General features: G+C 64.0%; 57 protein-coding genes and 1 tRNA gene (2 of these 58 running past the window's edge). 29 read left to right on the forward strand and 29 right to left on the reverse strand.

What is annotated here, in order from left to right:
- The 5 genes from pdxY to QQK95_RS26190 all read left to right on the forward strand — a co-directional run.
- Positions 1-220: the end of a pyridoxal kinase PdxY gene (gene pdxY, locus QQK95_RS26170; RefSeq protein WP_284277283.1), read on the forward strand. Its footprint begins 665 nt before the window's first position; 220 of the gene's 885 nt are visible here — the last part of the coding sequence; the start codon falls outside the window, past its left edge; the stop codon is at positions 218-220.
- Positions 217-1050, forward strand: a complete 834-nt coding sequence (locus QQK95_RS26175) for a DUF429 domain-containing protein (RefSeq protein ID WP_284277284.1) — start codon at positions 217-219, stop codon at positions 1048-1050. The genes pdxY and QQK95_RS26175 overlap by 4 nt, the downstream gene beginning before the upstream one ends.
- A gap of 147 nt (positions 1051-1197) precedes the next feature.
- Positions 1198-1842 carry a carbonic anhydrase gene (locus tag QQK95_RS26180; protein WP_284277285.1) on the forward strand — a complete coding sequence of 215 codons (645 nt, stop codon included), beginning with the start codon at positions 1198-1200 and terminating at the stop codon, positions 1840-1842.
- A complete protein-coding gene (locus tag QQK95_RS26185) occupies positions 1839-2273 on the forward strand; it encodes a nuclear transport factor 2 family protein (RefSeq protein WP_284277286.1) in 435 nt (144 codons plus the stop codon). The genes QQK95_RS26180 and QQK95_RS26185 overlap by 4 nt, the downstream gene beginning before the upstream one ends.
- A 90-nt stretch (positions 2274-2363) precedes the next feature.
- Entirely contained in the window at positions 2364-4418 is a 2055-nt protein-coding gene (locus QQK95_RS26190; protein ID WP_284277287.1) for a M3 family metallopeptidase, read from the forward strand.
- Between the two features lie 37 nt (positions 4419-4455).
- Here QQK95_RS26190 and QQK95_RS26195 read toward each other — a convergent pair whose 3' ends face one another.
- The 4 genes from QQK95_RS26195 to QQK95_RS26210 all read right to left on the reverse strand — a co-directional run bounded on the left by QQK95_RS26195 (position 4456) and on the right by QQK95_RS26210 (position 9013).
- Positions 4456-5931: a M81 family metallopeptidase gene (locus QQK95_RS26195; protein WP_284277288.1), complete on the reverse strand. Its 1476-nt coding sequence runs from the start codon at positions 5929-5931 to the stop codon at positions 4456-4458.
- Positions 5932-5954: 23 nt separating this feature from the next.
- Complete coding sequence (locus tag QQK95_RS26200; RefSeq protein ID WP_284277289.1) at positions 5955-6779, reverse strand: carbohydrate ABC transporter permease; 825 nt, start codon at positions 6777-6779, stop codon at positions 5955-5957.
- Positions 6776-7645: a carbohydrate ABC transporter permease gene (locus QQK95_RS26205; protein ID WP_284277290.1), complete on the reverse strand. Its 870-nt coding sequence runs from the start codon at positions 7643-7645 to the stop codon at positions 6776-6778. The genes QQK95_RS26200 and QQK95_RS26205 overlap by 4 nt, the downstream gene beginning before the upstream one ends.
- Before the next feature lie 135 nt (positions 7646-7780).
- Positions 7781-9013 carry an ABC transporter substrate-binding protein gene (locus QQK95_RS26210; protein ID WP_284277291.1) on the reverse strand — a complete coding sequence of 411 codons (1233 nt, stop codon included), beginning with the start codon at positions 9011-9013 and terminating at the stop codon, positions 7781-7783.
- A gap of 181 nt (positions 9014-9194) precedes the next feature.
- Here QQK95_RS26210 and QQK95_RS26215 point away from each other — a divergent pair, with 181 nt between their 5' ends.
- From QQK95_RS26215 to QQK95_RS26225, 3 genes are read left to right on the forward strand one after another with little or no spacing between them, the layout of a single operon-like run.
- On the forward strand, positions 9195-9965 hold the full coding sequence (locus tag QQK95_RS26215; protein WP_284277292.1) for an SDR family NAD(P)-dependent oxidoreductase: 771 nt from the start codon (positions 9195-9197) through the stop codon (positions 9963-9965).
- Positions 9966-9967: 2 nt separating this feature from the next.
- Positions 9968-11035, forward strand: coding sequence for an ABC transporter ATP-binding protein (locus QQK95_RS26220; RefSeq protein WP_284277293.1), 1068 nt, complete (start codon positions 9968-9970; stop codon positions 11033-11035).
- Positions 11036-11080: 45 nt separating this feature from the next.
- Positions 11081-11962: a MurR/RpiR family transcriptional regulator gene (locus QQK95_RS26225; RefSeq protein WP_284277294.1), complete on the forward strand. Its 882-nt coding sequence runs from the start codon at positions 11081-11083 to the stop codon at positions 11960-11962.
- Between the two features lie 4 nt (positions 11963-11966).
- On the opposite strand, the gene QQK95_RS26230 is transcribed toward QQK95_RS26225, so the two are convergent.
- Entirely contained in the window at positions 11967-12290 is a 324-nt protein-coding gene (locus QQK95_RS26230; protein ID WP_284277296.1) for a DUF167 domain-containing protein, read from the reverse strand.
- A gap of 13 nt (positions 12291-12303) precedes the next feature.
- A complete protein-coding gene (locus QQK95_RS26235) occupies positions 12304-12594 on the reverse strand; it encodes a YggT family protein (protein ID WP_284277297.1) in 291 nt (96 codons plus the stop codon).
- A gap of 145 nt (positions 12595-12739) precedes the next feature.
- Between QQK95_RS26235 and QQK95_RS26240 the strand changes: the two genes are divergently transcribed.
- From QQK95_RS26240 to QQK95_RS26255, 4 genes are all read left to right on the forward strand, one after another.
- Positions 12740-12815 (forward strand) — tRNA-Ala (locus QQK95_RS26240).
- A gap of 190 nt (positions 12816-13005) precedes the next feature.
- Positions 13006-13209: a hypothetical protein gene (locus tag QQK95_RS26245; RefSeq protein WP_284277298.1), complete on the forward strand. Its 204-nt coding sequence runs from the start codon at positions 13006-13008 to the stop codon at positions 13207-13209.
- Positions 13210-13309: 100 nt separating this feature from the next.
- Positions 13310-13975: a hypothetical protein gene (locus tag QQK95_RS26250; RefSeq protein WP_284277299.1), complete on the forward strand. Its 666-nt coding sequence runs from the start codon at positions 13310-13312 to the stop codon at positions 13973-13975.
- Between the two features lie 279 nt (positions 13976-14254).
- Positions 14255-14983, forward strand: coding sequence for a hypothetical protein (locus tag QQK95_RS26255; protein WP_284277300.1), 729 nt, complete (start codon positions 14255-14257; stop codon positions 14981-14983).
- A 201-nt stretch (positions 14984-15184) separates the two neighbouring features.
- Here QQK95_RS26255 and QQK95_RS26260 read toward each other — a convergent pair whose 3' ends face one another.
- Both QQK95_RS26260 and QQK95_RS26265 read right to left on the reverse strand, forming a co-directional pair.
- Positions 15185-16474 carry an NRAMP family divalent metal transporter gene (locus QQK95_RS26260; protein WP_284277301.1) on the reverse strand — a complete coding sequence of 430 codons (1290 nt, stop codon included), beginning with the start codon at positions 16472-16474 and terminating at the stop codon, positions 15185-15187.
- Between the two features lie 437 nt (positions 16475-16911).
- On the reverse strand, positions 16912-17631 hold the full coding sequence (locus QQK95_RS26265; RefSeq protein WP_284277302.1) for a class I SAM-dependent methyltransferase: 720 nt from the start codon (positions 17629-17631) through the stop codon (positions 16912-16914).
- Between the two features lie 679 nt (positions 17632-18310).
- On the opposite strand from QQK95_RS26265, the gene QQK95_RS26270 reads away from it, so the two are divergent.
- The 4 genes from QQK95_RS26270 (at position 18311) to QQK95_RS26285 (ending at position 21265) form a co-directional block, all read left to right on the forward strand.
- On the forward strand, positions 18311-19060 hold the full coding sequence (locus QQK95_RS26270) for a helix-turn-helix domain-containing protein (RefSeq protein ID WP_284277303.1): 750 nt from the start codon (positions 18311-18313) through the stop codon (positions 19058-19060).
- Between the two features lie 412 nt (positions 19061-19472).
- On the forward strand, positions 19473-20531 hold the full coding sequence (locus tag QQK95_RS26275) for a SagB/ThcOx family dehydrogenase (RefSeq protein ID WP_284277304.1): 1059 nt from the start codon (positions 19473-19475) through the stop codon (positions 20529-20531).
- Positions 20532-20597: 66 nt separating this feature from the next.
- The gene (locus QQK95_RS26280) at positions 20598-20843 is read left to right on the forward strand and encodes a hypothetical protein (RefSeq protein WP_284277305.1); all 246 of its coding nucleotides are present in this window, start codon (positions 20598-20600) and stop codon (positions 20841-20843) included.
- 101 nt (positions 20844-20944) lie between these two features.
- Entirely contained in the window at positions 20945-21265 is a 321-nt protein-coding gene (locus QQK95_RS26285; protein WP_284277306.1) for a hypothetical protein, read from the forward strand.
- A 38-nt stretch (positions 21266-21303) separates the two neighbouring features.
- Here QQK95_RS26285 and QQK95_RS26290 read toward each other — a convergent pair whose 3' ends face one another.
- Genes QQK95_RS26290 through exbB form a run of 3 tightly spaced genes read right to left on the reverse strand, consistent with a single transcriptional unit; the run spans position 21304 to position 23586 of the window.
- On the reverse strand, positions 21304-22218 hold the full coding sequence (locus QQK95_RS26290; protein WP_284277307.1) for an energy transducer TonB: 915 nt from the start codon (positions 22216-22218) through the stop codon (positions 21304-21306).
- Positions 22215-22682, reverse strand: a complete 468-nt coding sequence (exbD, locus tag QQK95_RS26295; RefSeq protein WP_284277308.1) for a TonB system transport protein ExbD — start codon at positions 22680-22682, stop codon at positions 22215-22217. Before exbD ends, QQK95_RS26290 begins: the two co-directional genes overlap by 4 nt.
- Before the next feature lie 7 nt (positions 22683-22689).
- On the reverse strand, positions 22690-23586 hold the full coding sequence (gene exbB / locus QQK95_RS26300; protein ID WP_284277309.1) for a tonB-system energizer ExbB: 897 nt from the start codon (positions 23584-23586) through the stop codon (positions 22690-22692).
- Positions 23587-23860: 274 nt separating this feature from the next.
- Between exbB and QQK95_RS26305 the strand changes: the two genes are divergently transcribed.
- Positions 23861-24544, forward strand: a complete 684-nt coding sequence (locus QQK95_RS26305; protein WP_284277310.1) for a cysteine hydrolase family protein — start codon at positions 23861-23863, stop codon at positions 24542-24544.
- A 6-nt stretch (positions 24545-24550) separates the two neighbouring features.
- Here QQK95_RS26305 and QQK95_RS26310 read toward each other — a convergent pair whose 3' ends face one another.
- Positions 24551-25492, reverse strand: coding sequence for an LLM class flavin-dependent oxidoreductase (locus tag QQK95_RS26310; protein WP_284277311.1), 942 nt, complete (start codon positions 25490-25492; stop codon positions 24551-24553).
- Between the two features lie 138 nt (positions 25493-25630).
- Positions 25631-25786, reverse strand: coding sequence for a hypothetical protein (locus tag QQK95_RS26315; protein ID WP_019861925.1), 156 nt, complete (start codon positions 25784-25786; stop codon positions 25631-25633).
- A gap of 292 nt (positions 25787-26078) precedes the next feature.
- Here QQK95_RS26315 and QQK95_RS26320 point away from each other — a divergent pair, with 292 nt between their 5' ends.
- Positions 26079-26846 (forward strand): SDR family NAD(P)-dependent oxidoreductase, encoded by a 768-nt coding sequence (locus QQK95_RS26320; protein ID WP_284277313.1) that lies wholly within the window; start codon positions 26079-26081, stop codon positions 26844-26846.
- A gap of 72 nt (positions 26847-26918) precedes the next feature.
- Here QQK95_RS26320 and QQK95_RS26325 read toward each other — a convergent pair whose 3' ends face one another.
- The 7 genes from QQK95_RS26325 to QQK95_RS26355 all read right to left on the reverse strand — a co-directional run bounded on the left by QQK95_RS26325 (position 26919) and on the right by QQK95_RS26355 (position 34593).
- Positions 26919-27863, reverse strand: a complete 945-nt coding sequence (locus QQK95_RS26325) for an ABC transporter permease (protein WP_284277314.1) — start codon at positions 27861-27863, stop codon at positions 26919-26921.
- A complete protein-coding gene (locus QQK95_RS26330; RefSeq protein ID WP_284277315.1) occupies positions 27860-28915 on the reverse strand; it encodes an ABC transporter permease in 1056 nt (351 codons plus the stop codon). Before QQK95_RS26330 ends, QQK95_RS26325 begins: the two co-directional genes overlap by 4 nt.
- Positions 28915-30426, reverse strand: coding sequence for an ABC transporter ATP-binding protein (locus QQK95_RS26335; protein WP_284277316.1), 1512 nt, complete (start codon positions 30424-30426; stop codon positions 28915-28917). The genes QQK95_RS26330 and QQK95_RS26335 overlap by 1 nt, the downstream gene beginning before the upstream one ends.
- 125 nt (positions 30427-30551) lie before the next feature.
- Positions 30552-31580, reverse strand: a complete 1029-nt coding sequence (locus tag QQK95_RS26340; protein ID WP_284277317.1) for a BMP family protein — start codon at positions 31578-31580, stop codon at positions 30552-30554.
- Between the two features lie 154 nt (positions 31581-31734).
- Positions 31735-32940, reverse strand: a complete 1206-nt coding sequence (gene pcaF / locus QQK95_RS26345) for a 3-oxoadipyl-CoA thiolase (RefSeq protein WP_284277318.1) — start codon at positions 32938-32940, stop codon at positions 31735-31737.
- A 1-nt stretch (position 32941) separates the two neighbouring features.
- A complete protein-coding gene (locus QQK95_RS26350) occupies positions 32942-33739 on the reverse strand; it encodes a CoA-transferase subunit beta (protein WP_284277319.1) in 798 nt (265 codons plus the stop codon).
- A complete protein-coding gene (locus QQK95_RS26355) occupies positions 33736-34593 on the reverse strand; it encodes a CoA transferase subunit A (protein WP_284277321.1) in 858 nt (285 codons plus the stop codon). The genes QQK95_RS26350 and QQK95_RS26355 overlap by 4 nt, the downstream gene beginning before the upstream one ends.
- A 121-nt stretch (positions 34594-34714) precedes the next feature.
- Here QQK95_RS26355 and QQK95_RS26360 point away from each other — a divergent pair, with 121 nt between their 5' ends.
- Positions 34715-35485: an IclR family transcriptional regulator gene (locus tag QQK95_RS26360; RefSeq protein WP_284277322.1), complete on the forward strand. Its 771-nt coding sequence runs from the start codon at positions 34715-34717 to the stop codon at positions 35483-35485.
- A 16-nt stretch (positions 35486-35501) separates the two neighbouring features.
- Here the strand turns inward: QQK95_RS26360 and QQK95_RS26365 are convergent, their stop codons facing one another.
- From QQK95_RS26365 to QQK95_RS26380, 4 genes are read right to left on the reverse strand one after another with little or no spacing between them, the layout of a single operon-like run.
- Positions 35502-36800, reverse strand: a complete 1299-nt coding sequence (locus QQK95_RS26365) for an NAD(P)/FAD-dependent oxidoreductase (RefSeq protein WP_284277323.1) — start codon at positions 36798-36800, stop codon at positions 35502-35504.
- A gap of 2 nt (positions 36801-36802) precedes the next feature.
- A complete protein-coding gene (locus tag QQK95_RS26370; RefSeq protein WP_284277324.1) occupies positions 36803-38182 on the reverse strand; it encodes a glutamine synthetase family protein in 1380 nt (459 codons plus the stop codon).
- Between the two features lie 4 nt (positions 38183-38186).
- Positions 38187-39470: a glycosyltransferase gene (locus QQK95_RS26375; RefSeq protein ID WP_284277325.1), complete on the reverse strand. Its 1284-nt coding sequence runs from the start codon at positions 39468-39470 to the stop codon at positions 38187-38189.
- 10 nt (positions 39471-39480) lie between these two features.
- Entirely contained in the window at positions 39481-40419 is a 939-nt protein-coding gene (locus QQK95_RS26380) for a GntR family transcriptional regulator (protein WP_284277326.1), read from the reverse strand.
- 235 nt (positions 40420-40654) lie between these two features.
- Here QQK95_RS26380 and QQK95_RS26385 point away from each other — a divergent pair, with 235 nt between their 5' ends.
- The 9 genes from QQK95_RS26385 (at position 40655) to QQK95_RS26425 (ending at position 48414) form a co-directional block, all read left to right on the forward strand.
- Positions 40655-41719 (forward strand): polyamine ABC transporter substrate-binding protein, encoded by a 1065-nt coding sequence (locus tag QQK95_RS26385; protein WP_284277327.1) that lies wholly within the window; start codon positions 40655-40657, stop codon positions 41717-41719.
- A 93-nt stretch (positions 41720-41812) separates the two neighbouring features.
- Positions 41813-42655, forward strand: coding sequence for an ABC transporter permease (locus QQK95_RS26390; protein ID WP_284277388.1), 843 nt, complete (start codon positions 41813-41815; stop codon positions 42653-42655).
- A complete protein-coding gene (locus tag QQK95_RS26395) occupies positions 42648-43442 on the forward strand; it encodes an ABC transporter permease (RefSeq protein WP_284277328.1) in 795 nt (264 codons plus the stop codon). Before QQK95_RS26390 ends, QQK95_RS26395 begins: the two co-directional genes overlap by 8 nt.
- Entirely contained in the window at positions 43439-44512 is a 1074-nt protein-coding gene (locus QQK95_RS26400; protein WP_284277329.1) for an ABC transporter ATP-binding protein, read from the forward strand. The genes QQK95_RS26395 and QQK95_RS26400 overlap by 4 nt, the downstream gene beginning before the upstream one ends.
- A gap of 10 nt (positions 44513-44522) precedes the next feature.
- Positions 44523-45797 carry a glycosyltransferase gene (locus QQK95_RS26405; protein WP_284277330.1) on the forward strand — a complete coding sequence of 425 codons (1275 nt, stop codon included), beginning with the start codon at positions 44523-44525 and terminating at the stop codon, positions 45795-45797.
- Positions 45794-46144 (forward strand): cupin domain-containing protein, encoded by a 351-nt coding sequence (locus tag QQK95_RS26410; RefSeq protein WP_284277331.1) that lies wholly within the window; start codon positions 45794-45796, stop codon positions 46142-46144. Before QQK95_RS26405 ends, QQK95_RS26410 begins: the two co-directional genes overlap by 4 nt.
- A 21-nt stretch (positions 46145-46165) precedes the next feature.
- A complete protein-coding gene (locus tag QQK95_RS26415; protein ID WP_284277332.1) occupies positions 46166-46507 on the forward strand; it encodes a cupin domain-containing protein in 342 nt (113 codons plus the stop codon).
- A gap of 22 nt (positions 46508-46529) precedes the next feature.
- Entirely contained in the window at positions 46530-46874 is a 345-nt protein-coding gene (locus QQK95_RS26420; RefSeq protein ID WP_284277334.1) for a cupin domain-containing protein, read from the forward strand.
- 31 nt (positions 46875-46905) lie between these two features.
- Complete coding sequence (locus QQK95_RS26425) at positions 46906-48414, forward strand: aldehyde dehydrogenase family protein (protein WP_284277335.1); 1509 nt, start codon at positions 46906-46908, stop codon at positions 48412-48414.
- 39 nt (positions 48415-48453) lie between these two features.
- Here QQK95_RS26425 and QQK95_RS26430 read toward each other — a convergent pair whose 3' ends face one another.
- The 5 genes from QQK95_RS26430 to QQK95_RS26450 all read right to left on the reverse strand — a co-directional run bounded on the left by QQK95_RS26430 (position 48454) and on the right by QQK95_RS26450 (position 55117).
- Positions 48454-50520 (reverse strand): 3-hydroxyacyl-CoA dehydrogenase NAD-binding domain-containing protein, encoded by a 2067-nt coding sequence (locus tag QQK95_RS26430; RefSeq protein WP_284277336.1) that lies wholly within the window; start codon positions 50518-50520, stop codon positions 48454-48456.
- A gap of 131 nt (positions 50521-50651) precedes the next feature.
- The gene (locus QQK95_RS26435; protein WP_284277337.1) at positions 50652-51599 is read right to left on the reverse strand and encodes an ABC transporter permease; all 948 of its coding nucleotides are present in this window, start codon (positions 51597-51599) and stop codon (positions 50652-50654) included.
- Between the two features lie 3 nt (positions 51600-51602).
- Positions 51603-52583: an ABC transporter permease gene (locus QQK95_RS26440; RefSeq protein ID WP_284277338.1), complete on the reverse strand. Its 981-nt coding sequence runs from the start codon at positions 52581-52583 to the stop codon at positions 51603-51605.
- Between the two features lies 1 nt (position 52584).
- A complete protein-coding gene (locus QQK95_RS26445) occupies positions 52585-54054 on the reverse strand; it encodes a sugar ABC transporter ATP-binding protein (protein ID WP_284277339.1) in 1470 nt (489 codons plus the stop codon).
- Positions 54055-54103: 49 nt separating this feature from the next.
- Positions 54104-55117, reverse strand: coding sequence for an ABC transporter substrate-binding protein (locus QQK95_RS26450; RefSeq protein ID WP_284277340.1), 1014 nt, complete (start codon positions 55115-55117; stop codon positions 54104-54106).
- 210 nt (positions 55118-55327) lie between these two features.
- On the opposite strand from QQK95_RS26450, the gene QQK95_RS26455 reads away from it, so the two are divergent.
- Positions 55328-56697: the 5' portion of a glucan 1,4-alpha-glucosidase gene (locus QQK95_RS26455; protein WP_284277341.1), read on the forward strand. It continues 1039 nt past the right edge of the window; the window shows 1370 of its 2409 coding nt (coding positions 1-1370); the start codon lies at positions 55328-55330; the stop codon falls past the right edge of the window.

Genomic DNA, 56697 nt, shown 5'->3' on the forward strand with positions numbered 1-56697 from the left:
TCTGACGGCGGCCGTCTACCTCGCCCGCATCCTTTCCGGCCAGCCGCCGATCAAGGCGTTGCAATCGACCACAGCGGCGGTCTACGAGATCCTGGCGCGCACGGCAAAACGCGGCGGCGACGAGCTGCAGCTCGAGACCGATGCGCAGAGCCTGTCGCACCCGATGGCCATGGTGCAGCTGCGCCATCTCACGCATCCGGGGCGGGACCGCCGGGCGTGAGTTCGGCCGGGGTCGTGCTCGTCGGTGCCGATGGCTGCAAGGCCGGCTGGATCGCCGTGCGGCGCGAGCCCGGTTCGACACCTCGCAACCCTGGTTCGATACCTCGTAACCCCGGTTTGACACCTCGTAGCCCCGGTTCAGCACCCTCTCTCGAGATTTTCGCCAGTTTCGCGGCGCTGCTTGCGACAACTCCCGACGATGCGATTGTCGCCGTCGACATGCCGATCGGCCTGCCCGAATTGTCGAGCAAGGGCGGCCGCGGACCGGAAGCGCTGGTCAGGCCGCTGCTCGGCGCGCGCCAGTCCAGCGTCTTTTCGATCCCGTCGCGCGCCGCGCTTTATGCCGATACCGATGACTTCACCACAATCGAAGCCTGGTATGCCGCGCATCGCAGGGCAAGCGAGGTGGCAAGGGCCACGTCCGACCCGCCGCGCGGCGTTTCCATCCAGGCCTTCGGCATCTTCTCGAAGATCCGCGAGATCGACGCGCTGCTGATCGCGCGGCCCGATCTGCGCGGCCGTATCTTCGAATCGCATCCGGAAGTGGCCTTCTGCCGCCTGAATGGCGACCGGGCCATGCAGCTGCCGAAGAAGATCAAGGGCAGCGTCAATCCGGCCGGCATGGCGGAACGCAAGGCGCTGCTGTGCCGGCACGGCTACGACATCGGCTTCCTCGACCAGCCGCCGCCGCGTGGCGCGGCCGCCGACGATTTCCTCGATGCGGCCGTCATGATGCTCATCGCCGGCCGCATCGCCAGCGGCGTGGCAAGGCCATTTCCCAACCCGCCACTCGTTGACGGTTTTGGCATACCGGTCGCCATCTGGGCGTGACAATGTCGACGGGCATCCCGCTTATATGCATGGCGTTTATGTCCAGACCCCACAATTCTGCATTGCTCGTGACGGGCTTTTACCGTTAGAGGCTTTCTCGACCGCAACGAGCTGCCGCCTCCAACCCCGGAAAGGCCTTAGCCGCCCATGCCTCATCTTCCCGATCACCTCCTCGCCGGCTACCGCAATTTCATGAATGGCCGCTACCTCACCGAGAGCGGCCGCTACCGCGAGCTCGCCCGCGAGGGGCAGGCCCCGGAGACGATGATCGTCGCCTGCTGCGACTCGCGCGCGGCCCCAGAAGCGATCTTCGACGCTGGGCCGGGCGAACTCTTCGTGCTGCGCAATGTCGGCAATCTGGTGCCGCCCTACGCGCCGGACGGCGAATTCCATTCGACCTCGGCGGCGCTCGAATTCGCGGTGCAGAGCCTCAAGGTCAAGAACATCGTCGTCATGGGCCATGGCCGCTGCGGCGGCATCCGCGCCGCGCTCGACCCCAATGCCGCGCCGCTGTCTCCCGGCGACTTCATCGGCAAATGGATGAGCCTGATCGCGCCTGCCGCCGAAACGGTCTCCTCCAGCACCTTCATGACGGCGGCGGAGCGCCAGACAGCGCTTGAACGCATCTCGATCCGCTATTCCATCGCCAACCTCCGGACTTTTCCCTGTGTCTCGATCCTCGAGGGCAAGGGGCGGCTGTCGCTGCACGGCGCCTGGTTCGACATTTCGACCGGCGAGCTCTGGGTGATGAACAAGGAGACCGGCGATTTCGAGCGGCCGGTGCTGGAATGAACGGCAAGGCGCGCCCGGTGAGGAACGTCCGGTCGGTCGTCTTCACCGCCGCCGCACTGCTGATAGCGATCGTTGCGGCGCGCGCCGATGACGGCGCCATCATCAGCCGCTGGTATTCGGCGCTGCTGGTCGCCGACCGCACCGAACTCGCGGACCTGCTTGCCGACGACGTCCGCATCACGCTCGAAGACCTCGGCGTCGTCCAGAGCAAGCAGGAGTTCATCGCCGCGCTCGACGAATGGAAAGGCGCGGTTGCGGGTGCGGCGATCCGCCACCGCATCGAAAAGAGCGAAGGCGGCGTCACCACGGTGATCGCCTGCTACGACTTCCCCGACAATGACATGCTGATGCAGGAAACCTTCGCGGTGGCCGGCAACCGCATCACCGCCAGCTCGCAGGCGGCCATCGCCGAAAACTGCGAAGCCTATTGAGGCGGATCGGCCAGTTGCCATATTGCGGCCTCGCGGGCCGCGCCCTACATCGGTGACACCCTCCTTCTTGACGCCAGCGAAAGACCCTCCATGCCTTCCACGAAAGCCGTCGACCTTGCCGCCCATCCGCTGACCGCGTGGCAGGGGCCGCTCGGCCTGCCCGATTTCGCCCATATCGGCGACGGTGATTTTTCCCCGGTCTTCGATGCGGCGTTGAAGGCCCATGAGGCGGAGATCGACGCGATCGCCGGCAACAAGGACACCCCGACCATCGAGAACACGCTTGCCGCGCTGGAACTCGGCGGCGAGGCGCTTGATCATGTCTCGTCGATCTTCTGGTGCCGTGCCGGCGCCTACACCAACGAGACGATCCAGGCGCTGGAGCGCGATATCTCGCCGAAGATGTCCAGGCACTTTTCCGCGATCTCGATGAACGAAAAGCTGTTTGCCCGCATCGACGACCTCTACCAGCGCCGCGAGAGCCTCGGCCTCGACGCCGAGACCCTGCGGGTGCTGGAGAAGACCTGGAAGGGTTTCGTCCGCTCCGGCGCCAAGCTCGATGCCGAAGGCAAGAAGCGGCTTGCCAGGATCAATGAGGAGCTGTCATCGCTCGGTACGGCTTTCGGCCAGAACGTGCTGGCCGACGAGCGCGACTGGGCGCTGTTTCTCGACGAGGCCGACCTTGCCGGCCTCCCGGATTTCGTCCGGAGCTCGATGGCAGAGGCGGCCGAGATGCGCGGCCAGAAGGGGCGCTACGCCGTCACTTTGTCGCGCTCGATCTACGAGCCGTTCACGACCTTCTCGGAACGCCGCGACCTGCGCGAGGTCGCCTTCAAAGACTTCACCATGCGCGGCCAGAATGGCGGCGCCAGCGACAATACCTCGGTGGTGCGCGACATGCTGAAGCTGCGCGCCGAAAAGGCTAAGCTGCTCGGCTATGCCTCCTTCGCCGCGCTGAAGCTCGACGACACCATGGCCAAGACGCCGGAGGCGGTGCACGACCTGCTCGATCCGGTCTGGGAAAAGGCGCTGGAAAAGGCCGCCGCGGACCAGAAGGAATTGGAGCGCCTGGCGGCGGAAGCCGGCAGCAACGAGAAATTCGCCGCCTGGGACTGGCGCTTCTACCAGGAGAAGCTGCGCGCGGAAAAATTCGCCTTCGACGAAGCGGAACTGAAGCCCTATCTGCAGCTCGACCGGGTCATCGACGCCTGCTTCGACGTCGCGACCAAACTGTTCGGCATCACCTTCGAGGAGAAAAAGGGCATCGCCGCCTGGCACCCCGACGCGCGCGTCTTCGTGGTGAAGAACGCCGATGGCAGCGAGCGCGCCTTGTTCCTCGCCGATTATTTCGCACGGCCCTCGAAGCGTTCCGGCGCCTGGATGAGCGCGCTGAAATCCGGCTATAAACTCGGCCATGGTTCGAAGCCGGTGATCTACAACATCATGAACTTCGCCAAGCCGCCGGCCGGCGAACCGGCCCTGCTGTCCCTCGACGAGGCCAAGACGCTGTTCCACGAGTTCGGCCATGCGCTGCATGGCATGCTGACCGACGTCACCTGGCCGTCGGTGTCAGGCACTTCGGTCAGCCGCGATTTCGTCGAGCTGCCCTCGCAGCTCTACGAGCACTGGTTGACGGTGCCGGCGGTGCTGGAGAAACACGCGCTGCACGTCAAGACCGGCAAGCCGATGCCGAAGGCCTTGCTCGACAAGATGCTGGCCACGCGCACCTTCGGCGCCGGCTTCGCCACGGTGGAATTCACGTCTTCCGCCTTGATGGACATGGCCTATCACGCTCGGCCCGATGCCCCGGCCGAGCCGCTTCGTTTCGAAGCCGAAACGTTGGAAAAACTCGACATGCCCGACACCATCGCGATGCGTCACCGCACCCCGCATTTCGGCCATGTCTTCTCAGGCGACGGCTATTCGGCTGGCTACTATTCCTACATGTGGTCGGAAGTGCTGGACGCCGACGCCTTCGCCGCCTTCGAGGAGACCGGCGATCCCTTCAACCCGGCCTTGGCCGAACGGCTGCGCAAGAACATCTACGCCGCCGGCGGCTCGAAGGACCCCGAAGAGCTCTACACGGCGTTTCGCGGCAAGATGCCTTCGGCGGAGGCGATGATGATCAAGCGCGGATTGGTGTAGCGCCTCTTCCTTCTCCCCCTGTGGGAGAAGGTGGGGTCTAATCCTTCCAAGGATCCTTCACCCGAGGCCACACCGGCCGAGTTAGCTTCCTGTAATCGGTCACCGCCGGATTGCTCGGATACGAACTCGGTGCCGTGACGTAGATGATCTCCGCCGCGATCGGCTCGAAGCCGGCGTAGAAATGGTTGGTCGACTTGATCAGCAGCATATCCTTGCCCGCCGGATCGACGCCGATATTGGAGAAAATGTCCGGCTCGAAGGTCTGGGTTCGGTTGGTGTTGAGGATGATGTCGACCTCGGTGCCTTCGATGCGCACCAGCGCGGTCGGCCCGAGCGTCACCCGGCTCGGCCCGAAACTCTGCCAGCCCTCGGCAACGGCCTTCAGCACCTTGACGCGGGCGTCGATCGGCTCACCCGCCTGCGGCCCGGCCTTGCCGCCGAAACGCAGGTCGATGACCGCGCCCTCGCCCGCCGCCAGGCAGAAGGTCACGGCGATCGGGTCCCAGATCGTCGCCACGCCGAATTTGTCGAGGCCACGCGCCAGCATCTGGCGCAGCACGAAGGTGCCGTCGCCGGGAACGCCGCCGCCGGGATTGTCCCAGATATCGGCGATGACCACCGGCTTGCCGGGGTGGTTGGCGCGCACGGCCAGCGCCCGGTCGATGCCATCGGCGGTATCGAGCATCGTCATCGCCGTCTTTTCGCGCAGTTCGTAGAGCTCGCGTCCCAGCCGTTCCGCCAGCGCGTCGCCCCTGGCCTTGTCATTGTCGGTGACGACGAGGATGCGCGTGCCCATTTCCGGCACGTCGGCGGCCATGAAGCCGTGGATGACGGAAACCGACAGCACGCCGTCCTTGCCGTGCAGCGCTTTGACACGGTCGACGAAGGAGCGCATCGGCTCGCGGCTGGTCGGCAGCACCTGGATCATGCGGCAGTCGAAGGTCGAAATGACCGGCTTGATCTCGCCGCGCGCGGCGGCCAGCCCGAGCTCCACGACATGCTCGCCGCGTTCGTAGAAATCGGTGTGCGGGAATTCGAGGAAATAGGCCATGATGTCCGACGCTGCCACGCGCTTGGGCGTCAGATGGCTGTGCGGATCGAATTCCGAGGCGATCACCACGTCGGGCCCGACAATCGCGCGCACACGTTCCAGCAGATCGCCTTCGCAATCGTCATAACCTTGCGCCACCATGGCGCCGTGCAGCCCGAGGATGACCGCTTCGACCGGCAGTGCCGCCTTCAACTGGTCGAGAATCTCGTCGCGCAGCGCCTCGAAAGTCTGCCGCTGCACCAGGCCGCCCGGCTCGGCCCAGGTCGCGGTGCCTTCGATCACGGTCAGCCCTTCCCTGGCCGCGCGCCGGCGCAAGGCGACGATCGGCGAAGAGCACAGCGTCGGCGTCTCCGGGTGCTTGCCTGGCCCGGCATAGAACGCCATCTCGAACGAGGCCCGGTCGGTCGGCACCGGCGAGAAGGTGTTGGTTTCCGTCGCCAGCGAGGCGGTGAAGATGCGCATGAAAGCTCCGAAGTCGATAGCGGCTATTTGACGGCCCCGAGCGCCAGGCCCCGGACGAGGTAGCGCTGCAGCCATATGAACAGGATCGCCACCGGCAGCGTCGCAAGCAGCGTCGCCGCCATGACGTGATGCCACTCGATCGTGTAGCGGCCGGCGACGAGGGAAAAGACCTGGATCGGCAGCGTGTAGCTTTCCTGGCTGCGCAGCATGGTCAATGCCACGACGAATTCGTTCCAGGCATTGATGAAGGTGAAGATCGCGGTCACCGCGATCGCCGGCAGGCAGAGCGGCAGGAACACTTTGCGCAGGGTCAGCCAGCGCCCGGCGCCTTCCATCCAGGCGGCCTCCTCGAGGTCGCGCGGGATGGTGTCGAAATAGCTCTGCAGCATCCACACGGTGAAGGCGACGTTGAAGGACATGTAGATGAAGCCGAGCGCCGTCGTCGATTCCACCAGCCCCCAGGCGGCCATCAGCCGGAACAGGCCGAGCACCAGCACGATCGGCGAGATCATCTGCGAGATCAGCAGGAACTGGCGGAAGGCGCCGTAGCCGGCAAAGCGAAAGCGCGACATGGCATAGGCAGCGGGGACGGAGATGAGGATGGCGCCGACCGTGGCGATGATCGAGACATAGAGCGAATTCGCCAGTGCCTGGCCAAAGCCCGTCGCCACCCACATGTCGGCAAAATTCGACCAGCGGAACTCGCTTGGCCACCATGTCGGCGACAGCACCTCCTGGCGCGGCTTGACCGCGGTCAGGAACATCACCGCGAAGGGAAAGATCGTCACCACGATCAGCGGCGCCAAAAGCAGCCAGGCGATGATTGTGCGTTTGAGTTTGCTGGTCATGCGCGCTGCTCCCGCATGGCAAGGCGCACATAGATCATGGTGAAGACCAGCAATATGGCGAACATCACCAGCGACACCGCCGAGGCCTCGCCCAGTTTGCCGATGCGAAAGGCGAGCTTGTAGAGGTGGGTGACCAGGATGTCGGTCGAGTTGGCCGGCCCGCCCTGCGTCATCACCCAGATGATCGGGAAGGAGTTGAAGACGTAGATGGTGTTGAGCACGATGGCGATGTTGATGAACGGCTTCAACAACGGAAAGGTGATCTCGCGGAACTGCTGCAGCGGCGTGGCGCCCTCGAGCGCCGCCGCCTCGTAGAGATCGTCCGGGATCGACGACAGGCCGCCGAGGAAGATCGTCGTCGTGAACGGCACCGTCACCAATATGCCGATCAGCACCTGCATCGGGAACGCCGTCTCGGCGCTGGCCAGCCACTGGATGTTGTGGTCGATCAGGCCGAGGCCGAGCAGCGCCGAATTCAGCATGCCGCTTTCGCCGCTGAGCGCCCAGCGCCAGACCACCGCCGTCATGGTCAGCGACACCGCCCAGGGCAGCATGATGATGACGCGGGCGATGCCACGGCCGTAGAAATCGGTGTTGAGGATCATCGCCACCGGCACCGACAGGAGCAGCGCGCCGCCGACCACCAGAACGGTCCACAAGCCGGTGCGCCAGAGTGCCGCGACAAAGTCGGGATCGGCGGCAAGCGACGCGAAATTGGCAAGGCCGCTGAACTCGCGCAACTGGCCGAAGCGGTTGACGTCATGCGTCGATATCTGGATCAGGTCCCAGACCGGCCAGAAGATGACGACCGCCGCCAGGAACAGGCTGGGCAAGGTCAGGAGATAGGGCAGGAGACGATTTTGCATCGGCTGGTTTGCAACCTCGGCGCGGATCAGAAGTCTCTATGCGAATTTCGGATCCACCGCACCAGGCGGGAAACCAAGGAAGTGGCGCGCCCCGCCTGAGTCTGGGGCGCGCCACGGGGCGCAGGGAGATACGCCCTATTTCTTCAGCACGGCGTTGGCCTTGGCCGCCGCGTCCTTCAAGCCTGCCTCCGGGTCGCCGCCGAGATAGATCTTCTGCATGGCGTCCGATGTGATCTGGGCGATCTCTTCCCAGCCCGGAATGACCGGCGCGAAGCGGGCGTCGGGCAGCAGCGCGGTGAAGGCGGCGAGATCGGCATTGTTGACGTAATAGTCCATCTTGGCCTCTTCCTTGTTCACCGGCAGGAAGCCTTCGCCTTGCGTGAACTTGGCGCGCTGTTCCGTGGTGAACAGGAAGTCGAGCAGCTTCCAGGCCTCGTCCTTGTTCTTGGAGTTCTTGAACATGATGATGGAATCGGTGACGCCATAGGTGCCCCGCGCGCCGGTCGGACCCGCCGGAATGGCCGCCACGCCGTATTTCAGCTTCGGCGCCTCGTCCTTGATCTGGTTGGACAGGAAGGGTGCCGTGATCATCATGCCGACCTTGCCCTGCTTGAACAGGTTCTGCACGTCCTCGCGATTGTTGGAGGTCACACCTGGTTCGGTCAGCCCCTCGTCGATCATCGACTTGTAGAGCTTTGCGGCTTCGAGCGCGCCCGGCGTGCCGAGGCCCGACGTGCCGTCCTTGTTGAGGATCTCCGTGCCTTGCGACCACATGGCGTAGTAGTAATAGACGTCGGTCTCGATCTCCTTGCCCTGCAGGCCGAAACCGAAGGTGCCGGACCCCAGCGCCTTGATCTTGCGCGCATCGTCCTGCAGTTCGGTCCAGGTTGCCGGCGGCTTGGCGATGCCGGCCTTCTCGAACAGCTCCTTGTTGTAGTAGAGCGCGCGCGCCGAAGCGGCGATCGGCAGGCCGTAGGTCTTGCCGCCCATGATCGAGGGCGACAGGAAGGTGTCGATGAAACGGCCCTTGAAGTCGGGCGTGATGTAGCTGTCGAGCGGCTCGGCGACGTCCTGCTGGACGAAGTCGATCAGCCAGCGCGTGCCGATGATCGACAGGTCGGCATTGGTGCCGGCGGTGATGTCGGTGGTCAGCTTCTGCAAGAGCACATCCCACGGCACGACCTCGAACTTTACGGTGATGCCGGGGTTCTTGGCCTCGAACTCCTTCTTGACCGCTTCAAAATACGGACCGGTCTTGGCGCTGTATTCGGCGACGGTGACGCGCACTTCACCCGCATTCGCCTGCGCCGCGAAGGCCAGCATGCTCATTCCGGCCATCAGGCCGACAGTCCATTTGGCAAGGCTCATCTGATCTCTCCCATTGTTCCGCGCATTTGCGCTCCTTGTGCCGATGGCTGGCGCAAGATTTATGTGACTTTCCTACATTATCGAGGAATTCTGCGCATGCAAGCGGATTATCGTGTTGCTTAATTACATTTCTTTCAGTAGCCTGCCGGGATCTGCCTGACCTGCGGGAGGAGCAAGCGCCGTGGTTTCGAAAGCCGAATTCGAAGGCCGCACTGTCGTCGTCACCGGTGCCGGCGGCGGCCTTGGCTCGGCGATCGTCGCATTGCTGGCGCAAAGGGGCGCACGGGTGGTGGGCTGCGACCAGTCGCAGGAGGCGCTGGCAAGCCCGCACCTTGCCTCGCGCCATGTCTTCAACCTACTCGACCGGGCTTCGATCGAGGCGGGGATCGCCGCCGTGCTGGACAAGGACGGCGTGCCCGACATCCTGATCAACAATGCCGGCTGGACGCGCGCCGAGACGATTTCCGCGCTCGATGCCGACAGAATAGAGCACGAGATCGACCTCAATCTGACCGGGGTGATGACTTTCGCCGACCCTATCGCCAAGGCGATGGCGGCGCGCGGGTCAGGCAGCGTCGTCTTCATCTCCTCCGTCAACGCCATCGCGCATTTCGGCAATCCGGCCTACGCCGCGGCCAAGGCCGGCATCAACGCCTATGCCAAATCGATCGCCGTCGAACTCGGCCGCCGTGGCGTGCGCGCCAATGTCGTCTGTCCCGGATCGATCCGCACCGCCGCCTGGGACCATCGCCTGGCCAAGGATCCGGAAATCCTGGGCAAGCTCAAGCGGCTCTACCCGCTTGGCCGCATCGTCGACGCCTCGGAAGTGGCTGAAGCGGTGGCTTTCCTTGCCTCGGACCGCGCATCGGGCGTAACAGGCGTGGTAATGCCCGTGGATGCCGGGCTGACCGCCGGCTGCCTGCCGTTCATCGACGACATATTGGGAGCGTGACCATGACCGACGTCCTGTTTCGCAACCTGTCGAAATCCTTTGGCCAGCACAAGATCCTCGAGGACATCAACCTCGACATCAAGAGCGGCGAGTTCGTGGTGCTGGTCGGCCCGTCCGGCTGCGGCAAGTCGACCTTGCTGCGCATGCTGGCCGGCCTGGAGACGATCAGTTCAGGTGACCTCATGATCGGCGGCACGCGCGCCAATGATTTGCCGCCGCAGCAGCGCAACATCGCCATGGTGTTCCAATCCTATGCGCTGTTTCCGCATCTGAAAGCCTCGGACAATATCGGCTTCGGCCCGAAGATCCGTGGCGAGAGCCGCGCCGCGATCGACGACAAGGTCAAGAAGGCCTCCGGCGTGCTCAACCTCTTCTCCTATCTCGACCGCTATCCCCGCCAGCTGTCGGGCGGCCAGCGCCAGCGTGTCGCCATGGGCCGCGCCATCGTGCGCGAACCCTCGGTGTTCCTGTTCGACGAGCCGCTCAGCAATCTCGACGCGCAGTTGCGCGTGCAGATGCGCACCGAGATCAAGGCGCTGCACCAGCGGCTGAAATCGACCATCGTCTATGTCACTCACGACCAGATCGAAGCCATGACCATGGCCGACCGCATCGTCGTGATGGACCGCGGCCGGATCCAGCAGGTCGGCGCGCCGCTCGAGCTCTATGACAGGCCAGCCAACAAGTTCGTCGCCGGCTTTCTTGGCTCCCCGTCGATGAGTTTTGTCTCGGGCGCTCTCAAGACGACGCCTGAGAAAAGCTGGTTCGAATCTGCCGGCGGCGGACGGCTTGCGCTTGCCGGCAAGGCGGCACCGGCTGGCAATGCGGTGGAGGCCGGCATCCGGCCCGAGCATTTCATCATCGGCGAGGCCGCCGACGCCATGGCGCTCAAGGTGGATGTCGTCGAGCCGACCGGCTCCGAGACTCATGTCTATGGCGCCATCGGCAGCGATACTGTACGCGCCGTGTTCCGCGACAGGGTGCCGGTCAGGCCGGGCGACCTGCTGCCGGTCTCGGTCGATCCCGGCAACATCCATCTGTTCGACAAGGCGACGGGCCTGCCGCTATAAGGCCCGGCCCCGAGAAGGCAACGGCATGAAGGCGAAACAACGAGCATGAAGACGCCGGCCGACATCATCACGCGGCTGCAGCTGATGTCGCAGGACGGCACCAAGTCGGATCGCCGGCTGGCCGGCCTCGTGCTGTCCGATCTCGATTTCGCTTCGAAGGCGGCAATCTCCGAGATCGCAGCGCGCGTCGGTGTCAGCGAACCGACGGTGACCCGCTTCTGCCGAAATCTCGGCTGCGAGGGCCTGCGCGACTTCAAATTCTACCTGGCCCAGGCCATCGCCATTGGCGGCCAGTATCTGTCGCCCGAGCCGCTGAGCCGCGACGCCCGCGAACAGCGCATCGCGTCCGCCATCACCGAAGCGGCGATCTCGGCCATCCAGCGCGCCAGCGAGAACCTCGACATGACGACGCTGGTCGCCGTCGCCGAGCGGCTTGCGACGTCGGGCAATGTGCTTTGCGTCGGCTCCGGCGGCATTTCCTCGATGATGGCGACCGAGATGCAGAACCGGCTGTTCCGGCTCGGCCTGCCGGTGCTGGCGCAGATCGACGGCCAGTTGCAGCGCATGTACGCCGCCGTTGCCACGCCCGAAACCACGCTGGTCGCCTTTTCCGTCTCCGGCTATGCGCGCTCGGTCATCGAGGCGGTGCAGGTCGCCCAGCAATATGGCGCCACCACGGTCGCCATCACCGCGCCCGATTCGGCGCTGGCCAAGGCCGCCGACACGGTCATCCATTTGCAGCCGCTCGAGGATGGCAACATCTACAAGCCGACATCGTCGCGCTATGCGCTGCTGGCGATCGTCGACATGATCGTGACATCGGTTGCCGAGACGCGTGGGCCGAAAGTGCTGGAGAATTTGCGCCGCATCAAGCAGAGCGTGAACACGCTGAAGGTCGACGATCCAAGGCTGCCCTTGGGGGATTGAAACGTCAGCCGGAGGATTGACCGCTGAGTGCTTCGATGCTCCGTGCCAGCGCTTCTGGATCACCCACTATGCGCAGCGTCTTGAGCCGTGCCGTGCCGCCGGCAACCACCGAAACGGACGATATCGGCACGCCCAGCGTCTTGGCGACCAGTCTCTCCAGCGCTTGATTGGCGGCGCCGTTTTCCGGCACGGCGCGAACCCGCGCCTTCAGATGGCTGCGCCCGTCCGCCGCCGTTTCGACGCCTTCGAACCTGTCCACGGAAGACTTCGGTGTCAGCCGCACGAACAGGTCGATGCCGTTTTCGCGGATGCGGAGCGGCGCGCTCATGCGGTCGTCTGGCTCAAAGCACCAGCGGCGCCACGGTGGTGAGAATGAACTGCCTGATGAAGAACAGGAGCAAGAGCAGGATGATCGGCGAAATATCGATGCCGCCAAGGTCCGGCATGAAGCGGCGGATCGGCCGTAGCGCAGGCTCGGTCAGCCGGTAGAGCATGTTGCCGATGCTGCCGACGAACTGGTTGCGCGAATTGACGACGTTGAAGGCATAGAGCCAGGAAAAGATCGCCGAGGCGATGATGATCCACCAGTAAAGGTCAAGCGCCATGACGATGGTTTGAATGAGGGCGAGCATGCCGGTCTCCAATTGTTGCCGACATGTAGCCATTGCGCGCCAAACCGGCAAGGGCCGGCAGCCGGCGCACCGGGCGACGAGGATTTCGGCAAACCCCGCCTTGACAGAAATCCGCCGCGCCAGATAAATGCGCCATCCGTTGGACGGGGCTGTAGCTCAGCTGGGAGAGCGCGTCGTTCGCAATGACGAGGTCAGGAGTTCGATCCTCCTCAGCTCCACCATCGGGTACAGATACTATCTGATAAGATAGCGGATTTTCTGGAACGATCCAGCTATCCCCATTTCGATCCCCACTTTGCCTGGCTGCGCCTCTCGCATTTCAAACTGATAAGACATTTGTCGGCGTAGCCTTTTTTCGGCCACCCAAAGCGCGTTCATAGTATTCGTACGTGTGGCACCAAAGGAGTTCAGATGGCTGCTACCGCAGTTTTGGTCTGGTATCTGGTAATCGCCGGCCCGCAGGGCGGCATGGTGGTGCTGCCCAGCACCTTCGACAAGCGCGAACAGTGCGCCGCCGCCATCGCCGAATATCAGAAGCAGCCGGCGCCGACTGGTTGGTCGTTGCAATGCGTTCCCAGCGCGTCGCCCTTCACTGACAATGGATCAGCCGAATAATTGCGGTGTCGCTTTCCGGCTGCCTATCCAACGCATGCGAATTGCCCGACATGGAATGATGTGCAATTATCATTCGAACGCTTTTGCAAGGGGAATACCCATGGCGTTCGACTATTGCCATCCGACCGCGCCGCACAAAAAGCTGCGCTTGCCCAACTGGTACGTGTCGAGCTTGATGATGGATCGGGCGCTGGATGCTGTGGCGCGCAAGGTCAAGACACTCGACCGCAAGCACGACATCCCCTATCTCGCCGGCTATTCGAAGGATGGGAAGACGATCTATATCGACCGGCATATGCCCCGCGAATGGGAATATAAGGGCCGCAAGATCAACACCGACCGCTTCCTATTGTTGCACGAGGAGGTCGAGAAGTCTTTGATCGACCAATTGGACCTGCACTATCTGCACGCGCACCAAATCGCCACTCGGGCGGAAGAAGCGGCGGTGCGGGCGGCCGGCATCTCCTGGCGTGACTATGACCGCTTCATGCAGAAGTACGTGAAGACGATGGACGATGAACGGCTTACCAAAGTGCCGGCAGACCTCGACCTTAAACCCTACCGCGACGAACACGATACCGATCTGCTGGAGCGCATGGCGACTAGTATCGAGAAGGGCATCTACCCCGCAGGCGTCGACAAGGCCAAATTGCACGCCAAGATCAAGGGCCAACTTAAGACGGTCATGACCCACACGCATCAGCCGAAGGGCGGTGCGGCGGCGAAGGCCACCCCTGCCGCGAAGAAGGCTACGGGGCTGCGTTAGCCAAGGCAAGTCAGGACAGGGTTCCTGCTTCTGCCATTCCGGGCCGACCGCATCTCCGGCAGATAGAGCATTTTCCGAGCCCGGGTGGCCGTTTTTGAACATCGCAGATCACTCATGCCGGCGCGGCCTTCCGGTTGCCCCAACGTGCCGAATTTAACTCAGATGGAGCCCGACGCCGTCGTTTTTCGTAATTTACGAATCCGTAAGTCGCTGGACCCAGTGCACGCGCCTATAACGTCACGCGAGCGGCAGCCGCTTGCTTGAAAGGGAGAGTTTGCGATGCGATTTCAGTTTGCCCCTATGTTTTCACTCGCTGTTGCTGCGGCCATTCTGGCGCTTGCGCCGAGTGCAGGCATGGCTGCCACCAAGACCGCCAAGGAATGCAATGCCGAATACGCCGCTAACAAACCCGCCATTCAGGGTTCTGGTGAGAAGAAGGCTGATTTCATTGCAGCGTGTCGCGCGGGTACCGAGGTCATCCCTACCGGCGTAGCACCGGCTACAACCGCTGCTCCCACCAAGAAAGCGGCCCCGGCGTCGACGGCAACCACAGGGAACGTAAAAACGGCAAAGGCCTGCGATGCCGAGTACGCGGCCAACAAAGACGCGATCAAAGGATCTGGCGAAACCAAGAAGGATTTCGTCGCCGCCTGCCGCGCCGGAACTGAAGTGATTCCCCCGGCCCAGAACACAACTACGACCGTGACGCCTGCGAAACCTGCGCCAACCACAACGACGGCACCGACCACCACCACAACTCGGACTAAGAATGCGCCAGCGCCGGCCACGACCGCCACACCGACAGGTGCCAACCAGTTCGCGACCGAAGGGCAGGCGAAGGCCCGTTGCCCGGCCGGCACTGTGGTTTGGGTGAACCTGAAGTCGAAGATTTTCCACTTCGCCGGGAGCAGGAACTACGGGAACACCAAAAAGGACGCTTATACCTGCGAGTCTGATGCAACTGCGTCGGGTTTCCGCGCCGCCGAGAACGAAAAGCAACCGCAGTAGTCGGCGGCGACCTCCTGCGATCCGCAATGACCATACGGCTTCGCCCGCCGGCTCCGGCCGGGCGCGCAAGGTACGCTAAAGTTACTGAGGAACTAGACCCCCGCAGGAAGCCATTTTAGGGGGCGAGCCTTCGGGGAAGTCTCCTGCGGTCAGCACACCTTGTCGATTTCACTAAGATACCTCGCCGTCTTCACGGCGACCCTAAACAAAGAGTTGGACAACCATGACTGTTGCCGCCGCTCCCATCACCGCTGTCGCAAGCCACCCAATTAGCCGCATCCACATAGGCACAGTCGTATCACCCATTATGTCGCTTCTCGCCGTCATTAGCATCATGACAGCCATGACGGGCGCGGCTACGACGCCGTTGACCACGGCGCTCCAGTAGAGCGCCTTGATCGGATTGATAGGCGTGAAATTCAGGCATGCTCCAACTAGGGTAGCGATCGCGATCGTCGCATAGAAGGCCTTGGCTTGCAGCGGTTCACGCTCCAGGCCGACCGGCCACTTGCGGGCCTCGCCCAATGCATACCCGGCGGAGCCGGCCAGGACTGGAATTGCCAGCAGTCCCGTTCCGATGACGCCAAGGGCGAAGATGGCGAAAGCGAAGACGCCCGCGATTGGCCGAAGAGCTTCGGCGGCTTGGCTGGTAGACTGAATGTCCGTGGTTCCGTTGGCGTGGAGTGTCGCGCCTGCCGTGATCATGATGGCGAGGGCGACGACATTCGAAAATGCCATTCCAACGTAGGTATCCAGACGGATGCGCTCGATGGCGCTTTCGGCCTGTTCCGGCGCCTGTTTCAGGGGTTTACGCTGCGGCTTGGCCTTCTGGTCCTCGACCTCCTGTGAAGCCTGCCAGAAAAACAGGTATGGGCTGATGGTAGTGCCGAAGATAGCGACCACTGCTGTCCAAAACGAAGCATCGAGCGAGAGCTTGGGAATGAACAAGCCTTTTGCCACCTCGCTCCAGGGCACATGAACAAACAGCACCGTGCCGAAATAAGCGAATAGGGAAAGCGTAAGCCACTTCAACACAGAAACATAGCGGCTGTACTTGAGGAAAATTTGGAGTACGACGGAGATAGTGCCGAACAACACCACGTAGAGGAGCGCTGGGCCGCCGATGATGAGCTTCAGCGCATCACCCATAGCGCCAAGATCGGCACCGATGTTGATGATGTTGGCGAGGATCAGCAGGACGACGACCGATTGCAGTAACCAATTCGGATAGTACTTCCGCATATTACCAGCGATGCCGCTGCCAGTGGTTCGGCCAATGCGGGCACTGATCTCCTGTACGACCGACATCAATGGATAGGAAAACAGCATGGTCCAGGTGACCCCGAACCCGAATTGAGCCCCCGTCTGCGAATAGGTGGCGATTCCACTCGGATCGTCGTCAGAAGCACCGGTGATCAGGCCGGGTCCAAGAACCCCAAGCAGTCGTGGCTTGGATGGCCCAACAACTGGATTTTTGGCCTTCGCGCCCACGATGAACCCCGCCCGATTAGAAAACCATCTGCTAACGTTCGGAATTGCTAAAAGGTCCAATTTTCAAAATCGGCCGTAATAATATTTGCTGAAGGCGAGAGCCGACCCCGCGCAGATGAATGGGCCAATCAGCGTCGCTAATGGATGGCCCGGAAGCAATCTCTTGACAACCAAGACGGCTATGGTGCTGGTCAGAGAAATCGCCAGCCCCACGCCGATCAGGAAAACAATCTTCTGGAGGTTGAGTCACGGCTCACTTCGCACCCTCCTTCAATGATGTCGCCTATCCCTCGCACCCGTCTGCCGGGGTGTGTCCAATGCCGAAACAAGTTTGTGAGCCTTACGTTCCTTATCCACCGCGAAGCACCCTAAATGTCGTGCCAGTATGCGGTCACTGACTTCGGCTGTGACTCAGCTTGGCGAGCCCTTCGCATCCTTCATCGCTTGCGCAGTCGCGCTAACAGGCCGCGAAATCCGAACGGCAGCCGAACCGTTTGGATATCGATATGATCTGACCCAAATGCGCTCCGTTGCAGGAAATCCTCTAGTCCCTTCCGATCAAATGTCTGCTGGGTTTCAGGGCCAATGAACTGCAACCACCTCATGGAAGAGCAATCCGTCGCATAGATCGACATTGCTCCCCCGGGGCGTAGAACCCTGTGCGCTTCCGCTAGTGCTGTTCCGTCTGGGGAACAGAAATAGATCACGTTGACGGCTAGAACTTTATCAACTGACGCGCTTTCCAGCGACAGGCACTCGAAGGTGCCCTGGATTAGCTTCAGTCTTCCTCGTTGAATTGCCGCTCGATTTCGCGTCTGGGCCTGACGGAACATTGTAGGCGACCGATCTACCCCGGTAATCCTGCCGCTCCGCGCGAGCTGCAACATTTTCCTGAGCGCTAAACCCGGCCCAAATCCTATTTCGAGAACGTCATCGCGTTCCGCAATGTCCAACAGTTCGATGGCCCACTTGTTGGGTAGAAGATTTATCATGCCCATTATCGCCCCTGTTAAACGTCCGAACGTTCCTTCCGGCATGGAAAACTGTTGGGAGATGAAGTCATGCAGCCCGAGGGCGCCCATGCCATCACGAGGGCCTGGGGGTAAGTCAGGAACTACTGGCGGAAAGGGCGCCTCCTGGGCAATCTCATCGTACATTCGGTTTTTGCTGCTTCTGGTTAGCAACCGGCAAAATCTGTGACTGGCGTTCAATAATCGAAGCCACAGCTTGCGGGTATTTCGTTTGGCGAGTCTCGTCTCGTGAAGAATTGCGCCAACGTGGCTATTTTCATTCACTCGATCCAAGATTCTGGCTTAGTGGAAGCTTAGGCCAGACCCATCTCCACCGCGACTTACGGATTCGTATTGTTGGGAAGTCGCTGAAGGCGCACGTTTGCCACAAGATACAGGAAGCGCGCGTTCGGGTGCGCGCTTCTCCAGAGCGGCGTCGTGGTCGACCTTTGGCTTAGTCTTGCCTTGGGATTCTAGGCGCGCTTCTTCCCATGTCATTTCCAACAGCTGCGCTATCGTTCTACCAAGGGTCCCCAGCTCTCGCTTGATGCGCCGCATATCGCAATCCGCGGCGTTCAGCGCCATGTCCCCCCAATAAAGCCATAGCCGATTTCGCGTGATGTCCCTGACAAGGCAATTGTCAATTGGACTTATGGCGATGGCCGTTGCCGGATCGCCGCTATTTTTTTTGGAAGCCGCCCCATTAGAGTGGCGTTCTCAAATCAGTTTTTTCTGTGTGTTGTGACAAGGCGTTTCGGCGGGGGCGACCGAAGGCGTTATACGGATTCCGAGTTGAAATGAAGAATTCGCCTGCGAAAGCATAGACGTGTCCATTCGCGAGAACCTCGCTGCAAATCTCAGACGGCTCTGCAAGGACCACGCCTCCGTTAGCGCGGTGTGCCGTGAGTTGGGTATCAACCGCACGCAGTTCGAACGGTACCTGCAGGGGCAGACCGTTCCGAACAAGGCCACGGCCAAGCTGATCTGCGACTACTTCCGCATCGATGAGGCCGAGCTCTACCAGGACCCTGGCGCCCCCGAGCACAGGGCTCCCGGTCTGCCGCCGATTTCCGAAAGCCTGTTCAACCAGATGATCCGCCCGCCCGCCCCGTCGATCGCGGGCGGCACCTATTTCACCTACTTTTCGATCCCTGCCCGTCCCGACCTCCTGATGCGGTCGGTGACCTTCGTCCGTCGCGAGGCCGAGCTGGTCACATTCCGTCGGGTCACCGGATGGTCGGAGCGCCGTGGCTCGACATGGGCGCGGGCGCGCGGCAACCACTATGGCGTGGCGATCTCGCGCCTGAACTGGATCTATTTCAGTGGCGTCAACCGACGCCAGACCGGCGAACCGTCGCTGATCTCCGTGCAGTGGGCTCCCATTTCCGAACCGGTGCTGACGGGCAAGGCCATGCTTCTGACCGAGGCCGGGCCGGCATTCGTATCGGTCATCATGCGGCAGGACATGTCCGGCATCCGGCCACGGCATGCGATCCGCATGGCGCATGTCATCAGGCTCGACGATCCCGGCATCGATCAACTCGTCGCCAGCCTCACCCGGGACGGGCTGGGCTAGCCGATGGGTTACGCTAAATAAGAATAAGAATATCCGGAAAAAGCGTATGCTAGCGATTGCCTACTCCATATCTGAGCAAAATCGATATTTTAGACTTTACCGACAAGAAAGATATTTTAGATCACATTGGCATTACTGCAATTTTAACAAACCATTAACTCTTTCGACCTTACTTTCTTCACGCGGATCCCGCTGTGGGGATCTTCGACAGATCCCATTGGGGGGGTCGGGAAAGGGACGAAAATGGCCAAGAAAGTGAACAATGCCCCGAAGCTGACGGTTGCCGCGGGCACGCAGATCGTCTTCTTCTCGCAGGGCATGCACTACAACAAGCGCTGAAGTCGTTCGGCGCCGATGGGCGGTTCGCCTGTCGGCGCCTCACATTCGCAAAACGGCATTCAGCATCATGAAAATGCGCTCTTCAAAAACGCTTGTCTTCTATCCCGGGACCAACAAGGTCACGGCCTGCAATTTCCTGACCCGAAGCGTCTTCGAATGCAGCCCCGAGGTAATCGGTCTTCTCGCATCCTGGGACGAATGGGCCTCCACGGCGGAAATCGCGCGCGCTCACGGATGGTCGAAGTCCGACCTGAACGCCGTCGTCCCGCAATTGCTTGATTTTTCCGCCCTGGTCGCCGCCGGTTCGCCGCTGGCCGAACAGGAAACAAAATTCTCCGGACAGTGGAACTGGGGCATCCCGACCGCGCTGATGCACTTCTGCGTCCAGGACTCGGAGTTCATGGCCATCGAACAGGCCGAGGCCCGCCAGATCGAACGGGCCGGCCATGTCGCGCAGCCCGACCTCGTGCTCAAGAATACCGCCGGCGCCATTCGGCTGCCGAACGCACTCGACGACAACGAACTCCTGACCCTGATGGCGCGGCGCCGCACCAACCGCACCGCCGCCGCTCCCACCATCACCGCGAAACAGCTTTCCGACTGCCTGTTCGCGGGCATGGGCATTACCGGCGAGACCAGCAACTGCGTCGGCGCCCTGCCGCTGGGCATGACCCCTTCGGGCGGCGCGCGCAATCCTTACGAGGCCTATGTGGTCGCGCTTGGTGTCGAGGGCCTGGAGCCCGGCGTCTATCACTATTCCGCCGCCGATCACGACCTCGGCAGGATCTCGGCCAACCATCTGCCCAAGATTTCAGAACTGGTCGGCGGGCAGGAATGGGCTGATGCCATGCCTTGCCTGATCCTGCTTTGCGCCAGGCTCGACCGCACCATGTGGAAATATGAGGATGCCAACGCCTATCGCGTCGTGCTGATCGAGGCCGGCCATATCGGCCAGAACATGATGCTGGCGGCGACCAGGCATGGTCTGTCTGCCTGCCCCACGGCCGCGCTCAGCCATTCGGCGATCAAGCGTCTTCTCGGCCTCGACCGTCTCACCGATGCACCCATCTATGCGTTGACCCTCGCGATCCCTGAACCAAGCCCGCACTCGGCGGGCCAGTCGATTAATTAGCCGTCTTAGTATGTCATTGTAGCCAGTACGCGTTCCCTGAGTTCAACCAATTGACAGGAGAAGCACGTGGCAAATCAGTCCCTACGCCAGTCAGAGATCGATAGCCTTCAATATATCGCGACGATGACCAATGAGCTCGTGCAGATGGCCGAAGCAAGCCGTTTTCCCATGATCTCCTACCTGCTCGGCATGGCCTATGCCGAAGCCTTCGATGTTCTGCGCGGCGCACGGCCGGCAAGGCATGCGCAGCTCAGCGGCAACCCGATGCATGCCAAGCCGAAGGAGAACCACGCTCTGCCAAGGAGAGCGTAGCGAAGCAATCGTCAGCCCTGTGCGCGCCGGCGCCGCGATCCCGCCTTGATCGCTCGCGTCCCGCAATGGACTTATGCATAAGGATTCGAGGGGACCCGCCAATGAACATGATCGCATCCATCAGGAGCGCCGACGCCAGGGGCAGCGTCTTCGGCCGGCTCCAGACCCTGATCGGCGGTCGGCCGGCATCGCCGGATGCCGCACGCACCGAGGCCCGGCAACTGATTTCCCTGGCGATGGCCGACACCTGGCAGGCCGACAGCCTGTGGGGCGCGGCGGACGCCTTTCACGCCCATTTCGACTTCATGATGCAGACCATCGAGATCAATGGCGCCGACGATCCGAACCTCAGGACGCTGCGCACGAAATGCCGCTTCTACCTGGAGCAGGTCGAAGCGCTGTGCCACTCGATGAGCCATTGATCGACACCTCCGGCGTCCGATCAAGCCGGATCCCGTATTCAGTTGCGCAAATTGAACAGGAACGGCGCCGTGCGGCTGACGCGCGAGCCGAGTTCCGGCGGCGGTGCCGGCACGGTTGCGCCCTGCAGCACGGCGAGCGCGGCGCGGTCGAGGTCAGGATCACCTGAAGAACGCACGACACGCGCCGACAGCACCCGGCCGGATACGTCCACCGTGAAGGCCACGTTCACATTGCCCTGCGCCCCCCTGGATTTCGCGGCACTTGGATAGCGCTTGTGCCGGTTGATCCATGCCGCCAGCCGGGATTCCCATTTGGCCGGGCTGACGCCCGAGAACCCGGCCGCCGATTTCGGCGCGGCCACCCTGGCCGCCGGCCTTGTCTGCGCGCTTGCGCTGGCAACCGTCTTTGCCGGCTCGGCCTTTTCCTTCCTTGGCCGCGGCTTGGGCTTTTCGACCGGTTTCTTCACCTTGGCCTGGACCGGTTTCTTTTCCCCGGGTTGTTCGACCGGCTTCGGCCGCGGCAACGGAACGACGACCTCTGGCGTTACGGCCTCGACGACATCGGGAACGACCTCGTCCGGCGGCGGCTGATCGACCGGTTCGGCCTCGGCTGTCCTGGTCGGCTCGGTCTCGTCGGGCGGTACTGTTTCCGGTTGCTCGGCGGCCGGCCCGGCCTGTTCGGTCTCCTCGACGAGTTCGGTCTGGTCGGGCATCGCCGCATCCAGCATCGCGACCTGTTCGGGCACGGCCGGCATCACTGCCATCGGCGTCATTTCGATCACCGGAGCCGGCGGCGGCCCGCCATCCATCTCGATCGGACTGAAGCTCTGCACCGCATAGGCGACCGCGACATGGGCGCCGAGCACCAACGCGGCCGCCCCTGTCCACAAGCCAAGATCGCGCCAGCCGAAGCGCGACAGGTAAGTCGTGGACAGTGCGGCGGACTGCCTCATGGCGCGGCCGTTCCCGCCGCGGCCGGTGCCGGGGCATCGACCGCGGGCGCCGTCTCCAGGCCGACCAGAGCGATCTTGAGATAGCCGGCGCCGCGCAGCAGGTTCATCGCCTCCATCAGGTCGCCATAGGCGACCGCCCTGTCGGCGCGCAGGAAGATGCGCGTCTGCCTGTCGCCCCTGGTCCTGCTGTCCAGCGTGGCCGCGAAGGCCGGGCGCGGCACGGTGTCGTTGCCGATCGCCAGCGTGAGATCGTCCTTCAAGGTCAGGAACAGCGGCGTTTCAGGTCGCGGCGCGGGCGTCGCCGTCGAGCCCGGCAAATCGACATTGACGTCCACCGTCGCCAGCGGTGCGGCGACCATGAAGATGATCAGCAGCACCAGGATGACGTCGATGAAGGGCGTGACGTTGATCTCGTGGCTCTCCTCGAGATCGTCGTCCATGGTCTGGCGGATTCGGCTTCCCATGGCGTCGCTACTCCGCCGCCAGCGCCGTCGCCGGCGCGACTGCGCGGAAATCCAGGTCGCGGCTGACCAGCCTCTCGACGCCCGCCGAGGCATCGGCAAGGATCTGCCGGTAGCCGGCTATCGAGCGCGCGAAGACGTTGTAGATCACCACTGCTGGAATTGCCGCGACGAGGCCCATCGCGGTTGCCAGCAGCGCCTCGGCGATGCCCGGCGCGACCACGGCCAGATTGGTGGTCTGCGCCTGCGAAATGCCGATGAAGGCGTTCATGATGCCCCAGACCGTGCCGAACAGGCCGACGAAAGGTGCCGTGGAACCGATCGTCGCCAGCACGCCGGTGCCGCGCGACATGCGTCGCGACGCCGCCGCCTCGATGCGCGACAGGCGCGAGCCCACCCGTTCCTTCAACCCGTCGCCACCGACATGGTCGAGAGCGCCGGCCGAGAGTGCGGTCTCTTCTTCCGCTGCCTTGACCATAAGCGCGCCCGGGCCGCCGCTGCGGTCGAGCGCGCGGCTGGCCTGCTTCAGCGTCGCGGCCTCGCCGATCGCGCGGACGGCGCGGCGGATACGCAGCCTGCCGCCGAAAATCTCCAGCGATTTGGCCAGCCATATCGTCCAGGTGACGAGCGAGGCGAAGGCCAGTCCGATCATCACCGCCTTCACGATGATGTCGGCGGCCATGAACATGCCCCATGGCGACAGATCGTGCGGCAGGTTGAGCTCCATCGCCCCTGCGGGCGCTGCAGCTGCCGGCGCGCTGGGCGGCGGTGTGGCAGGGGCCGTTGCTGGGGCTGGTGCGAAAGAAGCAGCGGGCGCCGGCGCGGCCGGCGCCTGCTGGGCCGTTGCGCTGCCGGCTGACAGGATGACCGATGCGACCAACGTCGCCAGCAAACTGGTTCTAGACAACAACAGCTTCTTCCTTGTCCTCACAGCCGCCAGCCGCTTTCCTATCCCGCCACAACGACAGTCCGATCGCTGGGCATGAAACATGACTCTACTAGTCAACATTGAAGATGACTGCAACTGTCAACAATTCGTCGGGACAGCGGATGACGTTCGCCAGCGGCAGCACGATGCCACAACATCCCTGCTTCCTTCACGCCAGGGCCGCGGCATGAGTGGACGATTTGAACCTCACCAGTCAGGATGGCTCTCACGACCGGTAAGGAGACACCCTCGGATGATCAAGGCAGCGCCCTTCGACTTCCCGTACGACGGCAGGCTGGTGGCCGAAAACACGGCACTCGTCGTCATCGACCTGCAGCAGGATTTCCTGTCGACCACGGGCTATTTCGCCAGAAAGGGATATGACCCGTCACCGCTGCGGGCGATCCTGCCCACGGTGAACCGGCTGATATCAGCCGCGCGCAAAGCCGGCGTCACTATCATCCACACCAGGCAGGGCTATCGCGCCGACATGGCCGACATGACGCCCTATGAGAAATGGCGCCGCAAGCGCTCCGGCCTCGACGGCACCGACATACTGCTGCGCTCGGGCGCGGGGTTCCAGATCGTTCCGGAGATCGATGTCGCGCCCGATGACATCATCGTCGACAAGACCTGCAACAGCGCCTTCACCTATACGGATTTCGAGCTCGTGCTGCGCGCGCAAGGCATCACGCATCTCATGTTTTCCGGCTGCACGACCGACGTCTGCGTCCACACCACGCTACGCGAGGCCTGCGACCGCAACTTTCAGTGCCTGACGATCTCGGACGCCTGTGCCAGCGGCGACAGACAAGCCCATGAGTCCGCGCTGCACATGGTGACGGTCGAGGACGGCGTCTTCGGCGTATTGGCCGACTCCGCTGCCGTCATCGACGGCCTGTCGCGGCTTGGCGGCAGGCGTCACGCGGACGCTTGATCAGCTTCACCCTGCCGCCCGCGTCTCCAGCCCGGTGCGAGGCGCGTAGGCCCCTGGCTGGAAGGCATCATGTTCGCGGCGTGCCAGCGAGTTGCGCAGCAGGGCAATCGTTTCCCGGCCGGCCGTCGCGATCTCGCGCGGCGTGTCGACGCCGACGATCATGAATTCATCGATCCCGAGCCCGGCATAGGCAAGTAGCGACAAAGCGACCTGGGCCGGCGGCCCGGACAGGTCGACCGCCTTGTGGCCGGTGGCGGAAGCGCCCTGGTGGATCCGCACAGGAAGCGCGAAGCGCAGCTTGCCGGCCCGGCCATGTTCGGCGGCGGCGCCGCGCACCCGCTCCATCAGCTGCCTGACATCGTCGATCGAGCCCGGCGCCAGTTCGAAGACATCGGCATGCCGGCCGGCCACTTTCAGCGCCGTTCCGGATTGTCCGCCCATGCGGATGGTCAGGTCGGCGCCATGCGGCCCTTTGCGCGGCACATAACCGCCCTTGATGCTGTAGAAGGCGCCTTCATGGTCGAAGGGCCGGTCGTTCGACCACAGCCGCTTCAAAAGCACGAGATATTCGTCGATGCGCTGCCAGACGACGCCGTGCCCCACCGGCCGCGACTCGGCATCGTCATCGTTCAACGGTTCGCTGATCATCCGCAGCGCCAGCCTCCCGCCGCTTTTTCGATCTATCGATGCCAATTGGCGCGCCGCCACGGTCGGCTCGACGACACCCGCCCAGTGGGTCAGCACGACCTCGAGCGAGGCGGTGCGGTCGAGCACCTGAGCGGCAAGATCCATATTGGTCAGCAGCCCGGCCGAATCGTCGACGACGATCTTCTGGAAGCCGCCATCCTCGATCAACCCGAGCTTGGTCGCCGTCTCGGCAAAGTCATAGAAGAACGGAATGGCGGCGTCGGCGGTCTTGCCGGGGACATGGGTGAATTCGATCGGCATGTCATCTCCTCCATCGCTGGAATCACGGATGCGCTGAAATTCGAACCACGCCCGCGCGCAAACGCACCGGGATCCGGTTCATTCAACTCCGATTGCCTGATAAGGCGGGGGCAACTGGCCCCCTGTCGGTCTTGTGCCTTAGGGAATGAGGCCCAGAACGACGGCCCCGGTGAACACAAACGCGAGGGCAAAGACGAGATAGGCGAAAGCTCCGGCATAGGCCGGGCGAAAGGTCTGGGCATTTGCCAGCCTCTGGCCGGTACTGTCAGTCTGAGCGTTCTGGATATAGGACATATCGACCTCCGTCTCGGCCGTTAATCTATAAAACTTGTAGACTTTGTCGATTGCTATTTTCGAGCTGTAGGCAGAATATTTTTCTCATTTCAGAGGCCATGTTGGTTGCGAGTTGCTGGAATCGCTTGCCGACGCGCTGATCGGCAGGGCAAGAGCCTCGCTCCGGATGCGCCCGAATGGACCTATGTCCTTGTTCCCACTGCACCCAATTGGTCCATTGGCCGCCTGGTGCGGGCGCGGTAGCATCACCCGACAAGCAAACGCGAACTGGGTCGAACGGGGAGTAAAAAACATGGGCGAAAGACTGGCCGGCAAGGTTGCCATCATCTCGGGCGGCGCGACGGGCATGGGCGGGGCGGCTTCGGAACTGTTCGCGGCGGAGGGCGCCAAGGTGGCGATCATCGACCGCAACGGCGAGGCGGCCGCCGCAACGGCAGCGACAATCCGCGCACGCGGCCATGTCGCCGAGCATTTTGTCGCCGACGTCTCCGACGAAGCGCAGGTCGAAGCGGCGGTGAAGGACGCGACGAAAAAACTCGGGCCGGTCACGGTGCTGTTCAACCATGCCGGCACCATCGTGATCAAACCCTTCCTTGAGACGACGGTGCAGGAATGGGATTGGCTGCATGCCATCAATGTACGCTCCATGTTCCTGATGACGCGCGCCGTGCTGCCCGGCATGATCGCGGCGGGCGGCGGCTCGATCGTCTGCACCTCGTCGATCTCGGCGGTGGCGGCGACGCCGATGGAGGTGCTCTACGACACCACCAAGGGCGCCTGCCACATGTTCGCCCGCGCCATCGCCGTCGAGTTCCGCGACCGCAACATACGCTGCAACGCCGTCTGCCCCGGTTTTATCCGCACCCCCCACGGCCTGCGCGAAGTCGCCGACCTCGGCAGGCTCGGCGTCGATGTCTCGGACGCGGCATTGGCGGCACAGCAGGGCCGCATCGGCGAGCCGGAGGAGGTGGCGAAGGCGGCGCTGTATCTCGCCAGCGACGAGTCGAGCTTCGTCAACGGCGCGCATCTGTTCGTGGACAATGGTTTTACCGCGATGTGAGGCGTCCCAGGGACAGCCTGGCGCCCTTCCTCTCCCCCGTCGATCGGGGGAGAGGAAGGACACCAAGCCTTGCTAACGCTCTTCCCTGCGGAACGGCTTCAGCAGCGCCGACGGTGCCACCGCGTTGCGTGACATCACAGCCATGGCGACGATGGTGAAGATGAAGGGCAGCATCAGGAACGCTTCGTAGGGGATATGCCCGAGCCCGCTCGCCTGCATGCGCAGCTGCAGCGCATCGACGAAGGCGAACAGCAGCGCGGCACCCGCTGAACGCCACGGGTCCCAGCGGCCGAACACGACCAGCGCGATCGCCACCCAGCCGCGCCCGGAGACGACGCCGAAGGTGAAGGCATTGAATTGCGCCATCGACAGGAAGGCGCCTGCCAGACCCATCAGGGCACCGCCGAGAATGACGGCCTGGAAGCGGGTGGCAATCACGCTGACGCCGGCTGAATCCGCCGCGCGCGGGTTCTCGCCGACCATGCGCACCGACAGGCCCCAGGGCGTGCGGTAAAGCACGAAGGCAGCGAGCGGTATGGCGATAATCGCCATGTAGACCAGCGCGAACTGGTTGAACACTGCCGGCCCGAGCACTGGAATGTCCGAGAGAACCGGGATCGGCAGCGTCTGGAAACCCTTGATGGCAGGCGGCACCGATTGCTGGCCGAAGATCAGCCGGTAGAGGAAATAGGCAAGGCCCGACGAGAACAACGTGACACCGATGCCGCAGACATGCTGGCTGAGGCCAAGCGCCACCGTGAACAGCGCATGCAGCGCGCCCATCAGCATGCCGGTCAGCACCGCCACCAGGACACCGAACCACAGGCTGCCGCTAAGGCTGGTGGCGGTGAAGCCGGTCATGGCGCAGAGCAGCATGATGCCTTCGATGCCGAGATTGAGCACACCGGCGCGCTCGGAGAACATTTCGCCGAGCGTGGCGAAGGCCAAAGGCGTGGCGATGCGGATGATGGCGGCCAAAAAGCCGACCTGGAATATCTGTTCCAGCACCACGCTCATGTGGCGGCTCCGACACGGCGGACACGATAGGCGGTGAACAGCAGCGCCACCAGCATGGCAAGCAAGGCGGTGCCTTGGATGACGTCGCTGAGGAAGGCCGGCACGCCGGTCGCGCGCGACATCGCCTCAGCCCCGGTCATCACGGCAGCCAGGAAGATCGCCGCCGGCACGACGCCCAGCGGATTGAGCCGCGCCAGCATGGCGACGACGATGCCGGAATAGCCGTAGCCCGGCGAAATGTCGCTCATCACCTGGAAATGCACGCCGCCGACTTCGCCGACGCCGGCGAGCCCCGCCAGCGCGCCTGACAACAGCGCGGTCGAGAGCAGCACCCGCTCGACATGGATGCCGCCATAGCGGGCGGCTTCCGGATTCTCGCCGGTGACCCTGATGCGGAAACCGAGCGTCGTGCGCGCGATCAGGAACCAGATCAAGGGTGCAGCGATCAGCGCCACGATGACGCCGAGATGCAGCCGCGTGCCTTCGATCAACACCGGGAAATTGGCCGAATCCTCGATCGGCGGCGAGATCGGATAGCCGCTGAAGCTGTCCTTCCACGGCCCTTCGATGAGCGCCATCAGCGCGTAGTAGATGACCGAGTTGAGCAGCAGCGAGCTGACGACATCGTCGACCTTGAATTTGACCCGCAGCGTCGCCGGCACCAGCGCGACCGCGGCGCCGGCCGCAGCACCTGCCAGCGCCATCAGCAGCATGGCGAGTGCTCCCGGCATCGGGATCGCGCCGACAAAGCAGCTCGCGACCGCACCGGCCAGCAATTGCCCCTCGGCGCCGATGTTCCAGAATTTGGCGCGGAAGGCGACCGCGACCGCCAGCCCCGTGAAGATCATCGGTGCCGCGCGCACCAGCGTTTCGGTTATCGCGTAGCTGTCGCCGAGCGAAGCCGTGAACATGACGCCGTAGGATTCGAGCACGCCGGCGCCAGCCAGCGCGATCAGGCCGCTGCACAGCACAAGCGTCGCCGCGATCGCCACCAACGGCAGCGCAAGATTGAACCAGGTCGGCGTAGAGGTGCGAACTTCCAGGCGAAACATCAGCTGTGGCCCTCCGCCCCGGTCATCAGCAGGCCGAGCCGCGCGATCGTCGCCTCGGCACTGCCAAGCGTGTCGACGATGCGGCCCTCATACATCACCGCGATGCGGTCGCAGAGCACCAGGAGTTCTTCCAGATCCTCGCCGATGACGATGATACCGCAGCCCTTGGCGCGCATGTCGAGGAACTTTTCGTGGATGAAGCGGGCAGCACCGATGTCGAGGCCGCGCGTCGGCTGCGAGACGATCAGGACTTTCGGATCGAAAGCGAGCTCGCGCGCCAGGAGCGCCTTCTGCAGATTGCCGCCCGACAGCGCCCCGGCACGCGTCATTGGTCCGGGGCATCTGATATCATAGGCCTTGATCTGTTCTTCGGCGAAGGCGCGGATCGCATCCGGCTTGAGCAGGCCCTTGGCTGAAAAGGCAGCGGTGCCGATGCGTGGCAGAACCATGGAATCTGCAAGCGGCAAATTGGTGACCAGGCCGGTCGTCATGCGGTCTTCCGGGATGCGGCCAAGACCGAGCGCCTGCACCTCGCGCGGCGAAAACCGCGAGACCGTCTGGCCGGCGATCGTCATCCGGCCGGCATCAGGCGCGCGCACGCCGGAGATCACCTCGGCCAGCGCCCGTTGGCCATTGCCCGACACGCCGGCAATGCCGAGGATTTCGCCGGCACGGACGGCAAGCGAGACGTCGCGCAGCACCGTGCCCGCATGCTTCGAGGTGGAAATGCCGTCCAATGTCAGCACATCAGCACCGGGCGTCGATGGCCCCCTGGCCGGCGGCACGATCTCGTGGCCGCACATCAGCTGCGCCATGGCGGCGGATGTCGTGTTGGCCGGATCGTCGACACGGCCGGCGACGCGGCCATGCCGCAGCACCGTGCAGCGATGGGTGAGCGCCCGCACTTCGTTGAGCTTGTGCGAGATGAAGATGATACCAAGGCCTTGTGCCGCCATCGAACGCAACGCCGAAAACAGCCCGTCGACTTCACTCGGCGCCAGCACCGCTGTCGGCTCGTCGAGGATCAGAAGCCTGGCACCGCGAAACAGCGCCTTGACGATTTCGAGCCGCTGCTGTTCGCCGACCGATAGCGCCGAGACCGGCAGGTCGGGATCGAGCGTCAGCCCATGCTGGCGGCCGATTTCGGCCAGCCGCGCCAACCCGCCGGCGCGGTCGATCCGCCCCGATTTTCCGGGAATGCCGATCAAAAGGTTCTCCAGCACCGTCAGCCTTGGCGCCAGGTGAAAGTGCTGGTGCACCATGCCGATGCCGGCGGCCAGCGCATCGGCCGAGCTGGTGATCCGTACGGGCTGCCCCTGGACCAGGATTTCCCCGGCATCCGGCGCATAGGCGCCGAACAGCACGTTCATCAGCGTCGTCTTGCCGGCGCCGTTCTCGCCCAGCAGGCCGAGGATTTCACCCGGCGCGACGCTGAGGTCGACAGCCTCGTTCGCCTTGACGGCGCCGAAGCTCTTGGTGATGCCGCGCATTTCGATGAGTGGGGCGGGCAAGGCCGAAGATACTCCTGAGCGGTATGGCTTACGGGTTCAGCTTTGATTTATGGGGATGCGCGAGGCACCCCCTCTGCCCTGCAGGACAGAGGGGGGTGCCTCGCATTACCCCCTAAAACTAGCCATCAATCCGAAACCGGCGTGTTCTCATCCACGTCGACGCGGAAATTACCCTCGAGAATCTCGGCCTTCTTCTTCTCGACCAGATCCTTGACCTCGGCCGGCAGCGTCTTGTCGAACTTGTGATAGGGCGCGAGATACGAACCGCCCTTGGCCATGCGCGAGAAGTCGCCATAGTCCTGCGCTGTGTAGACGCCGGCCTTGACCAGTTTGATCGCCTGTTCGACCGTCGGATACATGTCCCACACCGGACCGGTGATGACCGTGTCGGGGCCGAGGCTCGACTGGTCCGACATGTTGGAGATGGCGAGGATCTTCTTCTCGACCGCCGCCTCGATGACGCCGAAGCGCTCGGCATAGATGACGTCGACGCCGGCGTCGATCTGCGCGACCGCCGCTTCCTTGGCCTTGGGCGGATCGAAGAAGGACCCGATGAAGGCGACCTTCTTCTTGACGTTCGGATTGACCTCCTTGGCGCCAGCAAAGAAGGCGTTGACCAGCCGGTTCACTTCTGGAATGCCCATCGCCGCGACGGCGCCGACCGTGCCCGACTTCGACATCTTGCCGGCGATCATGCCCGAGAGATAGGCGGGCTCATGGATCCAGTTATCGAAGACGCCGAAATTAGGCTCTGCCGGACCGGCGCCCGAACCGAACAGCCAGGCGGTCTTCGGGAACTGTTTGGCGGTGCGACGTGATTCACGCTCGGCGGCGAAGGCGTCGCCCAGCACCAGTTGGTAGCCGCCCTGCGCATATTCGCGCATGACGCGGCTGAAGTCGGCGGTCTGCACCTTCTCCGACCATTTGTATTCGATGCCGAGTTCCTTCTCCGCCTTCTGCAAGGCGACATGGATCTGGTTGTCCCAAGGCTCCTCGATCGGCGTGGCAAAGATCGCCGCGACCTTCAGTTTCTTGTCCTTGGCGAAGGCCGCGCCCGGCAGCATCGCGGCAGCCAAGCCAAGCGCACCCAGCTCCAATACGTTGCGTCGCGAAATCCCTTCGCGCGTCGAAAATTTGTTCTTCCGGTTTTCCATTGCAGTCCCCTCTGTTTGACAGCCGTGTCGAGCCGGCCGTTCTAGAAATCAGACGGGGAACTATGGAACGGGTCCGGACTTTTGTCCACATGGTCAAATTTGGCGGCGCGCCGAATCCTGCTCTGATTCTCGCTGGCCAAACGGAAGGCGGCGGTCAGGCCCGTTCGAGCGCGATGGCGATGCCTTGGCCGACGCCGATGCACATGGTGGCCAGCGCGTAGCGGCCGCCGTGTTCGCGCAGCTCCAGCGCCGCCGTGCCGGAGATACGCGCGCCCGACATGCCCAGCGGATGGCCGAGCGCGATGGCGCCGCCATTCGGATTGACGTGCCCGGCATCCTCGGCAATGCCGAGCTGGCGCAGCACGGCGATGCCTTGCGAGGCAAAGGCCTCGTTGAGCTCGATGACATCGAACTGTTGCGGCGTCAGGCCAAGCCGCGCGCACAGTTTCTGCGTCGCCGGCGCCGGGCCGATGCCCATGATGCGCGGCGCAACGCCGGCGGCGGCGCCACCGAGAATGCGGGCAATCGGCGTCAGGCCGTATTTTTTGACAGCCGCTTCCGAGGCAACGATCAGCGCCGCCGCGCCATCATTGACGCCGGAGGCATTGCCGGCGGTCACCGTGCCACCCTGGCGGAACGGCGTCGGCAGTTTGGCCAACGCCTCGACCGTGGTGCCGGCGCGGGGATGTTCGTCTTTCGAAACGACGACCGCATCGCCCTTGCGCTGCGGAATGGTCACTTCAGTGATCTCCTTGGCCAGCCTTCCATTGACCTGCGCCGCGACGGCCTTGTCCTGGCTGCGCACGGCAAAGGCGTCCTGGTCGGCGCGCGACACGGCAAAATCCTCGGCGACGTTCTCGCCGGTTTCCGGCATCGAATCGACGCCATATTGCTTCTTCATCAGCGGGTTGACGAACCTCCAGCCAATGGTCGTGTCGTAAATCTCGGCATTGCGAGAAAACGCCGTGTCGGCCTTGGGCATGACGAAGGGCGCCCGGCTCATCGATTCGACGCCGCCGGCGATCATCAGTTCCGCCTCGCCGGCCTTGATGGCCCGCGCGGCGATGGTCAGCGCATCCATGCCCGAACCACACAGGCGATTGACGGTCGAGCCCGGGATTTCCTTGGGCAGGCCGGCCAGCAGCAGCGCCATGCGCGCCACGTTGCGGTTGTCCTCGCCGGCCTGGTTGGCGCAGCCATAGACGACGTCGTCCACCGCCTGCCAGTCGATGCCGGCATTGCGCTCGATGAGTGCTTTCAGCGGGATGGCGCCGAGATCGTCCGCCCGCACCGAGGACAGCGACCCGCCGAAGCGGCCGATCGGCGTGCGGATGTAGTCGCAAATATAGGCCTCGGCCATGTCATGCAGCCTTTGCTTTTCCGGTTCCCTCATGCGCCGCCTTGGTGCGGGCCTGCAGGTCGCGCAATGTCGTGAGTTCGAGTTCGCTTGGCGCCGGTGTTTCGTCAAGCGCCTCGGCGAACTTAACCACCCAGCCACAGCTCTCCTGCACCTGCTGGCGGGTGACGCCGGGATGCAGCGACACGACCGTGAATTCCTTGGTCACCGGATCCGGCTTCCAGATGGCGAGATCGGTGATCAGCAGTGTCGGCCCAGCGGTGTCGATACCCAGCCGCTTGCGGTGATCGCCGCCCTCGCCATGGCCGAAGGAGGTGAAGAAGTCGATCTTCTCGACCATGCCACGCTTGCTCTGCGCCATGGTGATGTAGATCTCCTTCGATGAGGTCGCGATCTCCGGCGCGCCGCCGCCGCCGGGCAGCCTGGTCTTGGGGTGGAGATAGTCGCCGATGACCGTGGTGTTGATGTTGCCGAACTTGTCGAGCTGTGCGGCACCCAGGAAGCCGATCGAGATGCGGCCTCCCTGCAGCCAATAGCGAAACATTTCCGGCACCGCGACGGTGGTGACGGCTGTCTCGCACAATTCGCCATCGCCGATCGACAGCGGCAGCACATCGGGCGCCGTGCCGATCGTGCCGCTCTCGTAGATCAGCGTGATGTCGGGCGCATGCGTCAGCCGCGCCACGTTGCAGGCGGCGGACGGCGCGCCGATGCCGACGAAGCAGACGTCGTCATTCCGCAGCGCGCGGCTGGCAGCGATCGTCATCATCTCGTTGGGGGTGAAGCCCGGATTGTCGCTCATGCCGCTTTCCTCAGATGCTCGACACGTCCGGCAAAGTCACCGGCGTTCTTCTCAAAGACATTTGCCTGCATCCAGGCCTGGAATTTCTCGCGGTCGGCGGCGATCTCGTCCCATTCGAGATAGGCGGCGTTGTCGCGCGCATAATAGCCATGCGCATAGGATGGGTGCGAACCGCCGGGCACGACCGATATCGCCGCGATCGTCCAGCGCGGCAGCACGGTCAGGTTGGGGTGCAGATCGTCGAAATTGTCGACCACTTCCTCCACTGTCACCACGGCGCGCTTGGCCGCCAGAACGGCCTCCTTCTGGATGCCGATGATGCCCTCGACCAGCACATTGCCTTTTTTGTCGGCCTTTTGCGCATGGATGAAGGTCACGTCAGGCCGGATCGAGGGAACGGCAGCCAGCACCTCGCCGGTGAACGGACAAGTGACCGACTTGATGTTCGGGTTGACCGCCGCAAGGCCGGCACCGCGATAGCCGCGGAACACCGCACAGGGCAGGCCGGCCGCGCCCGCCTCATAGGCATTGGCCATGCCGGCATGGCTGTGCTCCTCGACCTCGATCGCCCGGGGAAAACCGTTCTCGATGGAATCGCGCGCGCGCCGCAAGAGGCCGACGCCGGGATTGCCGACATAGGAGAAGATGATCTTCTTCGCCATGCCCATGCCGATCATCTGGTCGTAGATCAGGTCCGGTGTCATGCGGATCAGGGTCAGGTCGCGAAACCCCTGGCGGATCGCCTCATGCGCGGCGGCTGTCGGGATCAGGTGGGTGAAGCCTTCGAAGGCGACGGAATCGCCATCATTCAAATTCTCGGCGACGGCCTGTTTGAGCGGCAGGAACTTGACCATCGTGTCGACTCTCGGTCAAAAAAGTTCGCATTGCGAACTTATGTTTTGTATGCGAAACTTATTACGCTGAGCGAAGCCATGGAGTCAATCCTGGCGACAATGCCGTTTACGGGAGATGAGATTGGACGCTGAGGCTGCTTCCCGTGACCATGTCGGCTCGCTCGAGCGCGGCCTTGCGGTGATGGAAATCCTCGCCCGGCATCCCTCGGGCATGACACTGACCGAAATGGCCGAGGAAGCCGGCCTGACCCGGGCCGGCGCCCGCCGCTTCCTGCTCACCCTTGTCGCGGCAGGCTATGCCACGCAGGACGGCCGTGTCTTTTCGCTGTCGCCGCGCCTGCTGGCCGTCGCCCGCACATGGCTGGGTGGCGGCTCGCTGTGGAGCTTCGCCGCGCCGATCATGCGCGCGGTCGCCACGCAGCTCAACGAGGCCTGCTCGGCGGCGATCCTGTCGGGCCAGGATGTCGTCTATGTCGCCCGCATTCCCGGCCGCCGCATCCTCAGCGTTTCGCTCGATATCGGCACCAGGCTGCCCGCCTATTGCACCTCGATGGGGCGCATGCTGCTCGCCGGCCTGGCGCCGGAGGAACTCGACAAATTTCTGCACCAGGCGACCATCGAGAGACGGACGCCGAAAACGGTCACCGATATCGGGCTGCTGGCCGAGGCCATCGGCAAGGCCAAGGCGAACGGCTTTGCCATCGTCGACGAGGAGCTGGAGTTCGGCCTGCGCTCGATCGCCGTGCCGATCCGCGACCGCGCTGGCGGCACGGTCGCGGCCATCAACGTCTCGACACAATCGGCACGGTTTACCGTCACGGAGATGGAGCGGGAAATCCTGCCGGCGCTGCTTGGAGCCAGAGAGCGCATCGAGGATTTCTTCGTCGTCTAAGTCGCGTCCGGCCCTCTCAATGCTTGATGCGATCGCGCATCGCGTACCACAGCATGCCCAGCACATAGAGCGGCCCGCGTAGCGCCGTGCCGCCGGGGAATGGAAGTGGCGTCAGCGTCGAGAACAGGTCCAGCCGCGAGGCATCGCCGGTGATCGCTTCGGCCAAAAGCTTGCCCGACAGCGTCGACAGGATGACGCCCTTGCCGGAATAGCCATGCGCGAAATAGACCTCGCCATAGTGCCCGACATGCGGCAGCCGCGATGTCGTCACCGAGACCAGCCCGCCCCAGGCATGATCGATGCGACAACCCTTGAGTTGCGGGAAGGTGGCTTCCATATGCGGCCGCACGAAGCCGGCAATGTCGGCCGGCGGCGACGGCGTGTAGCGCTCGCCGCCACCGAACAGCAGCCGACCATCCGCCGACATGCGGTAGTAATTGACGACGAAGCGTGTGTCCGACACGGCGACATTGGCCGGGATGACGTTGCGTTTGCCTTCCAGCGGCTCGGTGGCGACGATGTAGTTGCCGACCGGCATGATGCGGCTGTTGACGCGCGGCTCCAGCCCATGGAGCAGCGCATCGCCCGCCAGCACGACATGCCTTGCGCGCACCGAACCCTTTGCTGTCGAGACCCGGATCGAAGGCTCGCGCTCCAGTTTCACCGCCACCGAATTCTCATGGATGACGACGCCGGCGGCCGCTGCCGCGCGGGCAAGGCCAAGCGTGTAGTTCAGCGGATGCATGTGGCCGCCAAGCGGCTCATACATCGCGCCGTGATAGGGCGTGTCGACCTTGGCGCGGGCATCCGCCGCCGACAGTATCTCGACATCGCGGAACTTCATCACGCTTTCGAGGCACTTGGCCTCTTCCTCCAAATCCTTGAGATCGGAGCCGTTGACGGCGCCGACCAGATGACCGGTGAGCCTCAGATCGCGGTCGATGGCGTGGCTCTCGATAATGTCGAGCACCAGGCCGCGTGCTTCGAAAGCAAGGTCGAACAGCACCTTCGCCCGCTCCGGCCCGTAAAGCTTGACCAGGCCCTTGGCGCCCTTGCGCAGACCGGGGATCATCTGGCCGCCATTGCGGCCCGACGCGCCCCAGCCGATCTTGCCGCCTTCGAGCAACACCACCTTCAGGCCACGCTCGGCGGCGTGCAGGGCAGCCGACAGGCCGGTGCAGCCGCCGCCGACGACGACCAGGTCGGCTTCGACATCGCCGACAAGCGCCGGATGGTCCGGCGCCGGATTGGCGGTGGCGACATAGTAGGATTTGCCGATATCGAGACCGGAATTGAAACCTGCTGAAGATGCCATGATCACACCTTCAACAGCAGGTGATCGCGTTCCCAGCTCGTCACCACGCTCTGGAACAGGTCGAGCTCGACGCTCTTGACGCGCAGATAGGTCTGGAAGAAATCCTCGCCGAGCAGTGTGCGCACCGGCTCGCAGGCGGTGAAGCGGTCGAGCGCCTCCTCCATGGTTTTCGGCAGCGTGCTCTTGATCTTGTAGGCATTGCCCGTGGCTTCGGCGGAGCGCGCCAGTTTCTGCTCGACGCCAAGATAGCCGGCGAGCAGCGAGCCGGCGATCGCCAGATAGGGATTGGAATCGGCGCCCGGCAAACGGTTCTCCACCCGTCGCGCCGAGCGGCCACCGGCCGGCACGCGCAGGCCGCAGGAGCGGTTGTCGTGCGACCATTCGATGTTGGCCGGCGCGCTGTGGTTCGGCCTTATGCGGCGGAAGGAATTCACGTTGGGCGCGAACAGCGGCATGATCTCCGGCACATATTTCTGCAGGCCGCCGATGAAATGGCCGAACATCTCGGTGTCGGCATCGTCATCGCTGGCAAACAGAGCATTGCCCGCCTCGTCGATGACGGACATGTGCAGATGCATCGAGCTGCCCGCCTGGGCAGCGATCGGCTTGGCCATGAAGGTGGCATGCATGCCGCATTGCTGCGCGGCCTGGCGCGTCAGCCGCTTGAACAAAAGCACCTGGTCGGCCAGCGGCAGCGCGTCGCCATGCAGAAGATTGATCTCCAGCTGCGCCGTGCCCGATTCATGGATCAGCGTGTCGAGCGGCAGTCCGGCGGCCGCGGCATAGTCATAGACACGCCGGATCACCGGCTCGAATTCTTCCAGTGCCACCATGTCATAGGGATGCTGCACAGTTTCCGCGCGGCCATTGGTGCCGACCGGGGCGGTCAGCGGCCTGTCCGGATCGGGGTTGGGCGCGGTGAGATAGAATTCGACCTCCGGCGCCACCACCGCCCGCCAGCCGCGCTGGCGGTAGAGATCGAGCACGGCGCGCAGCACATGCCGCGGCGAGGCCATCCATGGCCTGCCGTCCATGTGGAAGGCGTCGGCGAAGACATAGGCCTTCCCCGCCCCGGCACCCGGCGCAAGGCACAGCGTCGAAACATCGGGCACCATGCGCATATCCGGGTCCGAATAGGCAAAGCCCTCGTCGATCGAACCGGAATAGCGGCCGTCGATGCTGACCAGGAAGGCGCTGCTCGGCAGGTAGAGGGCGCGGTCTTCCAGCGCCTTGAGGAATTTCGCCGTCGGCAGCGCCTTGCCGCGCAGCACGCCGTTCATGTCGGGCACCAGGCACTCGACCTCGTTGATGCCGTGCTGTGCCAGCCAGGCCCTGGGGTCGTTGCCGCTGGAGACAGAGGTCTTCGTGTTCTTATCAAGCATGTCGTCAAGTCCGTATCAGAGAGAGTATGGCTTGCGCGGCCACGTCCGTTCCGGGCTGCAGCGCCATCTGGGCTGCATTGTCCCTCAGGCGGGCGCGCATGGCGTCGTCGGCCAGCAGGCCGAGAATGGCTCTCTCCAATACTCCTTCGGTCCAGCCGTCACGGCCGATATGGTCGCCGGTGCCGGTCTCTTCGGCGCGGCGCGCATTGTCGTGTCCGTCCCAGCAATAGGGCATGATCAGCGACGGCACGCCGAAGCGCAGCGCCTCGCAAAAGCTGTTGTTGCCGCCGTGATGGATGAACAGGTCCGACTTAGCCACCACCGAGGGCTGCGGGAACCAGGCGTCGAGATAGACATTGTCCGGCACCGCGCGATAGGCGTCGCGCAGGCCGCCGACATTGACGATGAAGCGCGCCGGCAGCCTGTCGAAGACGGCAAGCATGCGCTCGATCAGCCCGACATCCATGGCCCCTAGACTGCCGAAGCTGACATAGACCAGCGGCCCGCCATTGCGTGGAAAGACCGGCACCTCGAACGGCCCTTCCGAGCGCACGCAGCCTTCAAGATAGACGAAGCGGGCGGGATCGAGCGGTTCGGCCCGCTCGCGCCGCACGATCGACGGCGTCAGCAGCAGATTGAGATCGGGCGAGCTTTCCAGGAACAGGCCCTTCGGCAATGGCGCCAGGCCGGCATCGGCGCGAAAGCGGTTGAAGCGGTCATGCGCCGGCGCCGAGGCCGAGAGATAACGCGCCTCGAACGCCGTGCGTTGCGGATCGTCGGCGGCCATCCCGGAAAGGTAAGGCGGCACTTCGGCGTCGGGCAGTTCCGTCTCGGCGCAAGAGACGACGCGCACCCACGGGCAGCCGGCGGCGGCGATCGCCGGGAACATGATGACATTGTCGAGCACCACGGCGTCCGGCTTCAGCCGCGCCAGCAATTGCCGCAGCGGCGCCTCGGCATTGACCGCCGTGTCGACGATCGCTTGCCAGGTCGGCGCGACATAGGTTTCGAGCTGGTCGATCGGGCTCAGCCGGAAATGCGGCAGGTGCCGGCGCACGAAGGCCTGCCAGTAGCTCTGGCGCTCGCTGTCGCTCAACGGCTCGTCGGTCGGCAGCTGGTATTCCTGGAAACCGTAGTCGGCAAAGACACCGGAGAAACCGGCATGGCAGATGAAGACGGGCCGGGCGCCCCGCGCCCGCAAGGCCTGCGCGATGCCGACGCAATTCAAAGCGGCGCCGAAGCTGGCTTCGGGAAACAGCGCGATGGTCGGGCTGGCTTTGCGCGTCAATTAATCCTCTTCATTCCGGCCGGCTGATCATGCCGAACAGGGCGGGCGCCCCGCGGCTGGCCGCTTGCGGTCGCTGGTTGCGGGAGAGCCGCAGGTGGATGCGAAGCAGATCGGCAGCCACCTCATACTGCCGGCTTTCGAGATGGTCGAGTATGTTCAGGTGTTCCAGCAAGGATTGCCGCAGCCGGAAGACGTTGACCCCGGCATAGATGCCCGGCAGCCGGCGCAGACGGAGATGATCGGCCAAGGCGTCGGCGACGAAGCGGTTGGCGCAGCCCTCGGCGATCATGCCGTGAAAATCCATGTCCAGCCGCTGGAACTCGCGCGTGTCGAACGCCGCATCCGGCAGCGCCGACAAAGCGTCCATGCCCTGGCGCAACGCCGCCGCCCGCGCGCCGTCCAGCCGGAAGCCCGGCGTCAGGATCGCCGCCGGCTCCAGCAGCAGTCGGAACTCATAGCTTTCGCCTTGCGCTTCCGGATCGTCGGGGGTGCGCCGGAAAAGCCAGGATTGGCCGGGCGCGCGGTCCAGTAGATTCTCTTCAGTCAGTTTATTAAGCGCTTTTAGTACCGTCTTTCGATCCGAGCTGTAGCGTCGCATCAGCGCCGCGGCGGTCACCGTCTGGTCCAGCCTGCGCGCCGACCGGTCGCGCAGGATCGCCTCGGCCAGCTCATCTTCCTCCGCGCTGGGAAGCTCGGCTGATATCGCCGGCTGCGCGGAGAGGTCGACCGCCAGGTGATAACCGGTATCCGCCTCCCAGCGCACGACGCCGCGCTCAGCCAACAGGCTGAGTGCCGCCCGCACCGGCGTGCGCGAGACATTGCACAGCGAAGCGATCTGCTGTTCGGGCAGGCGCGCGCCGGGTTCGAAGCCGCGCTGGCGCGCCACATCGAGGATGCGCTGCGCCAGGTCGAGATGGTTGGTGCGAGGTCGTCGGGCTGCGGCTTGCATGGCTTGTCTCGGCGGACGGATATGACCGCATTGGTTTGGCCGATCGCCGGCACAAGCGCAATCGGCCAGATTCCTCGGTCGGTTGACAAATTATGGATTGACGTACTTTTTTCTGCAATAGTACTGTCAGGGCAATCGGCGATAAAAAGACCGAGGGAACAGGATCGAAAGCAGCGGCATGGGTCGCGCCCGGTCCAGCACAGAATTCGACGATCAACCGGAATGGGAGTCTGCCATGACCGCTACCAGCCCGCGGCGCCGTGCGCTCACGGTCTCTTCAATCGCTCTCGGCCTTGCCATGGTGCTGTCGGCGCCGGCAATGGCCGCCGACCTCGTCATCTCCAACTGGGACGGCTACATGGCGCCCGACGCCATGGCCGCCTTCAAGACCGCCACCGGCGTCTCCGGCGAAGTGGTGGTGCACGCCACCAATGAAGAGATCATGGGCAAGCTGATCGCCGCCGGCGGCAAGGGCTATGACGTGGTCTTCGTCTCCTCGCCCTTCGCTGAAGTGCTGAACAAGCTCGGCCTGACCGAGCCGATGGATCACGCCAAGATCCCCAATCTCGCCAACCTCTACCCGGAAGCGACCAAGCTGCCGCACGATGTCGGCAATGCTTTCTCCGTGCCCTACACCTGGGGCACGACCGGCCTCTGCTACCGCTCGGACCTGGTGAAGACGGCGCCGACAAGCTGGAGCGATCTGCTCGCGCCATCAGACGCGCTGAAGGGCAAGACCACCATGCTGGCGACCGATCGCTGGCTGCTGGCGGCCGGGCAGCTCGACAAGGGCTTTTCCGTCAACGAGACCGATCCGGCCAAGATGGCCGAGGTCAAGGACCTCTTGATCTCGGCCAAGAAGACCTTGCTCGCCTATGACGACACCACCTTCTATTCCAAGCTGGTCTCCGGCGAGGCGCTGATGGTGCAGGCGTGGGACGGCTGGTGCAACTACGGCATCGCCGAAAAGCCGGAGATCAAATACGTCATTCCGAAGGAAGGTTCCGACCTCTGGGTCGACACGATGGTGGTGATGAAGGCCTCCGAGCACAAGGACGACGCCTTCAAGTTCATCAACTTCATGCTCGACGCCAAGAACCACGCCTGGGCGGCGCAGAACATCGACTACAAGGTGCCGAACAAGCCAGCGATGGAAAGCCTGCCGGCCGATTTCCTGGCGAAATTCCCCAACATGGCGATGCCGGTGGCCGATCTCGTCAAGTTCGAGCAGCTGCGTGACGTCGGCGAAGCCCAGCGCGACTATTCCAAGATCGTCAGCGAGATCAAGGCCGCACAATAAGCTGCGCAGACATCACGGCCGGTGGTGCTTCTGCCGCCGGCCCTGAGCGGTACCTTAAAATTGTCCCAGACCCGACTTCGCTCCTCCCTGCTGATGGCCCCGGCGCTGGTCTGGTTGACCGCGCTGATGGTGGTGCCGTGCGCGCTGGTGCTGGCGCTCGCCTTCTTTCGGCGCGGCATCTATGGCGGCATCGACTACACCTTCACGCTGGAGAATTTCGGGCTGGTCTTCGACCCGCTCTATGCCGGTATTTTCCTCAAATCTGCGCGCATCGCCGGCACCGCCACCCTGATCGCGGTGGTGATCGGCTATGCCGCCGCCTACGCCATCGCAGCCGCACCGCGCCGGTGGCAGCCGGTGTTCCTGTTCTTTGCCGTGCTGCCGTTCTGGTCCAACTATCTGATCCGCACCTATGCCTGGATCGTGCTGCTCAACCGCGAAGGCCTGATCACGCAACTGCTGCGCTGGTTCGGCTACACCGGCGAACCACCATCGATGCTCTATACCGAAGGCGCGGTCATCGCCGGCCTCGTCTACAACTACCTGCCCTTCGTCATCCTCGCCTGCTACGCGCCGCTGTCGCGGCTCAACCCCGAACTCGCCGAAGCCTCACGCGATCTCGGCGCCTCGGCCGCCACCACATTCCGCCGTGTCATCCTGCCGCTGACCCTGCCCGGCATCGCCGCCGGCGCGGTCTTCGTCTTCGTGCTGTCGATCGGCAATTTCGTCACGCCGGCGCTGCTTGGCGGCGGCCGCTTCCAGATGATCGGTAATCTCGTCTACGACCAGTTCCTCACCGCCAATGACTGGCCCTTCGGCGCCGCCTTGGCGATGGCGCTGATCGCCATCATGCTTTTGGTGCTGATGGCGCAGGCGATGGTTGCCAATCGCGCAGCAGGACGCGCCGCGCAGGCCGCGGGAGGCACTGATGGCTGAGCGCCCCCCTGCGACGCGGCGCGCGCTGTGGCTTGTGCTGGGCCTCGTCTTCGCCTTCCTCTACATCCCGATCGCCGTGCTGGTGGCGCTCTCCTTCAACGAAGGCGGATTGCCGACGGCATGGTCCGGCTTCTCGCTGAAATGGTACGCCTCGCTGGCCAACAATTCCGCGATCCTGTCCGCCGCGCTCAACACGCTGATCGTGGCGCTGATCTCCACGGCCGTCGCGACCTTGCTCGGCACGCTGCTGGCGATCGGCGTCGAGATGCGCCGGCAATATGGCAAGGGGCTGGAAGCGCTGATCTTCGCGCCGATGATCATTCCCGACATCGTGCTGGCGATCGCGTTGCTGTCGTTCTTTTCCATGCTCAACCTGACCATGGGCCTGCACACCATCATCCTCGCTCATGTCGTCTTCAACCTCGCCTTCGTCTGCTCGGTGGTGCGCGCCCGGCTGAAGAGCTTCGACTGGTCGATCGTCGAGGCTTCCGCCGACCTCGGCGCCTCCGCGCTCACCACCTTCCGGCGCGTGACCTTGCCGGTCATCGCGCCGGCGGTGATCGCCGGCGCCCTGCTCGCCTTCACGCTGTCGGTCGACGAGTTCATCATCGCCTTCTTCACCGCTGGCGCCGGCCGTGCCTCGACCACGCTGCCGATGCAGATCTACGCCATGATCCGCTTCGGCATCACGCCGGAGATCAACGCGCTGGCGACCATCGTCATGGCCGTAAGCATCACCGCGCTGACCCTGTCGCAGCGGCTTAACAGGGGAATGATCGGCCAATGAGCGAACCGCGCACGCTGCTGGCCATCGATCATGTGTCGAAGAATTTCGGCCGGATCACCGCCGTCGACGGCATCTCGCTCGATATCCGGGAGAACGAGTTCTTCGCGCTGCTCGGCCCTTCCGGCTGCGGCAAGACCACGCTCTTGCGCATGCTCGCCGGTTTCGAGACGCCGAGCGACGGCCGCATCCTGCTCGACGGCAAGGACATCGCCCGGACCCCGCCCAACAAGCGGCCGGTCAACCTGATGTTCCAGTCCTACGCGCTGTTCCCGCATATGAGCGTGCGCGCCAATGTCTCCTATGGGCTGGAGATGGAGCGCTTGCCGGCTAAGGAGATCCGCTCCCGTGTCGACGCCATCCTGGCGACGACCGAGCTCGTCCCCTTCGCCGACCGCAAGCCGGAGCAATTGTCGGGCGGCCAGAAACAGCGCGTCGCGCTCGCCCGCGCCCTGGTCAAGCGGCCAAGGCTGCTGCTGCTCGACGAACCGCTCGGCGCGCTCGACAAGAAGCTGCGCGGCGCCATGCAACTGGAATTGAAGCGCCTGCAGCACGAGGTCGGCATCACTTTCGTCATCGTCACCCATGACCAGGAGGAATCGCTTGTGATGGCCGACCGCATGGCGGTGCTCAAGGATGGCAAGCTGCTGCAATGCGACACGCCGCACGCGGTCTACGAGCATCCCGCCGACCGTTTCGTCGCCGACTTCATCGGCGTGATGAATTTTATCCCGGGCAAGGCGTCAGCCGATGGCGTGGCGGCCGCGAATGGCGCGCGCATTACCGGCAAGGTCCCTGCGGCGCTCCCATCTGGCGCATCGGCGGTCGCCTCGGTGCGACCCGAGCGCATCCGGCTGTTTCCAGAGGCTCAGACCGCCAACCGCACGACTGGCACGGTCGAGGCGCTGGCCTATCATGGCCTCGACCTGCAGCTGCATATCCGCACGCCGTTGTCGCCCAAACCGTTTCTGGTGCGCGTCACCGCGGATGCAGCCGACCGCCGGCCGGTGTCGTCCGGCGACCAGGTCGAACTCGGCTGGGATGCCGCCGATGTCAGAATTTTCGCAGAATAGGAGAAGCTTGATGGCGCAGAAGACGATCGCCTTTTTCCCGGAAGCCGCCTATGGCCCGGCGCTCAATTCCGTCGGCATCGCCCAGGCGGTCGAGGCGCGTGGCCACAAGGCCGTATTCCTGTCCGATCCCGGCTTCGTCGAGGTCTACAGGGGCTACGGTTTCGAGGCACATCCGGTGAACCTGTCCGAACCGATGCCGCCCGAGCAGATGGCCAAGTTCTGGGAAGACTTCATCAACGGCCACATCCCGAATTTCCGCAAATCGCCCTACGACCAGGTCGACAACTATGTGAAGGATTGCTGGACCGCGATCGTCGACAGCGCCAAATGGGCGCAGAAGGATCTGCCGGGCGTGCTGGCCGCCATCAAGCCGGACGTCATCTGCGTCGACAACGTCATCCTGTTCCCGGCCATCAAGCAGTTCGGCAAGCCATGGGTGCGCGTCATCTCCTGCTCGGAAAACGAGATCGAGGACGAGGACATCCCGCCGCATCTCTCCGGCTGCGGCGAGAACGACCATGCCGGCCACCAGCGCTACCGCGATCACTTCAACGCGGTGATCAAGCCGATCCATGACGACTTCAACGCATTCCTCAAGGCCAACAATGAGGCGGCCTATCCGGTCGGCCAGTTCTTCGAGGCGTCGCCCTATCTGAATTTGCTGCTCTATCCCGAGGCGGCAAAATTCAAGCGCCGCCATCCGCTCGATCCCAGACAATTCCAGTATCTCGAAGGCTGTGTGCGGCAGGAGAAACCCTATACCGTGCCGACCTTCGCCAGGAACAATGGCGGCCCGCTGCTCTACGTCTCCTTCGGCAGCCTCGGCGCCGGTGACGTCGACCTGTTGAAGCGCATCATCGCCACGATCGGCAAGACGCGCTACCGCGCGCTGGTCAATGTCGGCGGCTACAAGGACCAGTACACCGACGTACCAGGCAACGTCATCGTCGAGAGCTGGTTTCCGCAGCCTTCGGTCATCCCGCAGGTCGATGCTGTCATCCACCATGGGGGCAACAACTCGTTCACCGAGTGCCTCTATTTCGGCAAGCCGGCGATCATCATGCCCTATGTCTGGGACGGCCACGACAACGCCACCCGCGTCGAGGAAACCGGCCATGGCTTCGGCATGCCGCGCTACGACTGGAGCGATGCCGAGCTGGTCGCGAAGATCGAGACCTGCCTGACCGATCCCGGGATGAAGGCGAAGCTGGCAACCACATCCGCCCAGATGCACGCGCAGAATGGGCCGGAGAAGGCCGCCGGCTTGCTGGAGGCGCTGCTGTGACCTCGTCCGCCCCGCACCTCCACCAGGCATCCACCCGCACCGATCTCGTCGACTGGGGCGCCCAGCCCGACGCAATGGAAGGCGCTTCGCATTCCACCGGCAGGCTGGTGCACAAGGGACCCAACAACCAGCCGGAATCCGGCATCTGGGTCTGCACGCCGGGCCGCTGGCGGCTGTCGATCCCGCGCGATGAATTGTGCCATTTCGTCGCCGGCCGCGCGACCTACCGCTCCGATGTCGGCGAAGTGATAGAAGTCTCGGCCGGGACCGTGGTCATGTTCCCCGCCGGCTGGACGGGCGAATGCACCGTTCACGAGACCATGCGCAACGTCTACATGCTGGCTTGAACGGCAACGGAGCTTCGCAACATGTCGACACCGCACTGGCCGAACGCCTCGAGGGTGGAACTGGAGGATTGGGGCGCGGGCAGCAACACGCTTGCCGGCGCGCCACGCGCTTCGGGCCGGATCCTGTCACAGAACCCGGACGGATCGAGCGAATGCGGCCTGTGGTCGTGCACGCCGGGCACCCGCAAGGTCACTTTTGCCGCCGACGAGTTCTGCCACTTCCTGTCGGGCCACGGCAGCTACGTCCACGAGAACGGCGAGGAGATCCCGGTCGGGGCCGGCACGCTGGTTTTCTTTCCCGCCGGCTGGACCGGCATCTCCATCATCACGCAAACGCTGACCAAGGCCTTCATGTGCCGGTGAGCATCATTTCAAGGAAATCGATATGACGACGCCAATCCTGCAATCGCCGCTCGCCGTAACCGACCTCGTCGACTGGGGCGTCATCCCGACGATGATCGAGGGTAAGTCCCACACCTCGGGCAAGCTGCTCCACAAGGGGCCGGAAGGCCGTTCCGAATGCGGGCTGTGGGTCTGCACGCCGGGCAAATGGCACTGCCACGTCACGCGCGACGAGTTCTGCCACTTCCTCGAGGGCCGCTGCACCTATGTGCACGAATCGGGCGAAGTGATCGAAATCGAGCCGGATACGGCCGCCTTCTTTCCGCAGGACTGGAAAGGCATCTGCACCGTCCACGAGACGATCAAGAAGGTCTACATGATCCGCTGAGCCTTCTCGATCAGTCTTCAAGGAGGACAGCATGCATTTCTCCCCTGACCGGCCAGCGTTCTTCGTCAATCCGGACTACCGGCCGATGGCCGGTGCAAACAAAGCAGTGATCGATCCGGCCACGCTGGAAACCGTCGGCGCCATCACCGCGGCCGGCGATGGCGAGATCGACGCTACGCTCACCGCCGCGACCAAGGCGCAGGCGACCTGGAAAAAGCTAGACGCCAAGAGCCGGGCCAGGCATCTGCATGCCGTCGCCAACGCCATCGAGGCGGCCGATTTCACGCGCTGCGCCGAGCTGATGGTGCGCGAGATGGGCAAGCCCTATCCGGAAGCGATCGGCGAGATCGCCAATTGCGCGCCGATCTTCCGCTACTATGCCGAGATGGCGCGCGACGATGCCGGCAAGATCGCCGGCACGACGCAGACCGGTTCCTTCCAATATGCCCGCTACGAGCCCTATGGCGTCTCCGTCCACATCATGCCGTACAATTTTCCGATCCTGCTGATGTGCTGGACCGTCGCGGCATCGCTTGCCGCGGGCAATGCCTGCATCATCAAGCCGGCCGAGGCGACGACGCTATCGACCCTGGAGTACATGACCGTGTTCCGTTCTCTGCCGGAAGGCCTGGTCTCCTGCCTGCCGGGCGGCGCGGCCACGGCGCAGGCGCTGATCACTTCCGACCGCACCCATGCCGTCGCCTTCACCGGCTCGGTCGCCGCCGGCAAGGCGGTGGCGGTCGCCTGCGCCGAGCGCATGAAGCCTTGCGTCATCGAGGCCGGCGGCAGCGATCCGCTGATCATCAGCGAACATGCCCCGCTCGAGGTCGCGGCAGCCGGCAGCGTCACCGCAGCCTTCCATCTCACCGGCCAGGTCTGCACTTCGGCCGAGCGCTTCTTCGTCGTCGATGCCGTTCATGACCGCTTCGTCGACCTGTTCGCCGACAGGACACGCGCGCTGCGCATCGGCAACGGCATGGACAAGACCGAGATCGGTCCGCTGGTCAGCGAAGCGGCTCGGGCCAAGGTCATGCGTCTTGTCGACGACGCCATTGCCCATGGCGCCAAGGCCGTCACCGGTGGACGCATCCCGCCGTCGCACAACACCGGCTGGTTCTACGAACCGACGATCCTGACCGGCGTCACCCCTGATATGGCGATCGTGCGCGAAGAGTGTTTCGGCCCGGTCGCCGCCATCTGCCGGGTGAGGGATTTCGACGAGGCGATCCGGCTCGCCAATGACAGCCCGTTCGGGCTCGGCGCCTCGGTGTTCACCACGGATCTCGCCGAAGCGCATGAGGCGGCCGAGCGGCTGGAGGCCGGCATGGTCTGGGTCAACAACCCGCTGATCGACAATGACGCCCTGCCGTTCGGCGGCTGGAAGGCCTCAGGCCTCGGCCGTGCACTCGGCCGCCAGGGTCTCGATGCTTTCCGCCGTTCCAAGATGGTCATCATCGACCACAAGCCGGCGATCCAGGACTGGTGGTATCCCTATCCCGACAGCTGGTTCCGCGAGGCCGGCGGCCGCAAGCACGTGTGAGGGAATGGCGCGCGGCGACACCGCGCGGCTCGACAAGGTTTACGCCTCGGGGTCCCAGGAGCCGGTCTCGACCATCCGCTTCAGCAACGGGGCCGGCATGAACACATCCTTGCCGGTCCGCTGGTGCCAGTGATCGAGCCGTTCGACGATCCTGGCCGCCCCTTCGAGACCGGCCCAGAACATCGGGCCACCCTTGCCGATGGGGAAACCGTAGCCATTGACCCAGACGACATCTATGTCCGAAGCACGGGCCGCGATCTTCTCCTCGAGGATCTTCGCCCCTTCATTGACCAGGGGATAGAGCGTGCGCTCGATGATCTCTTGCGCACCGATCGCACGCGGCGTGATGCCACGCTCAGCCGCCTTTTCACGGATCAGTGCCTCGACCTCGGGATCGGGAACGCCCGCCCGCGCGCCGGCCTCGTAGAGATAGAAACCCCGGCCGGTCTTCTGGCCGAAACGCCCCTGTTCGCACAGCGTATCGGCGATGACGGCCGTCAGGCCGCGCGCCTTGCGGTTGCGCCAGCCAATGTCGAGCCCGGCGAGATCGCCCATCTGGAACGGCCCCATCGGCCAGCCGAATTCGGTGAAGGCCTTGTCGATCTGGCTGGGTGTCGCACCCTCGAGCAGCAACGCTTCCGATTCCGAGCCGCGCGCGGCCAGCATGCGGTTGCCGACGAAGCCATGGCAGACACCGACGACGACCGCCACCTTGCCGATCCGCCGCGCGAGGTCGACGACGGTCGCCAGCGCATCCGGCGCGGTCTTGTCGGCCCGCACGATCTCCAAGAGCTTCATGACATTGGCTGGCGAGAAGAAATGCAGGCCGAGCACGTCCTGCGGCCGCGAGATCGAGCCGGCGATTTCATTGATGTCGAGATAGGACGTGTTGGTGGCAAGGATGGCGCCCGGTTTGGCGACGGCATCCAGCTTGCCGAAAACCTCCTTCTTCACCGCCATATCCTCGAACACCGCCTCGATGATCAGGTCGCACTCGGCAAGATCGGCATAGTCGGTCGAGCCCTTGAACCGGGCGAGCCGTTGATGCTTGGCGTCTTCGGTCAGGGAACCGCGCGAAACGGAAACGGCGTAGTTCTTCTCGATCATGCCCAGCCCGCGCTGCAACGCTTCCATGCTGGTTTCCAGCAAGGTGACCGGAAAGCCGCCATTGGCGAAGGCCATGGCGATGCCTCCGCCCATGGTGCCGGCGCCGATGACGCCGACGCGGGCGATCCGGCGCTTGGGCGTGTCCTTGCCGGGAAGCTTTGCCGCCTCGCGTTCGGCGAAGAACAGGTGGCGTTGCGCCCGCGACTGGTCGCTGGCGACGAGTTTCGCGAATAGCGCGCGCTCCGCCGCCAACGCTTCGTCGAAGGGCAGCGTGACGGCATTGCGCACCGCTTGCGCACAGGCAACCGGCGCTTCGAGCCCGCGCGCCTTCCTGGCGAGGTCCGCCGCCTCGGCATCGAAAGCCACGAGATCGGTTTCCCCGAGATCCTCATCGCGATCGCGCACCGGCGTGAACGGACCACCCTTGCGGGCGATTTCCCGGGCGAAGTTCACGGCATGCGTGGTCAGATCGCCCTCGAAAATGGCATCGACCAGACCGGCTTCATGCGCCTCGGACGCGCCGATCGGCGAACCCGAGACAATCATCTTCAGCGCCTTCGCCGCCCCAACAAGACGCGGCAGCCGCACCGTGCCACCACCGCCCGGCAGCAGGCCAAGTTTGACCTCGGGCAGGCCGAGCTTGGCGCCGGCGTCGGCAACGCGGAAATGGCAGCCCAGCGCCAGTTCCAGCCCGCCGCCGAGCGCGGTGCCGTGGATCGCGGCGACGGTCGGTTTGGCGATGGTTTCCAGCATCGCCACGACGGCGCGCAGATCGGGTTGCCGTACCGGCTTGCCGAATTCGGTGATGTCGGCACCCGCGACGAAGGTCCGTCCGGCGCAGGCAATCACGATTGCCGCCACCGAAGCGTCATCGCGCAAGTCGACAAGCGCCTGCATCAGCGGCTCGCGGACATGGAAACTCAGCGCGTTGACCGGCGGGTTGTCGATGGTGACGATGGCGACGCCATTCTCGTTCACGACGCTGACGGAATTGGACAAGCAGAGCCCTCCCGGGACCGACTGAGATCGCGGAAGGGTTTACTAGGCCGCGCCGCGAATGGGAACCCGCTGTTGGGCTGGCCTAACGATTGTCCGGGGGGCTCAGCGTCGATGCGTCGTGATCCTTCACACTACCGCACCGCCTTCTCCCCACCCGCCGCCGTAATGACGCCGACAATGATCAGTCCGGTCAGCAGCAGCCGCACGCCGGCGCTGACGCCGAACGTGTTGAGCATGGTGAGCAGCAGCACCAGAAACAGCGCCGCGCCCCACACGCCGGGGACATTGGCCTTGCCGCCGGCGACCGACGTGCCGCCGATGACGACCACGGCGATCGAGGCGAGCAGGTATTCATTGCCGATATCGACATTGGCGCCGCGGAAATAGCCGGCGAGAAGGGCGCCATCGATGCCGCCAAGCGTGCCCGACAGCGTGTAGGTGAGGAAGCGGATGCGGCCGACATTGACGCCGGCGAGCCATGCGGCGCGGATGTTCTGACCGATCGCCAGCACCGAGCGGCCATAGATCATGCGCTGCAAGGCGATGGCCGCGCCGATGGTGAACAGCACGGTCAGCACCGCCAGCACGGGAATGCCCAGGATCTGCCAGTTGGTGAAATCGGCGAAGCCCGGCGGCGGCTTGATCTGCAGCCCACGGCCATAGCTGATGTCGATCGACTGGATGATGAAGCTTGCCGACAGCGTGGCGATGATCGGCGGAATGCGCAGCGCCCAGATCAGCAGATAGTTGACCGCGCCGATCGCCGCGCCGCAGGCGAGCGCGGCCAGAAGGCCGACCACGATCATGGAATCGCTGCCGGCCATCACCTTCATGGCGACGGCGCTGGCCAAGCCGATATTGGCAGGCAGCGACAGGTCGACATTGCCCGGGCCGAGCGTGATGACGAACATCTGGCCGACACCGACGATGACCGTGAACACGGCGAGCGACAACGCCGCCGTGACCATGCCGCCGGCGCCATAGCCGCCGGTGAAGGCGATCGTGGCCAGCCACACGACGAGCGCGCCGAGGAACGACCATACCCAGGGCTTGCCGGCCAGCGATCGAACCAAAATCATCGCTCACCTCTCCTTGCGGCTGATCAGCACGCGCGCCGCCAGCACGATGATCAGGATGGCGCCGTTGGCGGCCACCTGCCAGTCCGGCGGAATGTGCATGAAGGTGAGCAGCGGCGAGGCCGCCAGCGCCAGTGTCAGCGCGCCGATCACCGCGCCGATCGGCGATACCCGGCCGCCGACGAATTCACCGCCGCCGAGGATCACGCCGGCGATCGAAAGCAGCGTATAGCCATTGCCGATATTGGCGTCGGCCGAGGTGGTGATGCCGATCAGCGCCATGCCGGACAACACGCCGAACAGGCCGGCCAGCGCAAACAGCACGATCTTGGTCTTCAGCAGCGACCAGCCGGCGCGCTTGAGCGCGGCCGGATTGCCGCCGGAACCGCGCAGGATCACGCCATAGGAGGTGCGCATCAGGCCGAAATGGACGACGAGCCCGATCAGCAGCGCCGCGATGATCGGGAAGGGAATGAGAGGCGGCTTGAACGACATGATCGCCAGCAGCCAGTCCGGCGCCTTGCCGCCGGGCTTGGGCAGGACGAGGATGGCCAGCCCCTGCCAGACGAAACTCATGCCGAGCGTCACCACGATCGACGGCAGATTGCGCAGATGGATCAGCGCGCCGAGCAGCGCATAGACGCCGATCGAGCCGAGCAGGATGGCGACGCCGATGAGCGGCGCGTCCTTCAGCCAGGTGGCGGTGACGCAGCCGACGAAACCGACGAAGGTGCCGATCGACAGGTCGAGCTCATTGCCTGAAATGACGAACATCTGCGCGATCGTCGCCAGCGCGATCGGGATCGCCAGGTTCAGCATCAGGCTGAAGCCGAAATAGCTGATGGCGCGCGGGTTGAGCCAGGCGATGGCGGCGAGCACCAACGCCAGCGACAGCGCCGGCAGCAGCCCGCGCAGCAGGCGGGCACGGGCAAGCGCGCCACGCTCGGCGGAGCTCCTGGCGGTGGTGTCGAGGCTGGCGGCGGTCATCTCAGGCCGCGTCGCCGAACGAGGACTGGATGATCTTCTCTTCGGTCAATTCGTCGCGACCCAGATTGGCGACGATGCGGCCGTTCTTGAAGACATAGACATGGTCGCAATTGTCGAGTTCCTCGGTTTCCGTGGTGTACCAGAGGAAGGTGCGGCCGCGGCCGGCCTCCTCGCGCACAAGGTCGTAGACTTCCAGCTTGGTGCCGATGTCGACGCCGCGCATCGGATCGTCCATCAGCACGATCTGGGCGTCGGAGCCGAGCGCGCGGGCAAACAGCGCCTTCTGCTGGTTGCCGCCCGACAGCGAGAAGATGTTGTTGTTCATGTCGGGCGTGCGGATGCCGATCTTCTTTTGCCAGAACTGGGCCAACTCGGCCTCGCGCCGCGGCGAGATCAGCAGCCCGTTGCGCAGGCGCGCCAGCGAGCGGATGCCGATGTTCTCGGCGATCGACCATTGCGGGAAAATGCCGTCCGACTGGCGGTCGCCGGCGACCAGCGCCACCGGCGCGGTCACCTCGATGCCGGTCCTGGCGCGGGAAGCAGCAGCGAAAATCGCCAGCAAAAGGTCGGTCTGGCCGTGTCCCGCCAGCCCGGCAAGGCCGATGATCTCGCCGGCGCGGGCGACAAGGTCGGCGCCGTCCTTCTGCGCGGCGGGGCGCGCCCGCACCCGCAACGGGCCGGCTGCCGGCTTGGCGGCGGCAATCTCGGCGGCGATCTTCTGGCGCGCCTCCGCCCCGCCCATCGCCGTCACCAGCCGGTCGCGGTCGAAGGCATTCGCCGCGTCGGCGACGACCACCTTGCCGTCGCGCATCACCACGATGCGGTCGGCATTTCTGAGCACCTCGCCCAGCACATGCGAGATCAGGATGCAGCTCTTGCCGCCGGCAATGAAGCGGCGCACGAAGGCCAGCAACTGGCCGGCCGTGTGCGCGTCGAGCGACGAGGTCGGCTCGTCGAGGATCACGAGGTCGAGCCTATCCTGCGTCACCGTGAAGGCGCGCGCCACCTCGACCATCTGGCGCCGGCCGATCGACAGGTCGCCGACAATGTCCCAGGCCGAAATGCCATGATCCGGAAAGATCTCGTCGAGCTTGGCGGTGATCAGCGCGGCCGCCTTGCGCCGCCAGCCGAGACCCGAAAGCGAGGCGTGGTTGATGCGCGTGTTTTCGGCGACGCTGAGATTGGGGCACAGCGACAGTTCCTGGAACACGCAGCGTATGCCGAGCTTTTGCGCCCGCGACACCGAGTAGTTGTCCTCGATGCCGCCATGCACGCCGATCTTGCCACTGTCGGGCGTCAGCGTGCCCGCCACCATGTGCATCAGCGTCGATTTGCCGGCGCCATTGTGGCCGACGAGGCCGACGCATTCGCCGGGCCGGACATGGAAGTCCACGCCGCCCAGCGCGCGAACGGCGCCGAAATGTTTTTCGGCGCCGTTCAGTCTGATGATGTCGGCGTTCCCTTCAGGCATGCTCAACAATATCCGCGCGACGGTACGAAGGGCAACGCAAGCGCGACATTCACTTGATGTTGGCCTTGATCGCCGCGAGGGCGTCTTCCTGCGTGTATTCGTGGGTGGCGACGCCGCCTTCCTTGATTTTCGGCAGGGCTGCCTCGAAGTCGTCCTGGGTGAAGGCCAGATACGGCACCAGCAGGTCGTGCGGGATATCCTTGCGGCCATCGAGCACCTGCTGCGCCACCCAGAAGGCGAGCGACGACACGCCGGGCGCGATCGAGGCCGACCAGGTCTTGTAGCCGTCCTTGTCCTTCTGTTCCTTCCACCACTTCAGCTCGTCCTGCCGGTTGCCCATGATGATGGTCGGGCGCGGCTTGCCGGCGGCGGCGAAAGCCTGTGCGGCACCATAGCCGTCACCACCCTGGTCTACGATGCCGACGACATCGGGCAATGAGGGCAGGATCGTCGCGACGGCTTTTTGCGCCGTCGTCTGGTCCCAATCGCCGGTCACCGAGCCGACGATCTTGAACTCGGGATGCGCGGCGACGCCTTCGAGGATGCCGGCATGGATGGCATCATCGATCGAGGTACCGGCCAGGCCGCGGATTTCCAGAAGGTTTCCGCCCTTGGGCTGGAACTTGGCCATCTGCTCGACTTCCTGCTTGCCCATGTCCTTGAAGTCGACGACGACGCGGTAGGCGCAGGGCTCGGTCACGGTGCCGTCGAAGGAGACGACCGTGATGCCGGCATCGCAGGCCTGCTTGATGGCGCCGTTGAGCGCGTCCGGCGAGGCGGCGTTGATGACGATGGCGTCATAGCCCTGCAGGATCAGGTTCTGCACCTGGGCCGCCTGGGTCGGCACTTCCTTGTCGGCGGTGGTGAAGATGTCGGCCGCGCCGACGATCTTGTCGGCGACCGCCTTCTTGGTGACGATGCCGTAGCTGTCGAGCATGGCCTGGCGCCACGAATTGCCGGCGTAGTTGTTGGAGAATGCGATCTTCTTGCCGCTGGTATCGGCAAGCGCCGTGCCCGATGCGAGCATCGCGGCAAGGGCACTCAGGACTAACAGTTTCTTCATGTTCATACTCCTCCCAAGAGTTGCTGGTCGTGCGGATTTTAGGTGGAAAGGCGAGCCTGCGCTCCTGTTTTTTATCGATTGTCAGACAAATGCAGATGGCGCGGCGGCCTGTCAACTGCAATCCGCAAAGCCTGCCGATCAACTTGCGGTGCGCCAATTGAAAAGGTCTGGCTGGATGGGTAAGCCATGCGCACAGGAGGCCAAACAAAGATGGCAGTGACGCCGATCGTTCCCCCGGGCGCACCGGGCATTCCGGCGCGCTGGACATCGAGCGCCAAGAGCGGCGTCGGCACCGCGTTTTCAGCCAAGAGCCCGCTCTGGTTCACCATGAGCCACGGCATCTTGAACGAGATCTACTATCCGCGTCTCGACAGCGCTTGCACGCGCGACATGGAACTGATCGTCACCGGCCCCGGTGGCTATTTCTCGGAAGAGAAGCGCGACGCCACGCACGCAGTAGCGCCTTTCGAGGACGGCGTGCCGGGCTACAGGCTGACCAACACCGCGTCGGACGGCGCCTACCGTATCGAAAAGCGTATCATTACGGATCCGAAACGGCCTGTCCTGCTGCAAGAGATTGCATTCGTACCCCTGAAGAATTCGGCGGCCGACTACCAGGTCTACGCGCTGCTTGCGCCGCACCTCGTCAACGCCGGCATGGGCAACACTGCCTGGGTCGGCGAACACAAGGGCCAGCGCATTCTCTTCGCCACGGGGCGCGGCGTATCCCTTGCGCTGGTCTCCTCACTGCCCTGGAATAGCTGTTCGGCCGGCTATGTCGGCTTCTCCGACGGATGGCAGCAATTGCAGAACGGCGGCGCGCTCGACCCCTCCTGCCAGCGGGCGGAAGACGGCAATGTCGCCCTGACCGGCGAGATCGGCTTTTCCGCCGGCAAGACCATGGCGCTGCTGGCGCTTGGCTTCGGCGCGTCGCCGCAAGCAGCCGCCGACCTGGCGCTGGCCAGTCTCAAGCAGGGTTTCGACGCCGCCGCCGAAACCTATGTCGAAAACTGGCGGACATTCCAGGCCAGGCTTGAGAAGCTCGACCGACACACCGCCTCCGGGCTGAATACCTATCGTGTGAGCACAGCGGTTCTCGCCTCGCATCTCTCGGTCGCGAGACCCGGCGCCGCCGTTGCCAGCCTTTCGATCCCGTGGGGCTTCAACAAGGGCGATGACGATCTGGGCGGCTACCATCTGGTCTGGCCGCGCGACCTGGTCGAGACCGCCGGCGGCTTCCTTGCCGCCGGCGACGGCAAGCAGGCGCTGCAGATCCTGACCTATCTGCGCTCGATCCAGCAGCCTGACGGTCACTGGCCGCAGAATGTCTGGTCGGACGGCACCGCCTATTGGCCCGGCATCCAGATGGATGAATGTGCCTTTCCGCTGCTTCTGGCCGACGCCTTGCGCCGCGCGGGCCACCTGCCGCGCGCCAGGCTCGCCGATTTCCTGGCCATGATCGAGACCGCCGCGTCTTATGTCGTACGCAACGGTCCCGTTACCGGCGAGGACCGCTGGGAGGAAGACGCCGGATACAGCCCGTTCACGCTGGCCGTCGAGATCGCCGCGCTGCTTGCCAC

It is taken from the genome of Mesorhizobium huakuii, from assembly GCF_030160235.1.
GTDB classification, from domain to species: domain Bacteria; phylum Pseudomonadota; class Alphaproteobacteria; order Rhizobiales; family Rhizobiaceae; genus Mesorhizobium; species Mesorhizobium huakuii.

Coding starts and splice junctions, on each gene's coding strand:
- QQK95_RS26290 (WP_284277307.1), bottom strand. CDS start 22,218: ATGAGGCAGTCCGCCGCACTGTCCACGACTTACCTGTCGCGCTTCGGC.
- QQK95_RS26255 (WP_284277300.1), top strand. CDS start 14,255: ATGCGATTTCAGTTTGCCCCTATGTTTTCACTCGCTGTTGCTGCGGCC.
- QQK95_RS26330 (WP_284277315.1), bottom strand. CDS start 28,915: ATGTTTCGCCTGGAAGTTCGCACCTCTACGCCGACCTGGTTCAATCTT.
- QQK95_RS26425 (WP_284277335.1), top strand. CDS start 46,906: ATGCATTTCTCCCCTGACCGGCCAGCGTTCTTCGTCAATCCGGACTAC.
- QQK95_RS26435 (WP_284277337.1), bottom strand. CDS start 51,599: ATGATTTTGGTTCGATCGCTGGCCGGCAAGCCCTGGGTATGGTCGTTC.
- QQK95_RS26385 (WP_284277327.1), top strand. CDS start 40,655: ATGACCGCTACCAGCCCGCGGCGCCGTGCGCTCACGGTCTCTTCAATC.
- QQK95_RS26220 (WP_284277293.1), top strand. CDS start 9,968: ATGACCGACGTCCTGTTTCGCAACCTGTCGAAATCCTTTGGCCAGCAC.
- QQK95_RS26180 (WP_284277285.1), top strand. CDS start 1,198: ATGCCTCATCTTCCCGATCACCTCCTCGCCGGCTACCGCAATTTCATG.
- QQK95_RS26405 (WP_284277330.1), top strand. CDS start 44,523: ATGGCGCAGAAGACGATCGCCTTTTTCCCGGAAGCCGCCTATGGCCCG.
- QQK95_RS26445 (WP_284277339.1), bottom strand. CDS start 54,054: ATGCCTGAAGGGAACGCCGACATCATCAGACTGAACGGCGCCGAAAAA.
- QQK95_RS26285 (WP_284277306.1), top strand. CDS start 20,945: ATGAACATGATCGCATCCATCAGGAGCGCCGACGCCAGGGGCAGCGTC.
- QQK95_RS26315 (WP_019861925.1), bottom strand. CDS start 25,786: ATGTCCTATATCCAGAACGCTCAGACTGACAGTACCGGCCAGAGGCTG.
- QQK95_RS26395 (WP_284277328.1), top strand. CDS start 42,648: ATGGCTGAGCGCCCCCCTGCGACGCGGCGCGCGCTGTGGCTTGTGCTG.
- QQK95_RS26235 (WP_284277297.1), bottom strand. CDS start 12,594: ATGCTCGCCCTCATTCAAACCATCGTCATGGCGCTTGACCTTTACTGG.
- QQK95_RS26250 (WP_284277299.1), top strand. CDS start 13,310: ATGGCGTTCGACTATTGCCATCCGACCGCGCCGCACAAAAAGCTGCGC.
- QQK95_RS26365 (WP_284277323.1), bottom strand. CDS start 36,800: ATGGCATCTTCAGCAGGTTTCAATTCCGGTCTCGATATCGGCAAATCC.
- pcaF (WP_284277318.1), bottom strand. CDS start 32,940: ATGGCCGAGGCCTATATTTGCGACTACATCCGCACGCCGATCGGCCGC.
- QQK95_RS26185 (WP_284277286.1), top strand. CDS start 1,839: ATGAACGGCAAGGCGCGCCCGGTGAGGAACGTCCGGTCGGTCGTCTTC.
- QQK95_RS26195 (WP_284277288.1), bottom strand. CDS start 5,931: ATGCGCATCTTCACCGCCTCGCTGGCGACGGAAACCAACACCTTCTCG.
- QQK95_RS26225 (WP_284277294.1), top strand. CDS start 11,081: ATGAAGACGCCGGCCGACATCATCACGCGGCTGCAGCTGATGTCGCAG.
- QQK95_RS26340 (WP_284277317.1), bottom strand. CDS start 31,580: ATGGAAAACCGGAAGAACAAATTTTCGACGCGCGAAGGGATTTCGCGA.
- QQK95_RS26320 (WP_284277313.1), top strand. CDS start 26,079: ATGGGCGAAAGACTGGCCGGCAAGGTTGCCATCATCTCGGGCGGCGCG.
- QQK95_RS26355 (WP_284277321.1), bottom strand. CDS start 34,593: ATGGTCAAGTTCCTGCCGCTCAAACAGGCCGTCGCCGAGAATTTGAAT.
- QQK95_RS26310 (WP_284277311.1), bottom strand. CDS start 25,492: ATGCCGATCGAATTCACCCATGTCCCCGGCAAGACCGCCGACGCCGCC.
- QQK95_RS26370 (WP_284277324.1), bottom strand. CDS start 38,182: ATGCTTGATAAGAACACGAAGACCTCTGTCTCCAGCGGCAACGACCCC.
- QQK95_RS26230 (WP_284277296.1), bottom strand. CDS start 12,290: ATGAGCGCGCCGCTCCGCATCCGCGAAAACGGCATCGACCTGTTCGTG.
- QQK95_RS26440 (WP_284277338.1), bottom strand. CDS start 52,583: ATGACCGCCGCCAGCCTCGACACCACCGCCAGGAGCTCCGCCGAGCGT.
- QQK95_RS26400 (WP_284277329.1), top strand. CDS start 43,439: ATGAGCGAACCGCGCACGCTGCTGGCCATCGATCATGTGTCGAAGAAT.
- QQK95_RS26190 (WP_284277287.1), top strand. CDS start 2,364: ATGCCTTCCACGAAAGCCGTCGACCTTGCCGCCCATCCGCTGACCGCG.
- QQK95_RS26325 (WP_284277314.1), bottom strand. CDS start 27,863: ATGAGCGTGGTGCTGGAACAGATATTCCAGGTCGGCTTTTTGGCCGCC.
- QQK95_RS26380 (WP_284277326.1), bottom strand. CDS start 40,419: ATGCAAGCCGCAGCCCGACGACCTCGCACCAACCATCTCGACCTGGCG.
- QQK95_RS26200 (WP_284277289.1), bottom strand. CDS start 6,779: ATGACCAGCAAACTCAAACGCACAATCATCGCCTGGCTGCTTTTGGCG.
- QQK95_RS26350 (WP_284277319.1), bottom strand. CDS start 33,739: ATGAGCGACAATCCGGGCTTCACCCCCAACGAGATGATGACGATCGCT.
- QQK95_RS26420 (WP_284277334.1), top strand. CDS start 46,530: ATGACGACGCCAATCCTGCAATCGCCGCTCGCCGTAACCGACCTCGTC.
- exbD (WP_284277308.1), bottom strand. CDS start 22,682: ATGGGAAGCCGAATCCGCCAGACCATGGACGACGATCTCGAGGAGAGC.
- QQK95_RS26245 (WP_284277298.1), top strand. CDS start 13,006: ATGGCTGCTACCGCAGTTTTGGTCTGGTATCTGGTAATCGCCGGCCCG.
- QQK95_RS26205 (WP_284277290.1), bottom strand. CDS start 7,645: ATGCAAAATCGTCTCCTGCCCTATCTCCTGACCTTGCCCAGCCTGTTC.
- QQK95_RS26450 (WP_284277340.1), bottom strand. CDS start 55,117: ATGAAGAAACTGTTAGTCCTGAGTGCCCTTGCCGCGATGCTCGCATCG.
- QQK95_RS26305 (WP_284277310.1), top strand. CDS start 23,861: ATGATCAAGGCAGCGCCCTTCGACTTCCCGTACGACGGCAGGCTGGTG.
- QQK95_RS26415 (WP_284277332.1), top strand. CDS start 46,166: ATGTCGACACCGCACTGGCCGAACGCCTCGAGGGTGGAACTGGAGGAT.
- QQK95_RS26265 (WP_284277302.1), bottom strand. CDS start 17,631: ATGTACGATGAGATTGCCCAGGAGGCGCCCTTTCCGCCAGTAGTTCCT.
- QQK95_RS26275 (WP_284277304.1), top strand. CDS start 19,473: ATGCGCTCTTCAAAAACGCTTGTCTTCTATCCCGGGACCAACAAGGTC.
- QQK95_RS26210 (WP_284277291.1), bottom strand. CDS start 9,013: ATGAGCCTTGCCAAATGGACTGTCGGCCTGATGGCCGGAATGAGCATG.
- QQK95_RS26390 (WP_284277388.1), top strand. CDS start 41,813: ATGGCCCCGGCGCTGGTCTGGTTGACCGCGCTGATGGTGGTGCCGTGC.